Here is a 57,671-nt window from a genome sequence, read left to right on the forward strand (position 1 = left end):
ACTCCTACGGTGGTGCGTTGACTCACTACGGCGGTGCAGCGGCTCCAATCGTATTCGGTGCAGGTTACAACACAGTTAAGAGCTGGTGGATTATCGGCGGTATCTTCGCTATCATGTGCTTCATCGTAAACCTTACAGTGGGCTACGCATGGTGGGAAATCCTCGGTATCCTATAATACCTAACTAGAGACAATAGTTATTCTATACATATAGAATGATCATCCCCTAGCTAGTGAAATTTTCTAAACTTTTACAAAAAATATAATAAAAGAGCTGTTTCGGAATCAGTACACATCTGAGTTCTGAGAACAGCTCTTTTTATTTGTTTATATAGTTTCTTTAATGCATTTGCACTATTTTCGTTGTATTACGGCGTTACTTTAGTTTTAACGCAACCCATAGGGCAGCGCCGATAAAGGTAAGGCTACATGCCCAGAAAAGGGTTGTGAAGCCAAATTGAGCGGCTACAATGGAACCACCAAAGGAGCCTAGAAAGTAACCCATAGACAAACAAGACTGATTGTACGAGAATACTTGTCCCGTATATTCCTTAGGTGTTTTTGATGCTAAATAGGTATTGAGCGCAGGTAACATACCACCTAGCCCAAAACCTTGCAAGAAACGGATAAACCCAAGTACATACACAGAGTCCACATAGGCTTGCGGTATATTGAGTAGACCTACATAGATCATCGAGTAGATGAGCACCTTTCTAGGGCCTATACGGTCTACTAATTTCCCGAGTGGAGAGCTACTAAAGAATTGGGCGATACCCATGGCAGAGAACACAGCACCAGATATGAAGGCTATATTTTCCGTATTGCTTGGTAGCATTCCTTTAATGTAAACCGTCATAATGGGGGAGATGGCGGTAACCGAAATGGCATACAGGAAGGAGGTTGCAGATAAAGCGACTAAACTAGAAAACTCAGGTAAGTGAGTTTTTAGATTTCTAAAGGTTTGCTTCTCAACAAGTGGCTTTGGAACATAGTTTTCATGTACCAGCATTGCCGTCAAGCCAAAGGAGATAAGCATAAGGGCCCCGATGATAAAGAAGTCATTTCGAATACCTACTACATCACTGAGATACCCTCCTACAAGCGGACCGGCTAGTGAGCCTGCAAGGCTAAAGGATCCTATAATCCCTAGAGCCCAACCTGTATGGTTTTGCGGTGTTTCTGACGCGATAAGTGTTACCGATGCGGGGTAAAAACCGCTTACTAACCCTTGCAATGTACGAACGAGGAACACACCTTCTGGTGTAGTCTGAAAGCCCAATAATATACTACATATAGCCATACCAAGACTAGAGCGTATGAGGGTAATCTTACGTCCCTTACGGTCTGCTAATCGGCCCCAGAAGGGAGCTGCTAAGCAGACAATGAGGAAGGTGATGCCCATGGAGGCACCGGACCATTGTGCTATCGATCCTGTATCGCTTAAGCCCATTTCATGGAAGTATAGAGGGAGAATAGGGCTTACCTGACTAATCCCGAGGGACATGAAGAATATGCAGAATGCGCAAATGTACACCGTTCGTTTCCACGTTTCCAAAGTATCCCTCCTTTAGTCTTTCTTTTTAACTTCTTCCCAATCGCTTAAGTCCGGAAGTTTATTGCTTGCTATAGATTCTTGGATCCAGTAATTAATGGAGGTTAAGTTGCTAGATTCCCGTTTAAAGCCATATACGATGTCATCTTCTACGTCGTCTTCTATAGTGATATAGAGAGAAATATGTAAGTTTTTACCTTTTCCGCGCTCGATGAAGTAGCTAATACCCGGATCGTCGAGGTTAGATGGGCGAACCGCAATGATATCGTACTTGCCATTGGCTACGCCTTCTAAGGCATCCTTAATCATTTGATTGGAAAGTTCATATTGATTGAGGTAGAAGATATCGTTGTCACAAGTTAATACATATTCTCTAGGAGGCGTAGTATTTTTGTACTGTTTCTCCCAGCTTTCATCAATCACAGGCAATGTAGCATTATCATAGAAGTCTTTAATTAAAGCGAGACCTGCAGGAATGGACATTTCTTTAAAGTATCTTATTTCATATACCCTAGGATCCACGTTTTCATCTAGTTCGCTAGGCTCCTCAATGTAGCCGTATAGATAGATAGTACAAGAGTTTTTGTCTTCATTGTGGAACATAACGATACTGTACACATCGTAAATGATGTTTTCTATGGATTGACGATTATCATAGATGATAAAGCTGAGATATTTTTGTGTATCCCATTCCCGTTGAATGAAATTCCAGTCGTATTTATTCGTGCGCCAACCAGTAGTAGAATTCTCGAAGATTTCTAATACATCGACAGAGTTTTGCGGCCATGCAGGTGGCATAGGGTTACATGTTGTAGAAGATTGCGTTATCCCTTCTTTGTACTGATAATGTCCATCAACGAGTTCAAAGGCCTCTAATCGCTCAGAGGCTTCGTCAGGAATTGCCAACGGCTCACCAGTACCTAACCAATTATCGTTTCTTGTGTTGAGACGATTGATGCTTTCACGAGCATGCTCGTAGAACGTAACGGCTTGGTCTAAATCAGGTTCTTTTGTAATGGCACCAATTTCGTAGCAATAGCCGGCGGCCAGTTGCCATAGATGGTCCGCATAGTCATAACTACCGTATCTATCGAAACATTTGCTAGCCTGATTGACGCACTCTATGGCGGTTCTTATAGCAGGGGTATTACCTTTTTTGAAAGTAAATACATAAGCGAGATACGGCCAAATAGCATCGAGCGTGTAAATAGCTGGTTGTTGCAATAAGTGAGCGATGCGAGACCAGTCTTGAGACTGACCATCGATATTCAAGGTGCGAAGAATGATGGCTTGCATGGTAGCATAAGCGTGGTCGTTAAAGTCTAAATAATCTGGGCTTATAGCAGCACGCTCATAGTATTTGAGGGCCTTTTGAATATTCTGAGGAATTCTTTTGTTAGACTCACATGGTTTTGCATAGTACTCGGCAGCTTCACGCAAACACATGCCATTATTCATGGCCGCACCACGCTCAAAATATTCGAGAGCTCGTTCATGCTCCCCGCGAGACTTACAAATATCGCCTGCTAAATACATCATGAGTGGCAAACCTGCTTTGGCACCTTCAAAAATGACTTGTTCTTCCATTGCCCTATTATCTTGCTCTACATAGGTAATGCGCAAGTTTCGGTATGCAATAACAAGGCCTGCATCGGCAGATTTACGCAACCATTGTTGAGCAATAGCATTTATTTTATTGGTCGATCTACGTTGATCTGCTTGTACAAATAAGCTTTTTAAGAAACGGACAAAGGTAGATGGTTCACCTTCGTTAGCCACCTTTCGAGCCGATGGTAAGATGTGGTAATCCCCCCATTGGTATACATTGGCAATGGCGTAGGCACAGTAGGAACAACCCTTTTGGGCGCCCTCATAGACGCGCTGGAATGCTTGGTCCTTCGTCATAGGCAACTCTTTTTCAATAGTTGGTGTAAGGGCACCAGAGGTACGCATAGCTTGTAAAATAGCGATGGCACTGCCTTTGCGAATAGCCGTATGTAAATAACTATACGCCTTTGTGTCATCCTCAGGGAAGCCTGCTTCAATCCACGTGAACTGAGGTCCAGAATAGACGCGCGCCAAAATAGCGTACACATCGCCGATACCTGGAATCTTTTGACCTTCCTCGTCCAATTTCACAAGGGCATCAAGCTCAGCCTTGCCCGCCCAAGCAATATCTTTATTACATTGATGGAATATTTTATTGAAAGACTGCTGTATTTGATCAGTAAAATAAAAACTCATTCTCTCTCCTCCGCATAATAATCAGTAGAAGCTGACAACATATGTAATTTCAGTATACTATTAGTGTTTAGAGGAAAACAATATAAATTATCGATTGCTTGAGGAATAATATATTCAATTTTAATTATTTATATTAGAATAGATAGAAAACTGGGTGTGATATAACAATAAAAGGGATGAATATGAGAAATATAAATTTTGATATGATGATTGCAGCCTTAGTTATGTTGATTCTTAATTGTAGAGGGTATTATAAGTATGTTATGGGGAAACAACTTTCTGAGCAGGAAGCAGCTAGGAGAAAATATATGTTATTCCCTAATTTATATAAATGGGTCTGTATATGTAGTTCTTTATTGATTATTGTTGCATTTACTTATTATTGTATTGAAGGTTTAACGGAAATTTCGCTTAGATTTATGATAATTGCTGGCATTTCTTTTATTGTAAGTCGAATACTACAGATTGCTCAAAAAAAAGTATCTAAAGATTATAAGAATAGTCTTATTGTGATAGTATTTTTGAGCTTCATGTTACTATTATTTATCTATATGTTTTTGTATTGATTATGTTTACATAGCTTTAATTTGTAGATATCCTTCGGTATGAGAGAGAAGAGAGCTTTATTTTAATGTGGTTACATAATGAAATTTCACTATTTAAACAAAATATAGAAATGTTGAGAGTGAATCAAAGGATAGGCAGACTAGCATATTTGTGGGGTGTGCTTGGCTTAATGGTTAGTAAATTTTTATCCTATCTTATATTTGGTTTATTGGTAGTGCTTATTCAAGGTCGTTCACTGCAAGATAGTCAGTATTTGTCTTATATTTATTTTGGATGTCTACAGATTATACATGTAATTGCAACTATTTTTATCCTCAAACGTAGACTAAATGACTGTGGTTCATCCTTGTGGTATATGATCTTAGTACCCATAGCATACCTAAGTTTGTGGGTGTATTGGGGGATGAGTTTCAGTTGGGAATCTATATCTGAAACCTTTATCAATGCAGGCTTTTATTGGGAAGGATTTTTCTGGCAGTATTTTATCTTGGCTTGTTTTGCGTTGCCTCTTAGTGTGCCTGATTTTAATAAGTATGGCTTAGATGAAGGGCGGGATAGCTATAATAACTATATTATTGCCTACGATAGAAGCTCCACCGTTAGTGAAGATAAAGATATTGGTACATTCGACTATGTGTGTGGTTGTATATGGGATGTTTTATTTGCTAAGCCATTCGATATTAAAGGAAGAGCTTCCGTATCAGCTTTTTGGGTTGGTCTTGTAGGATCTCGTCTTTTCATGGATGTCATTATGTATATGGCTATATCCGTAGTATCGTTAATTGTTCAGGTTGGTATACCTCTTTATATACCACAGTGGGGCTTTATGTATATCCTGATATGGCCAGCTTTAGCAATGATTACATTAGGCATACGTAGACTTCATGATTCTCTATTAAGCGGGTTGTGGATTATTGGACTTTTTGTTCCGTATATTAATATTTTTGTTAGTTATTATCTTTTGTTTAAAAAATCTTGGCGTATTGAAAGTTAAGATTTTCCTTGACTTTCATTCTATAGAAACATTATAATCAGATTATAATTTTATACTCGCCTAAAGAAACCGATGAGGTGGAGATAAAAATAGGAAATGCACTCACAGAGAGCGGGATTAGCTGAGAACCCGTAGTACGCAGCTTATTAAATGGACCACCGAGGGCGCATGGAACAGAATGAACTTTCATTCCTAGTATGGTGCGACGTCACACGAGCGTTAGTCGTGAGGGATATGTTAGTATCCTGCGAAAGGGGAATGCACTGCATTCAAACAAGGTGGTACCGCGATTTATAGCACATACAATCATATTGTAATAATAGAACTATAAACTCGTCCTTGACGTTATATTGTCATGGGCGAGTTTTTTTATTGGCAAATGCCAGATGGAGGTTCTCATGATTTTCCCTAGTCTTGACCGTGTGAAAGCTATCGCACCGGGCTACGATATCGTGCCTGTATATATGGAAATTTTATCCGACGTACGCACACCGATTAGCGTGTTGAAAGCGTTAAAACAAGTGAGCAGTCATACGTACTTGCTTGAAAGTGCGGATAATAGTAATCATTGGGGCCGTTATTCCTTCTTGGGCTACGATCCTAAGATTGAGCTATTCTGTAAAAATCATAAAATGACCATCAAAGACGGTACTACACGTACCTTTGAGTGCTCTGATCCAGCCGCAGAGATTCGTAATATTTTGAGCCAATATAAAAGCCCTCGCTTAGAAGAGTTACCAACTTTTACAGGTGGCTTTGTAGGGTACTTCGCATGTGAATATATTCGTTACATCGAGCCAACATTGGATTTCCCAACGCCAGATGATGACTCTGCGATGGTAAACGATGTAGACCTTATGCTCTTTGATAAGGTTATCGCTTTTGATCACTATAAAAATAAAATTTACTTAATCGCTAACATCAGCACAAATGATTTAGAACGCAACTACAACAAGGCTGAGCTTGAATTGAAAACTCTTGCTGATCTCGTTGTAAACGGCAAAGAGGCGGATGTGCCAAAAGGCATCCTTAAAACAGAGTTTACCTCTGAGTTTACAAAGGATGAGTTTGAAGCAGTTGTTAAAAAGACGCAGCACTATATCAAGGAAGGGGATATCTTCCAATGTGTTGTATCTAACCGACGCGAAGCTGAATTCGAAGGCAGCTTGTTAAATGCATACCGCGTATTGCGTACTTTGAATCCATCTCCATATATGTTCTACCTATCTGGTGGCGATGTAGAGCTCACAGGGGCATCTCCAGAGACATTGGTGAAACTGACAGACGGCAAAATGTACACCTTCCCAATTGCAGGCACTATGCGCCGTGGCAAAAATGAAGCAGAGGACCTTGCGATTGAAGAAAAACTTATCAATGACGAAAAAGAATTGGCTGAACATAATATGCTTGTTGACCTTGGTCGTAACGATTTAGGTAAAATTTCTAAATTTGGTTCCGTAAAAGTAGAGGCGTTACATATGTTGCAACGTTTCTCCCATGTAATTCACATTACATCTACTGTAAGCGGTGACATGCAAGACGGCAAAGATGCACTCGATGCAATCGGTGCTACACTGCCAGCAGGCACCTTGTCTGGGGCGCCTAAGATTCGTGCTATAGAAATTTTACACGAACTTGAAAAAAGTCCGCGCGGTGTATACGGAGGTGCCGTAGGTTACATCGACTTCTCTGGTAACATGGACGTATGTATCGGCATCCGCATGGCTATGAATAAAGGCGGTAAGGTTTATGTTCGCGCTGGCGCAGGCATCGTTCGAGATAGCGTTCCTGAAAGCGAGTTTAATGAAACCTTGATCAAAGGCCAATCCATGATTTCCGCAATTACAGATGCACAGGAGGTAGAATAATGGTACTCCTTATAGATAATTACGATAGCTTTTCCTTTAATCTATATCAATTAGTAGGCTCTATCGATCCAGATATTAAAGTCATCCGCAGCGATGAATTAACAGTTGAAGAAATCCGTGCTTTGAAACCAGACTATGTGATACTTTCACCAGGACCTGGCAGACCAGCTGATGTGGGTGTATACGAAGAGCTATTGCGTGAATGCAAAGGGGAATTCCCAATCCTCGGCGTATGCCTCGGACACCAAGCCATCGGCGAAGTATTCGGCGGCACCGTTTCTTACGCTAAACAAGTAATGCACGGCAAACAAAGCGTAGCCAAACAAGTACACCCATCCAAAATCCTCAAGGGCTTGCCTGAACAATTTGAAGTCGCTCGATACCACTCCTTGGCGATTATCGACGAAACCATGCCAAGCGAACTCATCGTCACATCCATTACAGACGACGGCGAAGTAATGAGCGTAGAACACAAAGACTACCCGATATATGGAGTGCAATTCCATCCGGAATCCATCATGACACCGAACGGGGAACAAATGATTCGCAATTTCTTAGAAAAATAACCACTGTTTTGTATTCGAGGAGCTATTATTAGTTACTAGTACGGTAAGGCAGAAATAAGGTCTCTCGGAACTCCGATGGCCACCCACCCCACTACGTGGGGCCGCCAAGTCGCTCCTTAAGACCTTATTTCCTGCCAACTCAACTTTGGTAGTACCTACTTAATAGCCCCTCTACAATACATATTGTGAACTGTAGTTATATTTTTTTTAAGAAATCTGCGAATCAGAACTCCTAATATAGGAAAAGGTGGTGCAAAGCACCACCATTCCCACCACCTTATAAAGAAATGACCTGTGCGTTACTTTATATAATGCGCAGGATCATTTGAGAGATATTGAATTGTTGTTCATTTTATTGCGATTGGGACGGTGAGTAGGGCATATAAAAGATTAAATGTCCTAGTGTTTATGTGAGTTCACGGGGTTCTAGGCCCGACTTTGGCCCTGCGAAGGCCACAGGCCGCAGTCAGACCCGGCCAGTGGAGGGCATAGGTCCACGTGAATCACATGTAGCATTAACGCTGGTATATGCCCTATTATCGTTGAACCGAAGTAAAATGAACAACAAGTAAGGAGATATAAATGATTAAAGACGCATTATATGCAGTAACGCATGGTCAGGATTTATCTTACGACCTTGCTAAAGATACAATGAATAAAATTATGAGCGGTGAGGTAGCCGAGGTTCCTATGGCTGGTTTCTTATGCGCATTGGCAGCAAAGGGCCCTACTGTAGATGAGGTTACGGCGTTCGCTGAGGTTATGCGCGAGAAGGCTGGCTCCGTGCCTCATAACGGCACTGTTGTGGAAATTGTAGGTACTGGTGGTGACGAGGCTAATACGTTCAACATTTCCACTACGTCTGGGTTCATTATTTCTGCAGCAGGCATTCCTGTAGCAAAGCATGGTAACCGCAGTGTATCTAGTAAATGTGGTGCTGCAGACTTGATCGAAGCGTTGGGCGCTAAATTAGAGCTTAATGGTGAACAAAACGAGGCAGTGCTTAACAAAGCCAATATGTGCTTCATGTTTGCGCCTGTATATCATCAAGCTATGAAATATGCAGGCCCTGTACGTAAGGCATTGGGCGTGCGTACTGTGTTTAACATCCTTGGACCTTTGGCAAATCCAGCCGGTGCTACGGTTGAGTTGATGGGTGTTTACGACAAATCCTTAGTAGAACCGTTGGCTCGCGTATTGGCTAATCTTGGCGTTAAACGCGGTGCTGTGGTACACGGCTTTGACGGCCTTGATGAGATTACGGCTACCAATAAAACGTACGTATGCGAAATTAATAATGGTACTTTCACAAGCTACGAATTCGATCCTAAGGAATATGGTTTCGAATACGCTGATAAAACTGAGCTTGAAGGTGGCGATGCTACGGTGAACGCTGAGATTACTCGCCGCGTTCTCGGTGGTGAGCAAGGCGGTAAACGCACTGCGGTTGTTCTTAACGCGGGCATGGCGATTTACCTAGCAAAAGACGGCATTACATTGGCAGAGGGCATCGAAGAGGCGAAACATATAATCGATTCTGGTAAGGCGCTTGCGACAATGGAACAGTTTGTGAAAGCAACCCAAGAGGTATGACCATTGATTTTAGATAAGATTATAGAGGCTACCAAAATTCGGGTAGCCCAAGAAAAACAGGTGGAGTCTCCTGAGGCTGTGAAAGCAGCGGCTTTAGCGTTACCATCTGATACAGGATTTCCTTTTGAAGCAGCCCTTCGTCAGCAAGACTTCAACTTTATTTGCGAAGTAAAGAAGGCATCTCCATCTAAGGGAATCATTGCTGAGGACTTCCCATATTTAGACATCGCTAAAGAATATGAGGTTGCTGGTGCAGCGGCTATCTCTGTATTGACGGAGCCAGACTTCTTTAAAGGCGATAAAAAATATTTGCAAGAGATTGCAAGCACCGTAAAAATTCCCGTGCTTCGCAAGGACTTTATCATCGATGAATACCAAATCTACCAAGCGAAGGTTTGGGGCGCTAGTGCCATCTTATTAATCTGTGCATGCCTCGATGTGCCAACATTAACAAAGTTCCGTGAGCTAGCTGATTCGCTTGGATTGTCCTCTTTGGTAGAGGCTCATGATGAGCACGAAGTACAAATGGCCATCGATTGCGGTGCGCGTATTATCGGCGTTAACAACCGCAATTTGAAAGACTTTACTGTAGATGTACAAAACAGTGTACGCTTGCGGAATCTCGTTCAAGACGATGTGATCTTCGTATCTGAAAGCGGCCTTGAAACACCAGAGGATATTCAAGTGTTGCGGGATAACAATATCGGCGTAGCCTTGATGGGTGAAACCTTTATGCGTTCTCCTAACAAGGTGGAGAAATTAGCATATCTCTATGGTCCAACCTACTACACACCAAAGGTTAAGATGTGCGGTATCTCCAAAGTGGAAACAATCCCTGCTGTAGTAGAAGCAAAACCAGACTACATGGGCCTTGTATTTGCATCAAGTAAACGACAAGTCACTGTAGACCAAGCTAAAACATTGGTTGAAGAACTACATAAGCAATATGGAAATCTATATAGTCGAGACGAAGTACAATGCAGTAATGATGTAGTACAAGATGGAGCAGTAATTGGTGCTGTGCAAGAAGGAACAGCAACTGGTGATGCGCATGAAGGGATACTGACTAGTACAGAAAATGCAAGTCCGACGCTTATACATCAAGAAGCTATTAAAACTGTCGGCGTTTTCGTCAATGAAACGCTAGAAAATCTCGTTACGATTGCTACAGACGCCAATCTTGATGCGGTGCAACTGCACGGCGACGAAGATGAGGCTTTCATCAAGGCTCTCAAAGAGAAAACAGATGTAGAGGTGTGGAAGGCTGTTCAAATCCGTAGCTCTACAGATGCTGAGGCGTGGATCGATAGCAGTGCCGATATGTTGCTGTTTGATGCATACCATAAAGATGAGCGGGGCGGTACGGGCGAAGTGTTCGACTGGTCTTGCTTAGATGAGTTTGAACGTCCGTTCATGCTCGCTGGTGGTATCGATAGCACCAATGTGGCGCACGCTATTCGCACGGTTCGCCCTTATGGCATCGATATTAGCAGCGGCATCGAAACAGATGGTGTGAAGGACGATGAGAAAATTAAAGCTTTCACCAACATTGTGAGAACAATAGCAATGCCATAATATGGCGTGCTAGTAGGAATGGTATATAGAAAGGTAAGTTATATGAGTGAACAAAGACATGGCTATTTTGGCTCCTTTGGTGGCCAATTTATGCCAGAAACATTGATGAATGCAGTCATCGAATTAGAAGAGGCGTACAACAAGTACAAAGATGATCCTGATTTCGTACACGAACTTGAGGATTTACATAAAAAATATACAGGTCGTCCATCCCTTTTATACTATGCAGATCGCATGACAAAGGACCTTGGAGGTGCCAAAATCTATTTAAAACGTGAGGACTTAAATCATACTGGTTCTCACAAGTTGAATAACGTAATCGGCCAAATGTTATTGGCAAAACGGATGGGCAAAACTCGTGTTATTGCTGAAACCGGCGCAGGTCAACACGGTGTGGCAACGGCTACTATCGCTGCGTTGATGGGCATGGAATGCGAAGTATACATGGGTGCAGAGGACTGTGAACGTCAAGCACTTAACGTATATCGTATGGAATTGCTAGGAGCTAAGGTACATCCTGTAACAACAGGTACTAGTACATTGAAAGATGCGGTTTCCGAAGCGTTGCGCGAATGGACAAACCGCATGTCCGATACGCATTACGTACTGGGATCCGTTATGGGTGCTCATCCATTCCCTATGATTGTACGCGATTTCCAATCCATTATCAGCCGTGAAGCGCGTGAGCAAATCCTCGAAGCAGAAGGAAAATTACCAACAGCTGTTATGGCTTGTGTAGGTGGCGGCTCTAATGCGATGGGCATGTTCTATCACTTCATTCCAGATGAAAGTGTTCGTCTCATCGGTTGTGAAGCGGCAGGTCGTGGCATCGATACAGAAGAACATGCGGCGACAATCGCAAAGGGTTCCGTTGGTATTTTCCACGGCATGAAATCGTACTTCTGCCAAGACGAAGATGGACAAATCGCTCCAGTATACTCTATCTCTGCAGGCCTCGATTACCCTGGTATCGGCCCTGAACATGCGTACTTGCACGATAGCGGTCGTGCTGAATACGTGCCTGTTACAGATGACGAAGCAGTCGATGCCTTTGAATACTTATCTCGCTTGGAAGGTATTATTCCAGCCATTGAAAGTGCTCATGCGGTGGCACATGCACGTAAAATTGCTCCTACTATGAGCAAGGACGACATCATTATTATTTGTTTATCCGGTCGTGGCGACAAAGACGTGGCGGCTATGGCGAAATACAGAGGGGTGGATCTTCATGAGTAAAATTAAAGACGCTTTCACAAAGGGCAAGGCATTCATCCCGTTCATTAGCGCTGGTGACCACGGTATTGAGAATACAGAACGTTATATTCGTATTATGGTGAAAGCCGGTGCGGACATGGTAGAAATTGGTATTCCCTTCTCTGACCCAACAGCGGAAGGCCCAGTTATTCAAGAGGCAAGCACGCGTGCGCTTTCTACAGGTGTAAAAATCAACGATATCTTCGATATGGTGCGTCGTTTGCGTACAGGTGAAGAGGCAGTAACAGTGCCACTCGTGTTCATGACCTATTTGAATCCTATTTACGTATTCGGTCGTGAAAAATTCTTTACCCTCTGTGAAGAGGTAGGAATCTCTGGTGTTATCGTGCCAGATATGCCATTTGAAGAAAAAGGCGAGCTCGCTAGTGTGGCTCATAAGCATGGTGTTGAAGTGGTATCCTTAATTGCACCAACATCTGAAAATCGCATCGAAATGATTGCTAAAGATGCAGAAGGCTTTGTATACTGTGTATCTTCCCTTGGCGTTACAGGCATGCGCAGTGAAATCAAGACGGATATTAAATCCATTGTTGAAACGATTCGCAAATATACGGATATTCCTGTAGCTGTTGGTTTCGGTATTTCTAAGCCAGAACAAGCAGAAGCTATGGCGCGCGTATCCGATGGAGCCATCGTAGGTTCTGCTATCGTTAAAATCGTAGCAGAACATGGCGAACATGCGGACCAAGCGTTGTTTGATTACGTACAATCCATGAAACAAGCTGTTCTAAAGGCTGGCGCATAATATAATAACTCATATAGGCTTGGGAAAATTTATATAGGGGATAACACAAAAGGACGTTATACAATGTATAACGTCCTTTTCATTGGTTGGTTAATTTAGTTTTGTGTTTATAGGGCTAGTAATATGTATTATGCGCAAGGCTTAGTCATTAGAGGATTCAGAACGTTGATGTTGTTCACTGCGTTTTGCTGTTACATTTTTATCATGCTTTTCACGTTCAGATATTCTATGCTTTCTGTGCTTTTTCTTTTTATCATTTACTTTGTACCATGGATGAGCGCTGCTATCTACTGTGCCATCATCATTTTTTACCATGCGATGATTTTCACCGATTTTGAAGTGGTAATCTTTGGCTTGGGCTACATTGGCACCAATACCAACTGTTAAGAAGGCACCTAAGCTAGCTAAAGCTACTGCTTTCATTAATTTAGCTTTCATAATTATCTCCTGTATAATTGATTGTACGAATTTTAGTTGTAAGAAATATATCTGTAGTATAGGCATATTTCATGAACAAAAAATGAATCAACTAAGTTGATAAATCATAGTATAATAGGAATATCTATATATATTTATTATCTAAGATTATGGTAGGAGTTTTATGAAACAGAGAGTATACGAAATCCTCTATCGTGAGCTAGTGGAAAACTATGCAAACAGTAAAGGACGTACAAATACAGCCGATTTTTGGCTTACCATAAGTGCTATATCCTTTGTATATGGCTTAATTATATGTATTACAGGTCTTGCAACCTACATACCGTACGGATTTCTTTATGCTGTCTCTATCGGTGGCGGCGTATTAGTTGTATTGTCCATCCTGTTATGCTTGCCGAAGATTATGCTAATGGCAAGACGGCTACGAGACTCTAATAATGATCCAATGTTGATGATTTTACTATTGGTTCCTTTTTTAGGCTGGCTTGCATTATTGTATCTATTCTGTAAGCGCACATCGCCTATATCTAATGAATCAGAGGAAAAACGTTCCGTATCGGGCCTCTTTATTGTGGCCATATTAGTATTAGGATGCCTAGCCACTAGTGCAGGTAGTACAATGATTAATCATAATTTTATGGTAGAAGAGACTGCTTATGGCAATTTGGAACCTAGTTCGTTAACGAAACAAGCAAATCGTCTTTTACAAAGTGAAACGGCTACAACAGAGGGGCGTACTGTGGTAAGTAATTATTATGAAGCCCTCAATAAAAAGGATTATCGTGGTGCATATCGTTATTTGAGCGCTCGTGCTATGGAGCGATATGGTACCTTTGAACTATGGGAGCAAGCCATGACTAAGGACGAGGTTCCTAAGGTGAAAGCGATACAGCTTAACTATGTTTCTCAAGACCAAGATGATGATATTGTTGTAAACTATATGGGCTTTACCGTTACCTTTGAAGATAATCTAGAGCCTCTATTAGTTCGTTTGCATAATGAAGGCAAAGGCTGGGGCATTGTTGCTATTGAAGCCGCGGAGGAGGATTAGGTTATGTCAACCATAAATATATATGATTTGAACTATACTGATGCCTTCAAATTAGGCATTAGAAATTATGCTAATTTTAACGGCCGTGTTAGCCGTAGTGAATATTGGCGATTCGTGGCAGGTGTTACACTGATACAAGGATTACTTGGGATTTTAGCTTTACTTTGTAGTACCTTGGGCTTTCCTAATTATGAAACACTTATTGATAATGTTGCTGTAGGGGTATCTCTTTTCTTTATAATTCCCAATATAGCTATCACAGCGCGGCGTATGCATGATATTGGCCGGAGTGGTTGGACGCAGCTAATCTCATTTATTCCTGTTATAGGCTTCTTTATATTCCTCGTTTACGAATTGCGTCGTGGCGATGAAAGAGAGAATTCCTATGGTGAAAGAACCGGCTATACACCTATTACTCCTGAGGTTAGCAAGGCTACAGGACTAGAAGAAACTCCATCCCGTCGTCAAGATTGGGCGATGGGGATTGCCATCTTTATTATCCAATCTATTATTATTGCTGATATCATTAGAGAGATATTATGGTATGGAATTAATGGGAATGGATACATGTAATAATCACCTGTATTTATTAACAATCTCATTATTTTATTTTATAAAAGTTTAACATCTCCTTTATAGACAATATAACACTTTATAGTAAAATGAATTTCAGATGAATTTAAAAACTTAGATATTAATAAATAAAGAATATCTTAGTTGTTATATGTGTTAAGTACAGCAGGACATCGTAATCTTTGCTGATTTCTGTTTGTAGCTAGAAGGAGTTTATTATGAAATCTTGTCCCTATTGTGGACATGCAGTGTTGAAAACAGATTGTTACTGCCCAGAGTGTGGGCATGTTAGTAGACCACAAATCTCGTTAGATAAATACAATCTAGGCTTGATTGAAAATTTTAAACAATGTTTGGTTTATAAATATGCTGATTTTGATGGTCGTGCAAGTCGTAGTGAATATTGGCATTTCTTGTTAGTCTATCAATTGTTGTTTGTGGCCATTCTATTTACTTGTGCTTTTTTGAGCTATATTAGCCCACTATCTAGCGTAGTAGGCGTAGGTTTTGGTTTGGTCATCCTTGTCCTTTTGTCCGTGATTATGGTTATTCCTGGCGTGGCTGTTTCAGTGCGACGTCTACACGATCAAGGCCGCTCAGGGGGACTCGTATTTATTGGATTCATCCCTGTAATAGGGACCATTATCCTGTTGATCCTTATGGCTCTGCCTGGTGAAAGCCAACCAAATCGCTTTGGTCCCCCTAACGGTCAAGTAGTTGTAACAAAACAAATGGCCCGTGAATTAGGTCTTATTGATACTACGCCATCTATGGGACTAACTGCAGGACTATTCTGCGCTATCTTTGTACTCTGGTTCTTGGTAGATAAACTACTTATGACCAGTGCGATGTAGTTTATGATGTATCCTATAATGAAATATAAAGCATAAGTTATTCCCAAAACATATAGACATTCATTTTCAAAATCGTCAACAGTAATGATATAATATTTTCAAGAAGAATTTATTTGTTATTTCTAGAGGAGAGAAGATTATGACTGATTTGTCTATCAAAAATCTTTCGTATGTAGATAATTTTAAACATACGATTATGGGTAATTATGCTAATTTCAAAGGTCGTGCAAGCCGCAGTGAATATTGGCGTTTCTATGGTATCACAATTGTTATTGCTGGTATCTTCAATGTATTGAGTGCTCTTGTAATGGATACTGCGCTAGCAAGTGTTGTAGGTCTTATTTCCATAGTATATAATCTTGCAATTCTATTGCCTTCCATTGGTCTTGTTGCACGTCGTTTACATGACATTGGTAAAAGTGGTTGGATGCTTTTGATTAGCTTGATTCCATTTGGTATTATCTATGTTATTTATCTACTCGCTCAAAAGGGTGATGAAGGTGATAACCAATATGGATCTCCAATGAGCTATGAAGTAATTACTGCTGAAGAAGCTGCTCGCACTGGTCTTAAAGAAACTCCAACTGACGACATGGATCGTAAATTCATGTACGTGTGCATTGCAATTATTATTCTTGAATTAATTCTCATGAGTGCCATCTAATAATTGTATATACAATAAAGCCTACGTAAGTAGGCTTTTTCTTTTGCTTAATAGGGGATGTAGGTTCTGTTAAATTTAGAAATGAAATATTTGACAATTTCCCCGTTTGAGTCCTATAATTATCTATTATATGAATATTGCGTTGAAAAAGACGGCATGTCTCAGACGGATTTTGTAGAGACCAAACTCATGGGCTGAAAGGTTTGGAAATCTAGAGATTTGCGGATCACTTTGGAGCAAGCGGCAACGCCGCCGGTGAACACCGTTATATGTTTAAGTGGCTTTCACAATATGAGAGATGAGTTGCGTCTTATGTGTTACAATCATGTGCTAGCATGGTGTGACAATCGCAGAAATGCGGTGGCGCTAGCTTTCACAAGTAACGAGAGTCAGTAGGGTGGTACCACGGATATGACGTCCGTCCCTTCGGGGGCGGGCGATTTTTTTATGTAAAAGGAGCACAGCATGGATTACGGTAAGACGTTACATTTGCCTGAAACAGAATTCCCAATGCGCGGCAATTTGCCTAAGCGTGAACCAGAAATCTTAAAATTCTGGGAAGATAACAAGATTTATCAAAAACGTTTGGAATTGCGTAAAGATGCAAAGCCATTCATTTTGCATGATGGTCCTCCATATGCGAACGGTAAATTGCATATCGGTCATGCCCTCAACAAAACGTTGAAGGACATCATCATGAAATACAAGACTATGACTGGTCATTATACTCGCTACATTCCTGGTTGGGATACGCACGGTTTGCCAATCGAGCATGCGGTTATTAAAAACACTGGTCTTAACCGTCATGAAATGGCGCCATTGGACTTGCGCAATAAATGTAAGGAATATGCATTAGAATGCGTAGAAACACAAAAACAAGATTTCATTCGTTTTGGTGTATTAGGCGAATGGGACCGTCCGTATTTGACATTGCGTCCTGAGTTCGAAGTTAAACAACTTGGCATCTTCGGCGAAATGGCAAAACGCGGTCACATCTATAAAGGTCTTAAAACTGTATACTGGTGTACGCACTGCGAAACTGCATTGGCAGAGGCAGAAATCGAATATGCTGAGAAAAAATCTTTCTCCATCTACGTAAAATTCCCTTACGTATCCGAGAAAAAGGTTACATTGCCAGCTGGCGTAGATCCAAAACAAGCATACTCTGTTATTTGGACAACTACTCCTTGGACAATGCCTGCCAACGTAGCTATTTCCGTTAACCCTGAGCTTGAATATGGCTGGGTGAAAGCTGGCGATGAATACTACTTGATGGCTACTGAACTTGTTGACGCAGCTATGAAAGATATTGGTATCGAAGACTACGAAATCGTAAACCGCTTCTCTGGGGCAGATTTAGAATTAGCTGAATTTAAACATCCATTCGTAGAACGTACATCCACTGTATTATGCGGTGACCATGTAACACTTGAAGCAGGTACTGGTTGCGTACATACAGCTCCTGCACACGGTGAAGACGACTTTAACATCGTTATGCGTTATAACAAGGAAGGAAAAACTGAACTTCCTATCGTATCCCTTGTAAATGAAACTGGTAACTACACTAAACAAGTAGACGACAACCGTTATGGCGATACTGAATTCCCATTAGCTGGCGTAGAAATTCACGATGCAGAAGTGCCTGTAATCAAAATCTTGGCACATAACAATGCATTACTTCACAAATCTAGTTTGCGTCACCAATACGCTCACTGCTGGCGTTGTAAAAATCCTGTCATCTACCGCGCTACAGAACAATGGTTCTCCTCTGTAGATGGGTACCGTCAACAAGCGCTTGATGCAATCGACAACCAAGTGCAATGGGTTCCTAAATGGGGCCATGACCGCATCTTCAACATGGTGCGCGACCGTGGTGACTGGGTAATTTCTCGTCAACGTATTTGGGGCGTTCCAATTCCTATTTACTATTGTGAAAGCTGCGGCGAGCACATCATCAACGATGATACTATTAAAGCATTACAAGAAAAAGTAGCCGTAGAAGGCTCCGATGCATGGTGGGCTCACAGTGCAAAAGAATTGTTGCCAGAAGGTTTCAAATGCCCTCATTGCGGTCATGATGAGTTCAAAAAAGAAACAGACATCATGGACGTATGGTTCGACTCTGGTTCCTCTTGGGCTGGCGTGCTCGAAGTTAATGATCTTGACGTACCATGTGCTATGTACCTTGAAGGTTCTGACCAACATCGCGGTTGGTTTAACTCTTCCTTGTTGACTGCAGTAGCCACAACAGGTAAAGCACCGTACAATTCCGTATTGACTCACGGTTTCGTTGTGGACGGCGAAGGTCGCAAAATGTCTAAATCTGTAGGTAATACAGTGGCTCCAAGCGACATCATCGACGTATATGGTGCCGATGTAATGCGTTTGTGGGTATCTTCCGCGGATTACCAAGCAGACGTACGCTTGTCCAAAGACATCGTAAAACAATTATCCGAAGTATACCGTAAGATCCGTAATACATTCCGTTTCTTGCTCGGTAACTTGGATGACTTCAATCCGAATACCGATAAAGTGGCTTACACAGATATGTCCGAATTCGATAAATGGGCATTATTGCGCTTAGAAGAAGTACGTCAAAAGGTTACTGATGCGTACGAAAACTATGAATTCCACATGTTGTACCATGCAATTCATAACTTCTGCACAGTAGACTTGAGTTCCATCTACCTTGATGTAATGAAAGATACAATGTATGCTGAAAGCAAAAACGATGTAGCTCGTCGTTCTGCTCAAACAGCGATGTACGAAATCTTGAAAACATTGGTAGCCATGGTATCTCCAGTACTTTCTTTCACAGCGGAAGAAGTTTGGAAATACATGCCTAAAGAAGAGGGCATGCGCGAATCCGTTATGCTTCAAGATTGGCCACAAGGTCATCCAGAACATTTCAACCAAGAATTGGCTGACAAATGGAATCAATTGTTAGACTTGCGTACATCCGTACAAAAAGCATTGGAACTTGCTCGTCAAGACAAAACAATCGGTCATCCATTGGATGCATCCGTTACAGTATATGCTGAAGGTGCTGCATTCGATGCATTGAACGCCCTTGGTGAAGAAGGCTTGGCTAAACTCGTTATCGTATCCGAAGCTCACATCGTGAATGGCGCTGCACCAGCAGAAGCTGTTAAAGACGAAGAAACCGGCATTTCCACAGTTGTTGTTGCCTCTGGTCTCGAAAAATGTGAACGCTGCTGGATCCACCGCGATACAGTAGGCCAAAATAGTGAACACCCTACACTTTGCGCACGCTGTGCCGATGTTGTAAAAACATTACAATAAAAGTGCTATAAAGAGTACTATAATAAAAACGCTGTAGTAAAAAATCTAGAATCATAATAATTCTATTATTATGATTCTAGGGATTAAAAAAAAAGACCATCTTGCTGAACTGCAACGCCCAAAATTATGTCTAAATTTGGGGGTGCAGTTCACTGGGGATGGTCTTTTTATGTTTGTAAATCCTTTGGCACTGTTAATTGTTTCCAATTATCTAGTTCAGGGATTTCCAAGGTATTGATCGTTTTTTGAATCCAATAGTTTAAGGACACTTCGTTCCCCACATATTGTTCAAATAAGTAGGTCTTGCCAGGCGTGTCTTGTTGGTTCCCATCTTCATCGATGGTGTGACGGGCGGATTCTTTCAGATAGAGCTGCACTCTAAATGGGGTCGACTGATTGCCTTTAAAAATAAAATAGGATGGGCCCACAAAGTCATGGGTGCGAATATTAATTTGTTCGTATTTTTTCTCTTTCAACCCTTGCAAGGCAGTCTGAATCATAGCGTTCGCATCGTCGTATTCCTCTAGCAAGAATAGCTGTTGATCAACATCGAGCACGTAGTGCCAGGTCGGCTTTTCTTCATTCTTTTCGATGGACCAGTTCTCTTCGAGGCTAGGCAATTGACGATTATGGTAAAGCTCTTTTAATAGGCTTAAGGTATTTTCTTTATTGAATACGTCCTTATAGACGATTTCCTGTCCTTCTGTTGGATCATAACCGTGCAGTCTTACTTGATAATGATTTCGTAGCATCCGCGTTACATCGAGCTTGAAGATATTGCGCAATACATCTGGAACGGATAGAAAACGATTGTAAAAGCTGAGCTTCATTTCTTCTTGTGAGTCTAAGGCTGTTTCGATGGTTTGCCAGTCATATAACGTCGTATCCCATAGGAAGTCGTCCATAGTTACAGATAAACGGGCCGCATCTTGAGGCCAGGTGGCAGGTGCAGGGCGCACCGTAGTAGTGGATTCGGCAACGCCTTCTTTGTAATGCCAGTGACCATCAACCTCTTCAAAGGCCGTTAATCGTTCTTCTGCTTCGTCATCGATGGGAATATCCTTTAGCTCTGGATCCAAATTGGCTTTGTGAGACAAGATATATTGATGGGATTGCTCGTAATAGGATACGGCTTGATCTAAATCTGGTTTGCCTGTTACATAGCCTTTTTCGTAAGCATAGCCCAAGGCAACACGTGTTAAAGCGCGCGTAATATCGTAGAAAAGAACGCGATTTTCCTCTTCGAAGGCGCGTTGTTCCTCATCTAAGACACGCAATAACGATTGTACACCGAAGCGAATGTTTTTCGTCACCCCTAAACCGTGGATTCGCATATAACCGATATAGGGCAAGGCGAACATAAAACGATCTTTTGTAGCCGCCATATGCGTTAAGTCTGCAATGAGCCCCCAGTCGAGAGGGAGGTGGCCTATGTGAAAGATATACCCAAAGGCCGCCTGTAAGGCGGTGTAGCCTGCATCACTAAACTCTTTTGTTGCCGCACGGCGGTAGAGACCTATGGCTTTTACCGGATCGTAGGGAATCGTACAACGTAGATTTTTGGTATCATAGAAATGATAGTAATAATCCGCTAATTCTGCGATACTTTCAGATTGGCCTAAGGCGGCACCTTTAGTGAACCACGTGAAAGCATCCTCGAATTTACCGTTTTCATGGCAGTCTAAACCTGTATATAGCATCATGGTAGGGTTGCCAAGCTCGGCCGCAGTCTTGGCGACGCGGCGCGCATTGGCAAAGTCGGCTTCGTCGATATAGATATTGCGCAAGTTCCCTTGGAACATGGCAAGACCATTGTCGAGGGCCTTATTAAACCACTCTTTCGCAAGATTAAATGCATTTTCTTGCAATGTTTCGTCTGGCACAGTGCCTTGCAAAGCGGCGATACGATCCTGCACAGAGGTTGCTGTAAGGCTTCTTTGAATGCGCTTAGTCCAGCTCATGGGCGGTGGTGTTAGCATAGTTTTAGCGGGGCTGATACGATTGTCATCACGCCAGAAAAAGACATTGCCTATAACATATTGGCAATAGGCATCTCCTTGGTTTGCATAATCATAGACAATGCGAAATGCATCGTCGAAGGAGATTTGCATATCCTTCTCCACTGTAGGCGTGATGGAGCCTTTGATACGCAAGGCTTGTAATGTACCGATAGGGCTACAACGACGAATGCTATCGTGTAAGCACTGATACGTGCGCATATTGTCCTCTGGGAAGTTAGACTCTTCCCAGGTAAAGCGAGGCCCTGCATAGACGCGCGCCAAGAGTGCATAGGCATCACCTAGCTCTCTAGCCTCTGGATCGTTGGCTATTTTGAGAGCATCTTCTTTAGTATCTATATCACTTTCAAGAAGGGTGGTCATATCGTTTCGCAAAGCGCGATGATCAGTTTGTACTGTACCTTGCTGATTGTTGACGATGAGCTCTAACTGACGTAAGCCTTCTTGAGCCATTTTTTGATTATAGAATGTAAAAATCATGTGGAAGACCTTTTGCAGGCGTTCCGTAAAGTACTGTGCCATTAGGCCTCCTTTTATACGATAGAATACATATTTATTATATAACGAACGCTAGGTACCGTAAAAGAGGCAATGCTAGTATAACTGTATGTCTTCTATTGATATCTGATAGCATATTGATATCGTTTAACTATTCTCACAATTTACTAGCCTATTTCTAATATGCCTGTATTTAATCCCATTTAATATGGAAGCTTCAGTATGTGTTGTATTTAAGCGTAAAAAATCCCCTCTGAAAAAGATTTGTTGTCACACATTTTATGTGATGTCTGAAATCTTTCAGAGGGGATTGTATTTACCCTAAAGCATAAGGATAGATATTATTTTTGGTTGTAATTACCAAACCATTTGTCGTAGATTTTTTGGTAAGTACCGTCTTCTTTAAGTTCTTTAAGAGCTTTATTAACAGCTTCTTGTAAAGCTTTGTTGCCTTTTTTCACGCCAAGAACTGTGCCTGGGGATTTAGTAGGTTCGCCTACGAGTTTAAGATCTTGATCAGCACCTTGTTTTAGGTAGTACATAGCCACTGCGTTATCGATGATAGCACCATCGATTGTACCGGCTTTCAATTCCATGAAGATATTAGCGTTGGAATCGATTTGTTTTACTGTTGTACCAGGGATTTTTTGAGCCATTTCAACAGGGATTGTGCCGATTTGAACACCTACAGTTTTGCCTGCTAGTTCGTCCATGTTGTGGATGGTAGTGTTGTCTTTACGAACAACTGTAATGAAGCCGCCTTGGTCGAAGTACACATCGGAGAAGTCCAATACTTTTTCACGTTCTGGAGTAGCGTTGATGCCTGCAGCAATCATGTCGATATCGCCAGATTGAACAGCTGGAATCAAAGCATCGAAGCCCATGGATTTGAATTCCATTTTTAGGCCGATTTTTTTGGAAATTGCTTCGGACAAATCAACGTCGAAACCAACGTATTTGTCGCCTTCAGTGAATTCGAATGGTGGGAATGTAGTTTCAGAACCTACACGCAATACACCTTCTTGTTGTGTCATTTTAGGTTTGTCGTTGCCACAACCAGTCAATAAACCCATTGCTGCTACCGCTACGAGGGCGATGGCTGTCAATTTTTTGAACTTAAACATAGTATCCTCCTCAAACATCCATATACATGGTTTATACATTTCTGTTTATATTGTACGGAATTTTACACCAATAGGCAATAACATTGTATAATTAAGAGTAAACGAGTTTTTTATTTTTTATTGTAGAGTATCATAATCCTTTACAATAATGTGGTTATATACATGGAGGCAATATGTCCCTTACAACTACTTTTGCTGATCTTTGTAAAAGCTTCGCACCTGATGCGTTTGCCATTAATTACACATTAGCCAAGAATCCTGAGATTTCCAGTCAGGAGTTCGAGTCCGTCAAAACTATAGGTGCTGTTCTTGAAAAACACGGCATGGACGTAATCTATGAATTCTGTGATTTGCCGACTGCCTTTAAGTCGTCTGCTGTGAAAGTAGACAGCCCAAAAGGTCGTTTAGCCATACTTTGTGAATACGATGCACTGCCAGAGGTAGGCCATGCATGCGGTCACTCCGCCAGCGGCTCTATGAGCGTGCTAGCTGCATTGACACTACATAAAATGCAACAAGAAGGCGTAGCTTTCAACATGGACATCGATATTATCGGTACACCAGACGAAGAAGCGATGGGCTGTAAGGTGGATATGTGCAATGCAGGGGTATTTAAAGAATACGATTTTGCCATCATGGTGCATCTCGACGGCGAGGAAACACGGCCAAATTCACAATTTTTGGCACTCGATTGTTTCCGTGCTAAGTATCATGGTAAGCCAGCCCATGCAGCCGGAGAGCCTTGGAATGGCATCAATGCGGTAAATGGTGTGCAACTCGCTATCCATGCTATGGATATGATGCGCCAACAAGTGCGCCCTGAAACGCGCATCGGCACGTGGATCATTGCGGGAGGTACCGCATCTAATGTGATTCCTGCCTTCGGTGAATTAGAGGTTACCGTGCGTCATACGGAGCGTGAGTACTTGAATTGTTTATCTGAGCAAATCAAAAAAATCTTTGAAGGGGCTGCCCTTTGTACAGGTACAACTGTGGATGTAGAGTTTTATGGCAACCCTTATGATGATATGAACCAAAACAATCGTGGCACAGCGCTTATCGAAGAGGTAATGGCTGATATGGGCCTCGATTTTGAGCCTGGCCCAGCAGCGCTTGGAGGTAGCTCAGATATTGGCAATGTAAGCTATCAATGTGCAGCACTCCATCCTAAATTGCGTCTCGCTGGCGAGCCAAAGGTGTGCCATTCTAAAGAATTTGCCTGTGCCATGTTAGAGCCTACTATTGAACAAACCATCATTGATGGTGCTAATATTATTGGTGGCGCTTTACTACGACTCGTAGAAAACCCAACAACCTTAGAAGAAATCGTTGCTGAATTTAATAGTACTAAATAGCTCATTTTTGTATCTACCTGAGTAACTGTATTATCAACATACGATTCATTAGTTAAAAGGAGTGTATATGTCCTTAACTGAAAGATTAGAAATAAAAAATTATATAGGCCTCACGGGGGATAAGCCGATTCGATTTATCGCATCCGATGTAGACGGTACCTTGGTAAACGATGCAAAGGCAATTCCTGAGGATGCCATTGAGGCGATTCGTGTAGCTCGTGAAAGTGGGATTCGGGTAGCCATTGCATCTGGCCGTGCTTGGAATGAGATGAATGATGTCATCGAAAAATTACCATGCTTGCGCTATTTCATGTGCACCAATGGTGCTTACGTGATGGATAAGGACGAAAACCGAAGTCTATTCCACGTAAATTTTGATAAAGAACAAGCTCTACACTTGTTACACAAACTATTAACCTATGGCGTTTATGTAGAGGCCTATGTGAAAGACCAAATCTTTGGCATGTATCCTCCGTCTAGATGTATTACACCTGAACGCTTAGGGGTATGTGCTAGTGAACGTAATGGAGAAGATAAAAAGACTTTGCATGGCATAATGGATAATCATCTGCCTAATACTAAAAATCAGATTTCTGGTACAGGAGACACTCGTCTGCCAGGAGCAACTTATGCTCACTATGCTTTGGCAGAAGGTGATGACGCAGCAAAAGTGAACATGTCTGAATGTGAAATTGAGCAATCCAATTTCTTCTTTAGACCTAATATTCGTCCATTTATCTTGGCTACGCGGACCATGGTATGTGATTTGTTAGCTCATATGGAAGCCTTAAATGAAGGTCCAGAGAAAATTCAAATCTTCTACGGTGACGAGCCGATGCGTCAGCGTATCTTGCAAGACTTACGAGATGAATACCAAGGTCTGTCCCACGATGGCACAGGTCGTGAACGTTTCTATGATGTATTGCTCTCTAGTGAAGGCAATCTAGAATTCGTGTTGCCCCACACCACAAAGGGCACTGCTGTAGAAGCCTTGGCAAAACATTGGGGCTTAAGTCCCGATGAGGTGATGACACTGGGGGATAGCGAAAATGATCTATCTATGTTACGCTTTGCGGGTGCAGGTGTAGCCATGGGCAATAGCAAGCCGAATATTAAAGAAGCGGCACGATACGAAACGACAGATAATAACCACCAAGGCGTGGCAAAAGCTATTTACTCGGCTATTGCATATAATAATGAGTTAAATAAGAAAAAGTCAAAGTAGATAATGTTAAGTTTGGCATAGATAAACAGTACATAGGAGGTGATGCATAATGGGAAATCTAAAGTTTAATATCGACGATACTTGCGTTAAATGTGGCGCTTGTGCTGAAGACTGTCCTGTTCAATGCATCACCGAAGGTAAGACTCGATTTAATATCGGGAAAGGCTGTATTGGCTGTGGTGACTGCTATTCCATCTGTCCTGTAGGGGCCGTTAAAATGGTAAAACATAATAATGATAAGAAAAAAGACAGTGAAGATTAGATGCTGACTATTAGATGTTAGAGCTTATATATTAGTAATTAGAAGTAAAAATTAATTGTTACACTACATAAAAGTATTAAGATAAATCTGAATGTTTAAAAGTTTTGTGAAACTTTTATTCGGAATATATAGAGGCGTATAAGTTCCTATGCTATAATGAAATATAAACGTAAAACGTTTTAAATGAGGAGATAATAATGGAATATGCAACCCTCAATACCGGTGCTCGGATGCCAATGTTGGGATTTGGCGTTTTTCAGGTTACTGATTTAATGCAATGTAAACAGATCGTACTTGATGCAATTGATGTAGGCTATCGTTTGTTTGATACAGCAGCTGTATATGGAAACGAAGCGGCCGTAGGTGAAGCTATTGCGGAAGCAATTGCTATGGGTAAAGTAAAACGTGAAGATTTATTTATCACATCCAAGTTGTGGGTTCAAGATATGAATGCCTATGATGTGGATGAGGGGATTGATCAATCGTTAAGGAATTTAGGGCTCGAGTATATTGATTTATATTTATTGCATCAAGCCATGGGAGACTATTTTAGCGCTTGGCGTGGATTAGAACAAGCTTATCGTGATGGTCGTTTAATGGATATTGGTGTAAGTAATTTCTATCCTAATGTTTTGACGAATTTTTGTGAAAACGTAGATATAAAGCCAGCAGTAAACCAAATCGAGCTACATCCTTACTTTCAACAACCGGATGCGTTAGATACGATGAAGTATTATGATGTTCTGCCTGAGGCATGGGCACCATTAGGCGGCGGGCGATATAGTCCATTTGAGGAGAAACTCTTACAAGATATTGCAGAGACTCATGACAAAACGGTTGGGCAAGTGGTGTTACGGTGGAATATTCAACGTGGCGTTGTTGTCATACCTAAAACGACTCATAAAGAACGAATGATTGAAAATATAAATGTATGGGATTTTGAGCTTTCACAAGATGAGATGGAATCTATTTCAACACTTGATTTGGGATATGGTGGATCTAGAACAAAACATTTTGATCCGGAATTTGTACGATCGGTATTAGGTGTTGAAATTCATGGCTAATTTTGGCAGATAACGTAAATAAAGTTAATTTGTAAATATATATGTGAAAGTATTGTAAAATACAACTTCTTGCTTAATGGAGGAATTATGGAAAACAAGGAATTTGTAATTGTTGTTGACTTTGGTGGTCAATATAACCAATTGATTGCGCGCCGTGTTCGTGAAAATCACGTATACTGCGAAGTATATCCATACAACAAAGCGCTGGAAAAAATTAAGGAATTGAAACCGCAAGGTATCATCTTCACAGGCGGTCCTAACAGCGTGTATGAAGAAAACTCTCCAAAAATTGAGAAAGAGATTTTTGAACTTGGTATTCCTATTCTTGGCATGTGCTATGGCATGCAATTTATGGCGCATACATTAGGTGGCGAAGTTAAATCTGCGGACAACCGTGAATTCGGTAAAACACCTACTAAAGTGGATACTACATCTCCATTGTTCAAAGGCTTGGAAGAAGACCAAGTTGTTTGGATGTCCCACGTTGACTATGTAGCGAAGGTTCCTGAAGGCTTTGAAATCGTAGCACATACTAAGGATTGTCCTGTTGCATCCATGCAAAATAAAGAACGTAAACTATATGCTATGCAATACCATGCAGAAGTATTGCACACTGAACATGGTAAAGAAATGCTTCACAACTTCTTGTACGAAGTATGTGGCTTCACAGGCACATGGACAATGGCAAACTATGCAAAAACTGCTATTGAAGAAATCCGCAACACTGTAGGCGATGGCAAAGTATTGTTGGCGTTGTCTGGTGGTGTAGATAGCTCCGTTGCAGCAGCTCTTATTTCTAAAGCTGTGGGCGACCAATTGACTTGTATCTTTGTTGATCATGGTTTAATGCGTAAAAACGAAGGTGACGAAGTAGAAGCAGCTTTCAAAGATTCCGGTATGCATTTTATCCGCGTCGATGCAGAAAAACGTTTCTTAGATAAATTAGCTGGCCTTGAAGATCCAGAAGCTAAACGTAAAGCTATCGGTGAAGAATTTATCCGCGTATTCGAAGACGAAGGTCGTAAAATCGGTTCCGTTGATTACTTGGCGCAAGGTACTATTTACCCTGACGTTATCGAGTCCGGTACTGGTGAAGCAGAAGTTATCAAATCTCACCACAATGTAGGCGGCTTGCCTGCAGTTGTAGACTTTAAAGGCCTTATCGAGCCATTGCGTAACCTCTTCAAAGACGAAGTGCGTGAACTTGGTGCTGAATTAGGCTTGGCTGATTACCTAGTATGGCGTCAACCATTCCCAGGTCCTGGCCTTGCTATCCGCGTAATGGGCGAAATCACGAAAGAGAAACTCGACATCTTGCGTGATGCGGACTACATCTTCCGTGATGAAATTGCAAAAGCTGGTCTTGATCGCAGCATCAACCAGTACTTTGCAGTATTAACATCTACACGTACCGTAGGCGTTATGGGTGATTTCCGTACATACGACTATACATTGGCATTGCGTGGCGTAACAACAACAGACTTCATGACTGCTGACTGGGCGCGCATCCCTTACGACGTATTGGACACAATCTCCCGTCGTATCGTAAACGAAGTACAACACATCAACCGTATCGTGTACGATATTACATCAAAACCACCCGCTACAATTGAGTGGGAATAATAAGAAATATTGATTTTAAATTCACTAACTGTACTTTTGAGTAATACTGAATTCAACTGAAAGGTAAAAGAATAAGTTTGAAAGGGAGTTATTGAATTTTAGTGTGTATAAAAAGCCTCCCGTCATTTGATGGGAGGCTTTTGGTGTAGCTGGGGAGTGAAAAGTTAGATATGTGGAAAGATAGTGAGTCAAATATCGATTTTATTGATTTTGAATATATTGCTGATTTAGTTAATCATATAATAATGGATGATAGCTTATTACCAGCAAGTATTGGGGTTTATGGAGATTGGGGAAGTGGTAAATCAAGTATTATGTCAATTAGTCAGAATTCTCTTAAAGAATTAGATAAAAGTATTATGATTATAAACTTTAATGCTTGGTTATTTGAGGATTATGGTGATACTAAAAAAACTGTGATTAACCGTATTTTAGATGGACTTGAAATAGAACTAGAACAAAAAGAAAAACCAACAAATAAGCTTGTAAAGTTAAGACGAAGTATAAATTTATTTGATTTATCTACTCTGCTAGTAAAAAATGCTCCGACTATTATGTCAACTATTATAAATCCACTTAATTTTGGTGAAATGACTAAGATGATAGGTAGTGATATAGAGTCATACATTAGAAATATTAAAGAAAATTATGAAGCACTAACTTCACATAAATCACTTAGAGATGATATATCAAATTTTAGAGAACAGTTCGGTTCCTTAATTCAAGAAAGTGGGCTTTCTCGTGTTGTAATATATATAGATGAAATGGACAGATGTTTACCAGATACTATATTAGAAATATTCGAAGCAATGAGACTATTCTTGTTTGATGGGAAAGTAGCATTTGTTTTTGGAGCTGACGAGAGACAAATTTCGTATGCAATTCGTCAAAAATATTCTGATAGTATATTTGATGTAGAACACAAAATAAATATTGGTAAAGAATATTTAGAAAAAATAATACAATATCCTATAAGAATACCTACAATGACGGTATCAGAAACAGAAATGTATCTGACATTGTTATTTTGTTCTAAATTGATAGATAATCAATCATTTGCGAATTTTAAAACTAAGTGTATTGAACAGTTTAGATTAAATACAACAAAGTTTCAATTACCTGATAATATTGAGCCTTCTAATAGAGAAAAAATTTTGGATGCATATAGCTTGTCGAAAAGGATATCATCCTTGCTAAACAGTGGTTTAAATGGTAATCCAAGACAGTTCAAACGGTTTTTAAATGAATTTGAAATGAGAAAAAATGTTGCAAAACTCAAAAATATTAAAATAAATGAGCAAGTACTTGTAAAAATGATGATGCTTCAATATGTTAAACCTAATATTTTTATGGACTTTATAGATTTATATGGCAAAGGCGAGTTAGATTTATTTTTAAATGCATATAAATCTTATGGTAATGTGGAAACTAAGAAACAAAAGAATACAAATAGCAGTCATGAAAAAAAATGGAAAGATGATTGGTTTGAGAAGTGGATGAACGAAGATCCTAATATTGAACAAGAAAATTTAGAGCCATATTTTTATCTATCAAGAAATACCAATACTATATTCAATTATGTATCGAATATTAAACTTTCTGATTCTGCAGCTAAAATAATTGATGCTTATTTGGGCGATAGTGATATTTTAATAACTCGTGCACAAGGACTTATTAAAGAGATTTCTGAGGCTGAGTGTAATACTATGATAGATATATTATATAACTCTTTTATTACTAATAAGGCAAAGAAAAATATTAATGTAATAAAGGGGATTGTAGAGATTGTACAAACTAATAATCAGTGCTTCCGCGAAGCGGTAAGTAAGTTAAAATTGATTCCAGCAAATGATATAACTAAAGCAATGATTGTTCATGTAGAAGCTTTAAAAATTATTAATGAAGTAGACATTAATAGTTTGCTAGAAATCTGGGATGATAAGAATAAAAAGATAATTTAATAGTTGGAGGAGGATAGCATGGGGACATCAAGTTCATTTAAAGGTAAAGTGGGTAGAGGATTATTACCAGATGATTTTAATTTAGATGATGATAAAAAGATTGAAAGTCATAGATCTGATTGGACTGCAGCAAAAGGTTTGATGAGTAAATATATCTCTTCTAATAAGACTATAGGTTCTCCTAAACAAATAGCGCGCACTTATATTAAAGCCTCTGGTGGTTCAAGTAGACTTATTGGCAATATTGGTAAGAATGCAACTATAAAGCTTGGTAATGTATTTGAAAGTTTTGTTAAAAACGGTATATCGCAAACTCTTAATAATATTGGAATATCTATAAAAGGTAGTTCTTTGCAAGAAGCAATGTCGAAGTTAGTTAATTATGTGCAAGAAGAGGCCGTATCTAAAAATGACATTGCAATAAGAACAGCTACAGCAAATACTTTAGAAAAACTTTTAGAATTAAATTTAGATGATGATAAACTAGATTCTGACGCTGCAATAGTACTTATGCAATACTTTTTTTCTGATTTAATTTGGCAACAAATGCTTGTGGATTTTGGATATTCTTTTGAAAAATATGGAAATAATCTAGATGAGTTAGTTCAAGTCGAAGCGTCTATGCAGGATTATATAAAAGCAAGTGTTGAAGAGGCTTTTAAACAAAATAAGGATAATATTTTTTCTAAAGATATGTATGATGGTATTTTTAAAATGTGTTTAGAAATTATGGAGGCTTAGTTGTGAAGGTTTTTTGTAGTAATGATAAAAAAAATAATGTTCCAGATGGTTATGATGATTATATAGATATTAATTGTTCTTCGGATATTGGATTTCATTTTTGGGATAAAAAGATGAAGTTTAATGGTAAGTTTTCACCATTGGCTGTTGATTTGCTCTATATTTCAGTATTTGTATTTGCGATGGATCGAAAAATTTTACGTAATAAACAATTGGATAATTGGACAAGAACAATTGAATTAAATGTACCGGTTTCAAATATTGATTTTTGGAATAGCAATAAGCCCTTGTTAGAAGAAATGATTAATTTTTTAAGTGGAGATAATTGGGAATTTTCCTTTAGGGAAAAGGTTAAGTTGGATGAAGATATATATTATAAAAGTAAAAGATATGAAAAAACTGATATTAAGTATTATGATAAAGTATGTTTATTATCAGGTGGACTCGATTCATTTATCGGAGCTATAGACTTATTGGAAGAAGAAAAGAATAAAATTTTATTTATTAGTCATTATGGTGGTGGAAAAGGAACCAAGGAATATCAAGATAAGGTGTTTACGTGTTTGAAAGATACTTATGGACTAGATGATTCTGATTATATACAATTTTATGTAGCTTGTAAGCATGCATTTGAAGATACAACGAGAACTCGTTCTTTTATGTTTTTTTCACATGCAATAGTAATGGCATCTGCATTTAATGTAGATACAGAAATGTATATTCCTGAAAATGGCTTTATATCTTTAAATATACCTTTATCAGGGGCTAGGTTTGGAAGTAGTAGTACCCGTACGACGCATCCGTATTATATAAAAAAATTAAAGGATCTGGTAAAAAAAATGGAATTAAAAATATCAATCAAAAATCCATATCAGATTAAAACAAAAGGAGAAATGGTATTAGAATGTAAAAATCAAGAGCTATTAAAAACAAATTATGTTAAAACAATGTCTTGTTCTCATCCTGATTTAGGACGATATAGTAAACATAGTGAAACAATGCATTGTGGTTCCTGTATACCTTGTATAATTAGAAGGGCTGCTTTGTTTAATGCTTTTGGAGAGGATAAAACCATTGTTAGAGATTTTTTGTTGACTAAGTCTGAAGTGGCAAAGTTAAATAAAAATGCATTTTTACAGAAAATAAGAAAATTTAAGAAAAGTAGTGCGATACTTGAAATACAAAAATCCGGTGTTTTAGATGAGAATTTAAATAGTTTGGCTGAAATGTATTGTCGTGGTATTGATGAAATTAATAGATTTATATCGGAGATTATAAGAAATGATTGATATAATAGATTTTCATTGTCATCCAGATCTATACAATGATAAATTTTCTTTATTAAAAAAAGCTAAAGAATATAATATTGGGTTAATTGCAATGACAAATATTCCCCAATTATATAAGAAGTATAATAATTTGTTTGGGGATGAGCCCTATATAAAAATTGCATTAGGATATCATCCACAGTTAGTTCTGGAGTATCCAAATGAAATGAAGCTATTTTTACAATATATAAAACATGCACGTTTTATAGGTGAAGTCGGTTTAGATAAATCATCCTATTCAATTTCTTATATTGATAAGCAGATAGAAATATTTAAAGAAATAATAATAGAATGTAATAAGATTGGCAAAAAAATAATTTCTATTCATTCAAGAAATGCAGATGATATTATATTTGATTTTTTACAAAAAGGTAGTTGTATATATATTTTACATTGGTATACAGGTAAGGTTAATAAACTCTTAGCAGCTATGTCTAAAGATGAGAATATTTATATTTCTATTAATCTAGATATGATTAGTACTACTAATGGTAGAAAGATAATAGAATTAACTCCATTGTCAAGAGTAGTTTTAGAAACAGATGCGCCATTCACCAAGAGGACAAAAAAAGTATATTCTAGAGATATTTTTTTTGAAACTATTAAAGGCATAGCCAAAATAAAAAAATGTACACTTCAACATGTAATAGACGTAATAATAGATAATTCTAAAAGGATTATCGAAGATAATTATTAAAACCACATTGCTGATAAGCAGTTTTATTTTCATGAACTATTTGATTCGAGGAATTATGCATATTACTAGATCTTTTGGCAATCATTCCAAATATTCTCTCCATGATGCGCGAGTACAGAAAATAGAATACACAGATGATAATTTGATCCTTATATTTGATTATATTTTCTCCTATGAAAATGGTACTGAACAGACTCATAAGGCTCAAGTTGTATTTGAGACGTGCGATATAGATTTTTTTGAAATTCTCGTGTTTAATAATACAATTCTAGATACTTTCACAGGTAAAAGAATTGAGTTACCTCAGTATCAGCAGGAATATAGTGAAAGTGAATTTGAGGTCATTACGGAGACCTATAATTGGGGACACGCTGTTTTCCAGGGTTGGTTATGGACCGAAGGGAATCCCGTACACTGTATAATGAACATATACTTTAAAGGTGATATGGTATATGTAGTTGAATGAGGCTCGAAATGAGTAATTTAGATTTTACTATTGGCTGTACAGTTACTTTCTTTAGCAAGAAGAGGAGAACTCCACCTAATTTAAATAATGGAATGTACTATCCTCATATCGTTATAAAAGGTACTGAGGAATATCTTGGTATTAACTTTATTGATGGTGAGGATGTCATCTTTAATAAACAAATAGAAGCTAATGCGCTGCCACTTTATGAAACTGTAGATTACTCTGCTCTACAAGCAGGTACTGAGTTCTTTATCATGGAAGGCGGAAATATTGTTGGTGAAGGGATTGTAAAAGAAATCTTTCAACATAAACCATATGGGAGTAAATAACTATGGGCTATAAAAATGTATGTGTAACCTGCCGGATCTCCTTGTCGGAGGGCACAAACTATGAGTTGTTTAACAGAAATAAAACTTGCCCTACATGTAAAGGTAAAATGTACTTTGTGAACGAGAAGTTCAAGGCTCCTAAAAAATCTAATGATAAAGAATGGAAGATTATCGAGTATTTGTTGTTGAGCGGCTATGACTTCCGAAATCCTTATTGTGGACATGAGCAATGTATTTATTTTGAATTCCCTAAGAATCTACAAGAGGCAGAGGCGTTTATTCGTGAGATGCGAAAGTTAAAGTAATCACTATTATTGGAGTTTAAATGATTAAGATTGTTGATGGAAAACCGTATTTAGATCAAGTAAAAGAGTTGATTACAGAGACAATGGCTTGGTCGCGATTTGTCCTTTCAGAATTTAGATAAGGAATTAGCCGATATTGCTGAAAAATATACGGCACCCAATGGTGAGTTATTGGTTGCCATTGATGAAAATGAGATAGTGCTAGGAATGGTGGCCTATTATCAGCATAGTGATATGCGCTGTGAAATGAAACGCCTCTACGTACGTCCCGCAGGGCGTGGACATGCGTTAGGTGATCGTCTTATTGAAAGCATCATGGACCACGCTAAGGCCTCTGGATATAAAGAAATGGTGCTAGATACAATTGAACCGTTGCAAGCAGCAATCCATTTGTATAAGAAGCATGGCTTTGTTGAATGCGAGCCGTATTATCATAACCCTATGGACGATGTTATCTATATGAGCAAGAGGTTGTAGAAAAATACGTTTGGCACTTATAACTTAGGAGCGCAGTAGCATGAATAAACAGCAAGCAAAAGGATACCTTTTAGAGATAGTATTATCAAAACTTATCGAAGTGAATGGTTATGAAGTAATTACAGAGAGCAATATTCCTTATGAACCTGGTGTACCGCATGGCGAACAAGAAATAGAAAGTAAACATAATGGTTTAAATGTTCGAGGACGTGGAGGTTATCATCAGTTTGACACATTGGGGACTTTTAGAATCACGCCTCCTTTTGTATATCCTTTGCGCTTATTTGTAGAAGCAAAGTGTTATGCAAGCACAAAAGTTGGTATTGATAGAGTTAGAGTGGGCGTTGGGATTTTAAATGATATTAATACTAACTACTCTACTGTAAATTTGAGTACGGAGCAATTATCTGTTAAACGTTATCAATATCATTATGCTATCTTTTCTACATCTGGTTTTTCAAATCCTGCACAACGTTATGCAATTGCTCATAAAATACATTTAATTGATTTATCTAGTGATGTATATAAAGATATCATAAACCTTATTCAACAAATAATAGATGAATTGATGGATGATTCAGGTATAGATGATACTGAATTTAATAGTTTCAAAAGGACATTTTCAGAATTAATTCGTGATGAAGTGGCATATTATAGGAGATCTTCTTATTGTTGGGATGAATATTTATTTGATATTGATTTAAAAAAGCTGATAATGGATTTAAAGAATAATATTGAAAATCAATTTATATATTTGGCTACAATAAATAGTGTATATATGATTCCTCTATTAGCTAATTCAGAATTTAATGAGTTATTGAAAGCTAATCCGCACCAACAAGTATCAATACATTTTGATCCAGATAAACCTGATGAATGGATTATAGTACCAATAGTTAATAACGATGAGATTTACAGCCTTAGTATTCGGTTTACTCTTCCGGAATTGCTTCGTGAATATATGTATCACGATGCTGAAAAAGCGATGATGGTAAAAGAGAAATTGATTAATAAAATAGTTTTTATTGCTTACTTAGATAAAGAAAATCCTACACTCTGTACATTAACCTTTAATAAGGCTACTACTTTAAGAAATCCTTGGACTTTTAGATAATATAAAGGCTTTTTATGACTATTAAGTATACTGAAGAAAGATATTTTACGTCTCAGCAGGTAGCAGAGTTATTTCTATCTGTTCGTTGGGTGGTAGGTAAATATCCTGACCGATTATACAAGGCTTTGATGAACTCCTCGCGCGTGATTACTGCTTGGGATGGAGACCGTTTAATAGGTCTTATTCGTCTTATGGACGATAGTGAGTTGGTATGCTTCATCAATTATGTTTTGGTTCATCCTGAGTATCATGGCCGAGGTATTGCAGGGCAATTGCTTGAAATGGTGAAAGATGCTTACAAATCGTATTTGTACATCAATGTTATGATTGGCGAAAGCAAGAATGCGACCTTTTATGAGAAGCATGGGTTTAAGGTAAAGGAAAATTCCTTACCGATGCAATATCGTAATGTACCTAAATATACGAAAAGATGATTGGTCGGATAATTTGTATAGCAAGTAACTGGTCAAATTGTTAATAAAAGGCTACACGTACATAGAGTTATGTGTAGCCTTTGTTTTATAAACGGTATATGATAAAACCGATATGTAGATACGATGGAGAAGGATATGGATATATTAATACGAAAAGCGACAACCTCTGATTTAGATTTAGTGACACATATAGAAGCGACTTGTTTCCCTCCGGCTGAAGCTGCGCCTCGTGAGGCTTTTAAGGATCGATTAGATCATTATGCAGGTCAGTTTTTAATTGCCTTTGACGGCGATACACCGATTGGTTTTATCGATGGATTTGTAACGGATGATGAAGTCTTAACGGATGAGATGTTTGCTGATGCTTCGTTACATAACCCTAACGGCGCATGGCAGATGATATTTGGCTTAAATACAATGCCAGAATATCGAAATCGCGGTGTAGGTGGTCAGTTAATTGGGGCGTTTATCGACCTTGCGAGAGAGGAAAACTGAAAGGGTGTAATTCTAACCTGTAAGGAAGAAAAGATTCCTTTTTATGCCAAGTTTGGTTTTGTGAATGAAGGGGAGTCAACGTCGGATCATGGCGGTGCTAAATGGTATCAAATGCGCCTTGAATTGCAGAGGAAAAGTTATTAATCGATAAAAATAAATTATAGAATTTGACGGACATTTTTACCAATTGTCCTAATGAGAAGCTAAGACTCCGCTTAGTGGTTGAGTTTTAGCTTCTTTTTTGCTGAAAAGTGTAGATTTTACAAGGATAGCAGTACCCCTATACGTTTATTGACACTGTATATCCCTCATGCTACGATGAGGAAAATCACATATGATTGGGTTAGGTGTCTATTGACTTAATAGAGAATTTGGTACAAGCCAAAGCGGTCACGCCACTGTAACAGCGAGGTACTTTGCATAGAGGGTGTAATGCTCTCGGTCACTGAAGTTTTTGGGAAGGCGCAAAGTAACGTTAAACTGGAGCCAGGAGAACTGCCTAATTAACAATTGCCAATTGACCTGCGAGAGACAGGGATGGGGATTGATATAGATGAATTTATACTAGCTATGCATAGTTGAAAGCTCATACTATATGCTAGCTTATTAGGCGTGGTAGTTAGTCTAACTGAGATGACAGCCCGTTTCCTCTTCGTGGGGAAACGGGCTTTTTATGTGCACTTATAGTGATAGTTTTGGTTGAGAGAAGAGAGGTACTTATGTTCAAACAAAAGAAGTTCATAGCGTATTTAGCCACGGTTTTCCTCCTAATTGTTAGTATGCTTATCGCTGCATGTGGAGGTCCTAGTGAGACGAAGAAAGATTCGTCTCAGATGAATAAGCCTATCGAGATTACTGACGTAACAGGACGTACGGTAACGCTTAAAAAGCCAGCAGAGAGAGTTGTTTTGCAATGGAGTGGTGCCGGTGGTCCATTCTTTACGATTTCCGCACTTATGGGTAAGGATACGCCAAAGGTTATTGCCGGCATGGATACATCTTTGCAGGATTATAGGGCGGATATGTGGAAACACTTTACTACCGAAATGCCTGAGTTAGCTAAGATTCCAGTAGTTGGTACTATCGGTGATAAAACATTTAATGCTGAGCAAGTTGTGGCATTAAATCCAGATGTTATTTTTATTCCTGTAGATTTGAAAGATCAGTACGAGTCTGATGCAAAAGCAAAAATGGATGCTGCTGGTATCCAGACTATTTATATAGATTACCATGCTGAAAAACTTGAAAGTCATCAAAAATCTATCGAAGCCATAGGTAAGGCTTTGGGTAAAGAGGAACGTGCCGCAGAAATCAGCAAGTTCTATACGGATCGCGTGACAAGAGTTCTCGATCGTGTTAGTAAAATTAACAAACCAAAACCAACAGTTTACCTTGAAGTTGGTATGAATGGTCCGGAAGAATTTGGTAATTCCTTTAGTAGTAATTACTCTTGGGGGGCATTAGCTACTATGGCTGGTGCTGATGTCATCACTAAGGATGTTATTAAGAAAACGTCTCCTATTAATCCAGAGTTTATACTTGAGAAAAATCCAGATATTATCATGATCATGGGTTCTTACTGGCCTAAAAAACCGACTTCTATGCGTTTAGGTTTTGAAGCAACCGAAGCATCTTCTCAAGAGTTATTGAAAGCTTTCACCACAGAACGTCAAGGTTGGAGCGAATTAAAAGCTGTTGAAAATAAACAAGTTTACTCTGCGCACCACGGTCTTCCACGTGAAGTCTTTGATGCAGCCGTATTCGAATATTTAGCAAAAACCTTCTATCCTGAAGAGTTTGCGGATGTAGATCCTGAAGCTACACTTAAAGAGTTCTATGACAAATTCTTGCCATTCTCTTATAGTGGCATCTGGTTTATGCATATGAATTAGGGTTGTGTTGTGTGTGAAGGAGCTGATGATGTAAAACCCAAATAAATGCTGTTATATATTGTGTTTATTAGAACTTATTAAGTTTGGAATCGAGGTATTCTATGGTTAAGAAAAAGAAATTTATGGCTTATTTAGCCACAGTTTTTCTACTGATTGTTAGCATGCTCCTGACTGCATGTGGTGGCCCTGGGGATGCAAAAAAGGATGCAGCTCAGACTGGTAAATCTATTGAGATTACAGACGTAACAGGTCAAAAAGTTACGTTGAAAAAACCAGCAGAACGCGTAGTAGTTCAATTGAGTGCTTCCGGTGGTGCGTTCTTGACTATGGCTGCATTGCAAGGTAAAGATGTAGCTAAGACTATTGTTGGTATGGACCCTTATTTGAGCAAATTGCGTACAGATATGTGGGATCGCTACAAATCTGAAGTGCCAGAGTTGGAAAAAATTCCTCTCATCGGTAACGTAAATGACAAAACATTTGATGTGGAAAAAGTAATTTCCTTAAACCCAGATGTTATTTTCATGCCTTTATACTTTAAAGATCAATATGAATCTGATTACAAACCTAAAATCGATGCAGCTGGTATCCCAACTATCTATATCGATTACCATGCTGAAAAGCTTGAAAATCACCAAAAATCTATTGAAGCTATCGGTAAAGCATTGGGTAAAGAAGAGCGTGCAGCAGAAATCAACAAGTTCTATACTGACCGTTTAACAAGAGTCATGGACCGCATTAGCAAAATCAATAAACCAAAACCAACTGTTTATATTGAAACAGGTAACGAAGGTCCAGAAGGTTTAGGTTTTGCGTATAGTGCAAATGTAGCCTGGGGCGCATTAGCAACGCAAGTAGGTGGCGACCTTATTACAAAAGATGTAGTTCAAAAAGCAGGCCCTGTTAACCCAGAATTTATTTTGGAAAGAAACCCAGATATCATCATGATTATTGGTTCTTACTGGCCTAAGAAACCGACTTCCATGCGTTTAGGCTTTGATACAAATGAAGCTAAATCTCAAGAATTGTTGAAAGCTTTCACCACAGAACGTCAAGGCTGGCCTGAATTGAAAGCCGTTCAATCTAAAAACGTATTCTCTACTCACCATGGTTTACCCCGTGAAGTATATGACGTTGCAGTATTCGAATACTTAGCTAAAACATTCTATCCTGAGGAATTCAAGGATGTAGATCCGGAAGGCACACTTAAGGAATTCTATGATAAATTCCTTCCATTCTCTTACGGTGGCGTTTGGTTTATGCATTTGAACTAAAAAGGAGTTTTTCGTAGTGACAGAAACTAACAATCAGTACGATTATAAGAAACAGAGCTATAAAAAGCTCATGTTTATTATCATCGGTCTGATCATTTGTGCGGTAAGTTTTGTTACCGATATTATTGTGGGCCCTGCATCACTCACCTTGAGTGATGTATGGCTCGCATTAACAGACCCAGCAGAGGTTTCCAAAAACGCATATGTTATCATTTGGTCGATTCGTCTTCCGACGGCCATTATGGCATTGCTCGTAGGTGCTTCCTTGGGCATTGCTGGTGCTGGCATGCAGACTATCCTTGATAACCCGTTATCTAGCCCGTATACACTTGGTATATCCGCAGGGGCTGGCTTCGGTGCATCTCTTATGGTTGTTGTAGGCGCTAGTGCATTAGAGTTTTTAGGTGTCTTTATGGTTCCATTTGGCGCCTTTGTATTTGCTAGTTTGACGAGTTTCTTTATCTATTCCATCAATAAGATTAAGAATTTTTCCTCTGAAACGATGATTCTCGCTGGTATCGGCATGATGTTCTTGTTCCAAGCGCTTCAATCCTTGATGCAATATATGGCATCTCCTGAGGCCCTTCAAAACATCGTGTTCTGGACTATGGGGAGTTTAGCTAAGGCAAATTGGGTGAACATCTCTATTGTTCTTATCGTGCTAGCAATCATGCTTCCGCTCATGATGCGTGAATCTTGGCGTTTAACAGCATTAAAATTAGGCGATGAAAAGGCTTCTGGTCTTGGTGTTAATGTTGAAAGCTTACGAGTAAAAGTGTTTGCTTTCATCTCCATCATTACAGCCGTTGCTGTTTCTTTCGTTGGAACCATTGGTTTTATCGGTATTGTAGGACCACATATTGCACGTATGCTTGTGGGTGAGGATCAACGGTATTTCTTGCCGTTATCTGCAGTGTGTGGCATGGCGATTTTGTCTCTCGCATCTATTGCGAGTAAGATGCTCGTTCCTGGGGCGATGTTCCCAATCGGTATTGTGACAGCAATCATCGGTGTACCTTTCTTCTTCTCGTTGGTATTAACTAGGAAAAGGAGCTATTTCAAATGATTGAAGTTCATAATCTAACCTTTGGTTATTCCGCTACGGAAGACAGACAAATCTTAAAGGGCGTTGATTTTGCTGCCAAAACAGGTAAATTGACTGCGCTCATTGGTACTAACGGTGCTGGTAAATCTACACTTTTAAAAACAATTATGGGTATCTTGAAAGGCAAGGGCGAGATTTCCGTTAATGGTAAACCTGTATCTCAATATTCTACAAAGGATTTTAGCAGTACAGTCAGCTATTTGTCTCAAGATAATGACTGTAAAGTCAATCTATCTGTTTTTGAAGTCGTTATGCTAGGGCGCATGGGATCCATGTCATTCCGTGTAAGTGATGAGGATATTGCAGCCACACAAGAGGTATTGGAACGGTTGAACTTACAGGGCTTTGCATCGCGCAGCATCATGGAGCTCAGCGGTGGTCAACGCCAACTTGTGTTCATGGCGCAAGCCCTTGTAAAAGAACCTAAAATCCTAATTCTTGATGAACCGACAAGTGCTTTAGATTTACACAAGCAATTTGACTTGTTAACATTGCTAAAAAATCTGACTCAAGAAAATGATTTTACAACGCTCGTAACATTGCATCATCTTGATTTGGCGGCTATGTTCGCAGATGAAATCATCGTGCTTAAAGAGGGTACAGTATACGCTCAAGGCGCGCCGAAAGACATCTTTACAGAAGCCATGATGGAAGATGTATATCGTGTTAAAACGAAAATTTATATCGATGACAATGGGCTACCTCATGTTATTCCATTAGAAGCTATTATTAATTAATAGGATTCTTTGTGATTGCGTTGAGCTTATTATAGTGTTGGTACTATCTGTTATAGATAGTCATTGACGTGAATCCAGTTATTAATAGGATGTAAGACTATTAGTTAAAAATAAAAGAGGCTGAAATCTTTGCAGAGCAGCATTGATTTCAGCTTCTTTTTGTTGGGAAAAGTATTGGTATTGTATTTAAATAATCTCTTTAACCTGTGCTATACCCTTATCAGTAAGCACGTAGTGTCCATTTGTCACATATAATAGACCTTGTTTCTTTAGCTGTGAAGCAGCTTGATGCGTATAGTCAGGTCTCCAGTTCAAATGCTCGTGAATGGTACCGATGCCGTTTTCAACGTGCGCAATAGGTGTATCCATATGCGTATAAATGTGGCACAGCATCATCGTTTCTCGATAGTGACGACGCAAATGACGTTGACGGCGGTATGTGGCGATATAGCCTGTCTTTGGTGTTGCAATAACAGCGATAATCAGTGCGATACCGATGGTGGTTGCAATGGAACCCGCGATGGATACGTCCATGGTGAAAGCTACTTCCGTACCGACGACAGCACAGATAATACCGATGATGATACTGCTAGTAAGCATGGCTTTCACAGAGTCCGTCCATAAATAAGCGATGACCGCAGGTCCTATCATGAGGCCGATGACGAGGATGGCACCTACCGCTTGGAACGAGGCCACAACGGTGAGGGATACCATGGTCATTAGCACATAGTGGATGAGGGCTGGCATAAAGCCGAAGAGCCCCGCTAGTAGCGGATCAAAGGTAGATAATTGCAATTCCTTGTAGAACAGCATGACTAATATTAAATTGATGAGCGCCACGCCTAGAGAAATCCATAGCGATACAGGCCCTAGATCGGTGCCGTTCACAATCCATCGATCAAAGGGTGCAAAGGCTATTTCGCCGAGTAATGCGGTATCTACATCGAGATGAGCGTTACCGCTGTATAGGCTGACTAGAATGATGGCGATAGAGAATAGAAGCGGGAAGATGATGCCGATAGACGCATCTTCGTTGACAAGCCCCGTATTGTGTATCATTTCCGTAAGCCATACGGTGCCTACACCAACTAAGGTAGCCCCGACGAGTAGAAATGGAGAGTTTAAATCTTCCGTCATAAAGAAAGCGAGCACGATGCCGAGGAATACGGTGTGCGTAATGGCATCGGCCATCATGGACATGCGACGCAATACGAGGAAGACCCCAGGGATGGCACATGCGATGGACACCGCAATGGCAATGAGTAATATCTCTGTATGAACTGTCATGGGGCACCTCCTATGCGAGGTTGTGCGTCCTCTGCTACGTAAATACTTTGCTGTGCCTTGAATTTGGGAGCTCTTGTGGTTTCTAACAATAATGCGTGCTTTGACCGTCTATTTTTGCGGAACTGCCAGAGCATACCTCTGTTAGGAGCAAAGATGAGGCTCAATAATACGAGAATCGATAAAATGACGATGATAGCTGGACCTGTCGGTAATTTTGGAACCGCTGTACTCCAGATAGTACCGCCGATGGCGGATATCATGCCGAAACATCCTGCTAATATACACATGGTGCCCAGTTTGTTCGTCCACTGTCTTGCCCCTACGGCGGGTGCAATGAGGAGGGAGCTAATCAAGATAGCGCCTACCGATTGAATGCCGATGATAATGGTCATGATCAATAGTGAACGGTATAAAATAAGGGTGAAAGTGACGGGAATTTGTAGTGTTTTGGCGTATTCCACATCGAAGGAGATGAGCTTTAACTCCTTCCAGAATAATGCGGTTAACACGATGATGATGAGCGCTGCTGCAGATGTGATGTACACATCGCGCGCTAATATGGTGGCTGCCTGTCCAAATATAAATTTTGAAAGCCCCGCTTGACCAGCATTGTTTAAGCTTTGTACATAGGTGAGCAATACCATACCGAGCCCAAAGAAGGCGGAGAGTATGGTGGCTAAAGCGCCATCAAATTTGATTTTGCTGTTTTCTACTGTGATGGTAATGAGCCAAGCCGCAGTGATAGAGGATAGGGCAGCACCTGCGATGAGAACTTCGATGTCCTTGATGCCCGTCAGCAAGAAGGCAATGACCACACCGGGTAGTGCCGCATGCGATAGGCCGTCACCGATGAGGCTTTCCTTGCGAAGTACCGCAAAGGTACCAGCGATACCGCTAGCGAGGCCTAATAGAGCCGTACCGAGCAGTACCATTTGCGTCGTATAGGATTGGAGTATGGTCATACAATCCTCCCCTTGCCGTAGGTGCGCTCAATAGCTTCGTCCGTAAATGTATCTGCTACGGGGCCATAGGCGACAGTTTGTTTGTTTACCATCGTTACCCAATCGAAATATTGGGGCACCGTATTTAAATCGTGGTGGACGACGATAACCGTTTTGCCTCGAGCTTTCATCTCTTGTAAAAGCGAAATAATAGCATGCTCTGTGGTTTTATCGACGCCCTTGAAGGGTTCGTCCATGAGGTAAATATCTGCCTCTTGGACGAGAGCTCTTGCGAGGAAGACGCGTTGTTGTTGTCCCCCTGAAAGCTGGCGAATTTGTCTGTCTACATAGTCGCTCATGCCCATTTTTTCAATCATGGAGAGGGCGAGTTCCTTATCCTTTTTGCTAGGTCGCTTGAACCAACCTAGATGACCATAACGACCCATGAGTACTACATCTAGTACGGTAGTGGGAAAGTCCCAGTCTACGCTGCCACTTTGAGGGACGTAGGCGATTTTTTTGTAATCGTTTTTGTCCATCGCTAAGTGGTGATCGATATAAAATTTTACACTTCCTGAGATAACTGTTAGTAGACCGAGCATGGCCTTTAATAATGTGGACTTACCGGCCCCATTAGGGCCGACAATGGCCGCTAAGGAACCGATGGGTACCTTCATATCTACGTCCCATAATACGGGTTTTGTCGTATATGCTACGGTCATATCTTCAACTTCAACGGCCCATTCCATGGAAACCTCCTTGTATTAATGAGTGCCACTAGCTAATATTGCTAGTAGCACATGTACTTACAATAACAAAGTAAATTTGAGTCTATTTAAGTTAGTATACGTAAATTTAATTTGTCTTATTTAATTAAGAAAATCTAGCAATTGATTATTTAAGTGCTTTGGTAATTGTATCAATATTGGCTTTTACCATGCCGATATATGTACCGCCTTCAGTGCCTTCGGAGCCGAGAGAGTCGGAATATAATTCGCCACCGATGGCAACATTCCAGCCTTTAGCCTTAGCTGCTTCTTGAACGGCTTCAATTGTTTTATGTGGTACAGAAGACTCTACGAAAATCGCTTTAATTTTGTGGTCTACGATATATTGAACCAGTTCATTCACATCTTGTGTGCCTGCTTCTGTAGCGGTACTTACACCTTGCAAACCTTTTACTTCAAAACCGTACGCACGAGCAAAGTATTGGAATGCATCATGGGCTGTTACAAGTACGCGAGATTCTTTCGGAATCGATTCTGCTTGAGCTTTAACGTACGCATCAGTTTCATCTAATTTAGTAAGATATGCGTCATAGCGTTTTTTGTAATCTTCTTTATGAGCTGGATCGGCTTTAGCAAGACCTTCGTATACTGCTTTTGCTGCCAGTTTCCAGTTAGCAACGTCAAACCAAATATGAGGGTCTTTTGTTTTTACACCATCTTCTTCGTCAAAGTCGAGCAATGTAGCTGGATCAATGGCATCAGATACGCGGATGGTCGCTTTATTTTGCTTTGTTAGATTATCAAAAATGGACCCCATTTTACCTTCCAAGTGAATGCCGTTGTATACTACAACATCCGCCTTAGACATAGCTGTTACATCGCCTGCACTCGCTTGATATAGATGAGGGTCTACACCAGGTCCCATGAGACCTTGAACGGTTACATGGTCACCGCCGATTTCTTTTACTAAATCCGTTAACATCGTCGTTGTAGCTACGACATTAAGTTTTTTCTGACTATCTTGGGCTGTGTCCTTTCCGCAGCCTGCAAGGGCAAATACTATAAGTGCTAATGATACGACGACTAATAAAATTCGATTAAATTTCATAATAAGCCTCCTTTTTTATAGATACTAAATTTAAAAACATTAATGACTTTGTTTGAGGGAAATATTTTGTTCTAATAATGAAATAATTTGAAGAAGGAAAATATCTCTCTGAATCTAAACGGAAAAATAGCCGCTACTAACGTAGCGGCTAGTGGCAGTTATACGGTCTTCTGCTAAGGTCAAAATAATCTAGGGAATAAGTGCTTGTAGATGGCTAGGCCCAATGAGGGCAACGATACCAAGTACCATCATGACCTTCATTTGAATACGCTTTCTACGTCTCATGATGAACCTCCTTTGTGTAGTTTTTTGTCATATCAACTAGATATGTGAGTTCGAACAGTTATCTTGAATTCAATATATCATAAATGAGAAATTTTATCAATAAGAATTTATTCTTTTAATATTCATCTTTATTTAGTATGATATTATGCATAGATAAAAGGTTAATAAGGAGGCTTCTTATGAATAAATTATTCCGATACGCTGCTGCAGCAGTACTTGTTGCATCTTTTGGCATGGTAAGTGATTATACAGCTGATGCGGCAAAGTTTTTAGAATCTCCAAGAGAGGTTACTATTGTAAAACCAGAGTTGCCTGAGATTCCTCAAACTGCTACGGTAGCGCCTGATATGCGCGTACGCTTCTTGATTGATAAAAAAGGTAATGTTAAAAATGTTTTCGTAGAGCGCTCTTCTGGATATGCTCCTGTTGATGAAGCAGTAAAAAAAGCAATTTTGCAGTGGAAGTTTACCCCTGCTATTGGCACAGATCAAAAGGCACACGAATCCATTATTGGGATGACAATTACTCTGCCTAAGCAAGCTGTGAAAGCTAAATAAGGAGAAAACGATGAATAAAGTGTTGCGTTGTATTATCTTAAGCTCATTTTTTGTAATGAGTATGGTAGCTTCTGTGTTGGCAGCTCCATACGATCCACCAGTAGCTATAGCTACACCACCTATTGACCGAGCACTGCTCGCCGCCTATGGTGAAGCAGCTCATGGTGCGGATATACGTTTTACCATCAAGGAAGATGGTTCTGTAGGGGACGTTGAAGTTGTCTCATCTAGTGGCTCTAGTGCTCTTGATGCGGCTATTGTAGATACTATTTCTAAATGGAGATTTAGCCCTGCTACAGATTCCAATGGTAGACCTGTAGCATCTTCTAAAACTGAATATATTGATTTTAAAAACTAATTAAAGACACTTATAGAGAACTGCACCCTAAAACTTGGACACAACTTTTGAGGTGCAGTTTTTGTATGCCAAAATATTCTAAAAAATAAAGTAAAGTTATTTATTTTCATAATATTTGATTCGTAAATTTTAAAAATAAATCAAAATTGTATCTGTAGCAACTGAAAATTACTTTCAAAATGATATAATAAAAATATAATTATAGATTAGCCCGTGGAGGTATAAGCATATGAATCCATTAAAACAAAAGCTAGATATTAACAATGAACGTTACAGAATTATTGTGTCCATTAAAGAAGATTATTTAGATGGTAAATTGTCCTTAGAAGAGGGCAATCGCATTTTAAAAGAGAAACTAGGTACTTGTACGCCTGATGAATTTGCTTACGCAGAGCAAAGCTTGAAAGGTGTTTACAAGGACGAAGAAATCCTAGAGAAAATGGATGATCTCTTAGAATTATTTGATGGCGTTTTGGTACGTGCCGAAAATGAGTACCCTAAAAATCATCCATTGTGGGCGTACTTGGAAGAAATCAACGCTGTTGAGAAGGTAGCCCTAGAAGCGGATGAATTATTAAAGCAAGAGAAGTTTATCAAAAATCCGTGGCTCGGTGTTTTTGATTCCTTAGCAGAGTGGAGAACACATCTGTCTCGTAAGCAAAATCAATTGTATCCAATGCTTGAGGACCACGGCTTTGACCGTCCAACGCGCATTATGTGGACCTTTGATGATGCTGTGCGCGATGCTATCTCTGCATCCTATGCATTGCTTCGGGAAGATAAGTATGAAGAATTCCTAGCGTCCGTACCAGAAACTTTGGCGAAATTACGGGATTTGAATTCTAAAGAACTAGAAGTCTTATTGCCAACGTCTTATAAATTGTTGAGTGACGAAGAGTTTGTGCGGATGAGTAAAAATGACCATGAAATTGGTTATGCTATCATCAATGCGCCAGGCTTATATGTAGTGCCAGGTATCAATGATTCTGCGGCACAATTGAATGGCAATAATTCAGCTCAAGGTGGTGCTGTATCTAACGAGTTCTTAAATGATTTAGCCGGCTTGCTATCTAAATATGTAGGTCCTGTTGGTGGTGCGCCCGTTGGTAAGGACGCAGTCCTCGATGTAGCAACGGGTAAATTGACATTAGAGCAAATTAATTTGTTGTTCCGTCATTTACCGGTAGATTTATCCTATGTAGATGAAAATGAACTAGTTAAGTTCTACAGCGATACGGCACATCGTATTTTCCCTCGCAGTGCGAACGTTATCGGCCGTGAGGTGAAGAATTGTCACCCAGCAAAATCTGTTCATATAGTAGAAGAAATCGTAGAGAAGTTCCGTTCTGGCGAACAAAGCCAAGCGGAATTCTGGATCAATAAACCAGGCTTGTTCATCTATGTTATCTACACCGCAGTACGCGATGAAAATGGTAAATTCCGCGGCGTATTGGAAATGATGCAAGACTGTACTCATATCCGTGAACTGGAGGGTTCCCGTACATTGTTGACTTGGGATAAAACTGATTTTGTAGGCGATGGTGGTAAAGAAAAATCCTTGGCTCAAGAGGCAGCAGAAGAGGTAGAAGAAGAACCATTAACAACTGATGCAAATGGTCGATTCCATATCGATGCAAAAACAACATTGTCAAATCTAATTAAACAATGCCCGGATATTGTAGATCATTTGATTTCTTTAAATCCTAAATTTGAGAAATTAAAAACACCTATGGTAAAAGTAATGGCTAAGGTGGCAACAATCAAGATGATGGCAGAACGCGGCGATTTTGAGGTAGATGATCTAATTAGCAAAATCGATGCATTTATCAATAAAGATAAGAAATAATTGTACTTTTAAACCTTGAAAAGAGACGAGGACTTTGGACCTCGTCTCTTTTATCTGGCCAAATGTGTTGCACTAATTCGAAATAAACATACATTAATTTCCTATAAATCATCTGTTTTATGTATACAAATTTGATTGAACAGGGTAAAATAGAAAATAATGAAAGTATTTGCCTAAGCAGTGTTTTCATATACAACATTACTTTTACAAGAGAAATTACTAATATATTAAAAGGTGAGGATCTAGATACTATGTCTACAAGACGCGTTTGGAAGCAAAGTGAAATCAAAACAAATCCATTATTTTCTATGATGCGCAGTACAATTGAAACTGCATTCTATGGGAACAATGTAACTCCTGTAACATCTGTGGCACAAGCGTATCAACTAGCCTCTGAAGAGCCAGGTGTTATCGTCCTCGATATGCCAGTATTTAAACCATTAGAACAAGGTTTGCCAGCTGATGCAAAGGTCCTTGTTACAAATGATGGTAAAACTACAGGTCGTTATGCTAAAGCTCGTCGTATTATTGGAGACGAGGGCATCGATGAAGTTGAACTCGCGAATATTGCACGTGATGCTGTGTATGATAGCCGCAATAAAGAGTGGATTTCTGCAGAATCTATCGTTGGTCTTGATAAAAAATTCACAGCTCGTGCTCATTTGATGATTCCAAAAGATCACGCGTCTATTTTGTATTCTTGGCTCATGAACTTCAAGTTCTTTGATGCAGCTGTAAAAGAATTCTACAATGACAGTGTAGAGATCCCAGAAGGCGACATCTATATTTACTCTGATCCTGACTATGTTGTACCAGGTCATCCAGGCGGTCTTGCTATTTTTGACCCTGCGCATAACTGTGCTATGATTCTTGGTATGCGCTACTTTGGAGAGCATAAAAAAGGTACACTTACACTTGCGTGGTCCTTGGCAAATCGTTTCGACTATGTTGCTTGCCACGGTGGCATGAAACGTTACAACCTTGAAGGTGGTAAATCTTACACTATCGGTGTATTCGGTTTATCTGGTTCCGGTAAATCCACATTGACTCATGAAAAACATGATGGTCGTTATGATATCTCTATCCTGCATGACGATGCATATATCATCAATACTGAGGATTTGAGTTCTATTGCTCTTGAACCTACGTACTTCGATAAAATGCAAGATTATCCTGTGGAACATCCTGCTAACGAATTCTTGTTGACGCTACAAAATGTAGGTGTAACGATGGATGAGGATGGACGTAAGGTTGTACTGGCCGAAGATGTGCGAAACAGCAATGGTCGTGCTATTAAATCTCAATTCTGGACAGATAACCGCGTAAACTACGTAGGTGAACCTGTTAATGCCATAGTATGGCTTATGAAAGATAAAACATTGCCACCAATCCTTAAGATTTCCGATCCTGTATTGGCTTCTACAATGGGGGCAACCCTTGCGACTCGTCGTTCTACAGCAGAAAAACTTGATGCTCACGTCGATCCAAATGCGCTTGTTATCGAACCATATGCAAATCCATTCCGTACATATCCATTGGTTCGTGACTATGAAAGTTATAAAAAATTATTCTCTAAATGTGGTGTAGAGTGCTATATCATGAACACCGGCTTCTTCTTGGAAAATAAAATTCCTAAAGAAGTTACTCTCGATTTGTTAGAGCGTTTAGTAGAAGGTACATTAGAATTTAAACCGTTCTGTGAATACGAAAATCTTTCTTATGTAGAGGTTCCTGGTTTTGAACCTCCATTCGAAGTACGCGAGTATCATCACCAATTGCACCAAGCTTTTGAGTTCCGCTATGATTATGTAGAAAAACTTAAAGGTCATAAAAACGAATTACCTCAAGAAGTATTGGATGTACTTAAATCTTTAATGTAATCTAAAAATTAAAAAGGGCTGTAATAGAATGCGGTTTTACCGCATACTATATGTAGTTCGTTTAACTTATAAGACATACCAAGAAATTTAGGTTTGTAAGGCACTAAATTTCTTGGTATTTTTTTATTTTCCCCATGTATATGTAACGTATATTTTAGTAATATATAGTTATAATAGAAATAATGTTTTATTATAAGACTTGTATATGTACATAGTTATAAGGACTCGTATATGGACATAAAAGACATTAAATATATTAGTACCATCGTTGAGATGGCATCATTTTCTAAGGCATCTAAAAAGTTATATATTTCTCAGCCGGCGTTGAGTCAGGGAATTCGTCGCATTGAAGCAGAGCTAGGAGTTACGTTGTTTGTTCGTGATCGTACAAAAGTCGTGCCAACCGCTGCGGCGTTACAAATTGCAAAAGAGGGCATGCCGTTAGTTTTAAAGGCGGAGGCTTTAACTCAATCTATCATTAATCAAGGCACAGATGTAGCTTATCATGTGCGTATCGGTTTGTCTCAATTCTATGGACATCATATGCTTGGAAAAACATTGAAAAGCTTTCAACAGATAGAGCCTTCTTGGGAGTTCCATGTTGTAGAGGGAGAATCTCACTTTTTGGAACAGCAAATTTGTGATGGTTTAGTTGATGTTGGGTTATTCCCAACGCCGATTTATTCTCAGGACCTTGAAAGTTATCCCGTTTTAGATGAGCAGATTTTATTGGCCATTAGTGTGGAAAATGAGAAGGCCATAGCCATTGCAGATTCTCTCATGACTGGTGATGGAATTCGAGAAATATCTCCTTTTGGAGCATTTCCGTTTATTTTGCTAAGAGAAGGTCTCAAATTGCGGACGTTGGTTAACCGTCTATGTCAAGCGGAATCCTTTGTGCCCAAAGCCGTCATTGGCTCTGAAACGTTAGACTCATGCCGGTCCTTGGTAGAGGATGATTATGGTATTACATTCTTGCCGAGCACGCTCAATAGCAAGGGGGATAACGATAAGGTTAAATTTTATCCTCTCGCATCGAAACTTTGTTTCCGTCAATTAGTTCTTGTGGCGAGGTCTGATAGGGCAAAACGTTTCCATTTATCTGAAGTAGCACATATTATGCAGCAATTTTTGTGATGTATAGGTAAAAGATATTTAGGTGGCATATTCTGAGGGGCGGATTATATTAATAAATTAATAATTAATACATAAATTAATACGTAAATCAATTAATTAATAAAATAAAGAAAGAAAAAGAGACTAATTCCTGTAAAAATTAGGAATTAGTCTCTTTTTATTTATGAAAATAAACTGAAAGAATCGAATTAAATAAATATAGTAATTATCATATTCTTAGATATAGATGCGTCAAAAATTTCTCAAATTTTAATTGACAAATGTCTTTTCAGAAAATATACTTATAGTAGTTTAAAACATATTTAGGAGATAGGATTTAAAACCCATCATTGTAGTGGATTTAAAGTGAATTAAAAGTAGAATATGTTTTTGTTTTTATTGGTTAGCCTATGTAGGCCCCTAGGAGGTTTCAAATGAGTAAAGATGTGGAAAATAAAAATACCCATGAACACAATCATGGTGAACAACATGGTCACGACCATAATCATGAACATCATTGCCACTGTGGCGGTCATGGTCACGACCACGATCATCAACATGACCACGATCATGACCATGGTCACGACCATAGTCATGCAAAGGCTCTTCCGACGGATAAATGGGTGCCACACACTCATGAACCAGGGGTACCTCATGAACATGGCGTAAACGACTATATGAAAGCCGTTGCTGAGTATCGTAAAACATGGCCTACAAAACAAGATGTTATCGAACAAACACCAGATCCTGCGGTACGCGAAATGATTCTTCGCATGGAGCAAATCGGTTGCGATACAGTATTTGACCGTTTTGATAAACAACAACCACAATGTACATTCGGTATTGCCGGGGTATGTTGCCGTATCTGCTTCATGGGGCCATGTAAAATTACACCTAAGAGCCCTCGTGGTGTCTGCGGTGCCGATGCAGATCTTATCGTTGCTCGTAATATGACACGTGCTGCTGCAGGTGGCTTGACCCAACATGGTGCACATGCTCGTGAAATCTTGATTTCTTTGAAAGCGGCTGCTAATGACCAATTGGATATTCCAATTTTAGGGGAAGAAAAAATCCGTACTGTATGTAAAGCTTTCAATATCCCTGAAGAAGGCCGTTCCTTAAAAGAAGTGGCTAATGACTTGGCAGATGTTCTATTAGAAGATTTGAGCCGTGCATTACCTGGTGAATATAAAACAATTACTGCAATGGCTCCTGCTGAACGTCGTGAAGTTTGGAAAAACTTGGATATCTTGCCTATTTCTGCGTACAATGAAGCCTTTGATGCATATCATCGTACATGCGTAGGTACAGATGGTGATTGGGAAAGCAACATGAAACAATTCTTGCGTTGTGGTCTTGCTTTCACATTCACAGGCGTAGTAGCAGCGGACATCGCAACAGACGCATTGTTTGGTCAAGGTGGTCGTCGTACATCTAAAGTTAACATTGGTGCCTTGAAAAAAGGATATGTTAACATCGCTGTTCATGGTCATTTGCCAACATTGGTATCCCAAATTTGTAAAATTGGCGCTTCTGAAGAATATTTAGAAAAAGCAAAAGCTATCGGAGCTAAAGGTATCCAATTCTACGGTATCTGCTGCTCTGGTTTGTCCAGTATGTACCGTTATGAAAATGTTATTCCATTGTGTAACGCTATCGGTGCTGAACTTGTACTTGGTACAGGCGCTCTTGATTGCTGGGTAGCTGACGTTCAAGACGTTTATCCTGCTATCATGGACGTAGCACGTTGCTTCAACACAAAGGTTATTACTACATCTGATGCAGCTCGTTTACCAGGTGCTGAACACATCGGCTACGACCATCATCACACTAACTTGGCTGAAACAAAAGAATTGGCTCGCAAAATCTTGGATCGTGCTCTTGAAGCTCATGAATTGCGCAAAGGTATGCCTGTATTCATTCCGCCATACGAAATCACAGCAGAAGTTGGCTTCTCTCCAGAATCCACTGTTAAACATTATGGTTCCTTCAAACCATTGGCAGAGGCTTTAAAATCTGGTAAAGTTCGCGGTATCGTTAACGTAGTAGGTTGTTCCAACCCTCGTGTTATCTATGAAAAGGCAACTGTAGATATTGTTGATACACTTATTAAAAATGGCTGTATCATCCTTACAAATGGTTGTGCATCTTTCCCATTGATGAAACTTGGCTATTGTAATACAGATGCTAACAAGAAATGTAGTCCTGCATTGCAAGAGTTCTTGGGTGATGATCAACCACCAGTATGGCATGTGGGTGAATGTGTAGATAATGCGCGTTCCTCCGGTATCTTCGGTGGTATTGCGGCAGAACTTGGTCTTAACTTACCTCAATTGCCATTTGCTATGTCTAGCCCTGAATGGTCTAACGAAAAAGGTATCGATGCATCCCTTGGCTTCCGCTTGATGGGGATTAACTCTTACCACTGCGTTGAGCCACCTACACAAGGCTCTGATGCTGTTACAAAATGGCTCAAAGAAGACACTAAAGATATCTTAGGCTCTGTTATGTATGTAAATACGGATCCTGCTAAAGTAGCTGAGAAAATCTTGGCAGATATCGATGAAAAACGTGCTGCTTTAGGTTGGGCTGAAGTAAAATAGTAAGATAGAAATTAGTAAATTGTAGTTTATAATAAAAAACGCTCAAAAGCGTAATGGTTATCGTATTTCCTTAAGCTTTTGAGCGTTTTTTTTAAAGAATATAGTATTACTTGTTAATTCGTGAGTCCTTATAAACCCTTTACTATTAACCCTTATGGTAATATGTATGTAGACTTAACAATATGTATAAGTTTATGAAGTAACGAAAAAAGGACTCTGTATAGAGTCCTTTTTTCATGTAAGGGGAGTGTTAGTATTAATATCAAATGAAACATGTATTTAAACAAGTAGTAGGTTTGGGGTTAGTATTACTTGTCGGGAGATAAATACACGTACGGTAACCAGGGAATTGTTACCTCTATTTATCATTTGACATTATCATTATAGGAAGGGTAAATGAGTTAAAAATGAAGAAATTTAATAAATTTCTTTAAGTTTCTTATATTTGTAAAAAACATGGTAATTAATTTTAATTATTGTTGATAAATATGGGACAATTTTGGTATTATATAAAGGAGAAGTTGTATATTTTATAAAGGTTTATCCACATTAAGCTTTTATAAAATATACAGCTCGATAGCATGAGAGGGGCAGTCATATGAGTAAAATATTCACCATATTAACACTTTTGTGGCTACTCAGTATAGGGGGGACTACTAACGCAACGGACTGGTACTATGTTGGACCAGATGCATCAGGAAACCAATTATTTATTGACAATGACAGTGTACAGAAGAGTGATTACGATGCACTTTTGTGGCTGCGAGTTAATGAACTGGGTGGCGACGAATTGCGATATAAAGTTTATATCAGTAGATATAATCGAACCATGGAAACATTGAAGGTAGATGCGTACATGTCAGACGGGACGCCGTATGAGAATGTAGAATTTAATGAGAATCCTGAGCCCATTGCGGGTAACACAAATGGTCAAGCCATTTACATTTTATTATGGAAATAAAAGAACCATCTAGTACAGCAAACTAGATGGTTCTTTTTATGTGTAAAATATTTATAAAGCATTAGGGAATAATTTATATACTACATCCTCTAGATATGGAGAATGGTATATATGAGGTTTTTTAGACTTGAGCTGTATTGCGAGTCAACTCTAAGTCTTGAATCATTTGAAGATCGTCTTGAGGTGAACGACCGCCAGTAGTTAAGTAGCCACCAACCATAATACCGTTTAGGCCACCTTTTAGAGCATAAGCTTGTAAGTCCCGTAGATTTACTTCGCGACCGCCTGCAGTACGAATCAATGCGTTTGGCAAGATGAAACGGAATACGGCGAAGGTACGTAAGATATCCAATGGACGTAAAGCTTCGTTGCTTTCAAATGGGGTCCCTTTAACAGGATTCAAAATGTTTAATGGCACGGAGTCAATATGTAAACGTTTAAGTTCGAACGCCATTTCTACGCGTTGTTCTAATGTTTCGTTAAGGCCAAGAATGCCACCAGAGCAAACACGGATGCCTGCTTTTTGTGCATTATCTATGGTAAACATTTTATCTTCGTAGGAATGTGTAGTACAAATATCTGGGAAGTGGCTAGGTGCCGTTTCGATATTGGAGTGGTATCGAGTAACACCAACTTCTTTTAATTTGAGTGCTTGTTCGTAAGTTAACAAACCAAGAGAACAGCAGATTTCAAGACCAATTTCGTTTTTGATACGGCCTAATACATGGATGATTTGATCAAATTCATCAGGATTATTAGTATTACGACCACTTGTTACGATGGAAAAACGAATGGCACCAGCCTCTTTAGCTTTACGTGCTGCTTGGAGAATGCTTTCTTCATCCATGAAAGGATACTCCTGAACGCCTGTGTTGTGGTGTGCGGATTGAGCACAGAATTTACAGTTTTCAGGACATTTGCCGGATCGAGCATTAACAATGGCGCATACATCCACAGAATTATCATTGAAATGTTGGCGAATTTTATCAGCCATAGCGAGTAGAATCATAGTATCATCATCTGAAGTATGAATTAGCTCGATTGCTTCTTCTTTTGTAATTTCGCCGCCGTTCATGATGCGGTTTGCAATGGTAAGTATTTTTTCGTATGTACCCACTTGGGATGGTTGTTGATCTATAGGCAAAGCCATAATAGCCTCCAGGAAATTGTTAACTTAATAAAAACATAATATATTGACAATTTGATTGTAAACGTTCGCGTATAAATTGTCAACTTAATGCGTGAATTGGTTAACAAAAATAATAACATATTATGATTTATATCTTATGATGAAAGAATATGTGCTTATCTTATAATTTATATTTATTAATAGTTAAGAGAAGTTTAGTTTAACTATATTGTTTTGATGGTAAATGATAGTTATTTTTAACTTATCTTTAAGGTTTTGTAGTATAATAAACTATTGTAATTACTATATATAACTATAATAAGAATATTAATGGAGGAGTGGATATAGATGCAGCCGTTTCGATTTATACACTGTGGTGATCTGCATTTAGGGGCACCCTTTCAATATGCTACAGGTATTAGCAGCGCTGTTGATCGCGTTGTAAGTGAAGCAACCTATGTAGCCTTAGATAAAATTATTGATA

At 39.4% G+C, this 57,671-nt stretch carries 51 protein-coding genes, 1 pseudogene and 1 riboswitch (2 of these 53 running past the window's edge); of the genes and pseudogenes, 42 read left to right on the forward strand and 10 right to left on the reverse strand.

The features are described from left to right. Positions 1-176 carry the 3' end of an anion permease gene (locus E7B10_RS06150; RefSeq protein WP_008603176.1) on the forward strand. Its footprint begins 1,246 nt before the window's first position, so 176 of the gene's 1,422 nt are visible here — the last part of the coding sequence; its start codon lies off the left edge, out of view; the stop codon is at positions 174-176. A 199-nt stretch (positions 177-375) separates the two neighbouring features. On the opposite strand, the gene E7B10_RS06155 is transcribed toward E7B10_RS06150, so the two are convergent. Both E7B10_RS06155 and E7B10_RS06160 read right to left on the reverse strand, forming a co-directional pair. Beyond that, on the reverse strand, positions 376-1,554 hold the full coding sequence (locus tag E7B10_RS06155; protein ID WP_008603175.1) for an MFS transporter: 1,179 nt from the start codon (positions 1,552-1,554) through the stop codon (positions 376-378). 12 nt (positions 1,555-1,566) lie between these two features. After that, positions 1,567-3,795 carry a sel1 repeat family protein gene (locus E7B10_RS06160; RefSeq protein ID WP_287510529.1) on the reverse strand — a complete coding sequence of 743 codons (2,229 nt, stop codon included), beginning with the start codon at positions 3,793-3,795 and terminating at the stop codon, positions 1,567-1,569. Between the two features lie 182 nt (positions 3,796-3,977). Between E7B10_RS06160 and E7B10_RS06165 the strand changes: the two genes are divergently transcribed. From E7B10_RS06165 to trpA, 8 genes are all read left to right on the forward strand, one after another. Beyond that, positions 3,978-4,361, forward strand: a complete 384-nt coding sequence (locus E7B10_RS06165) for a hypothetical protein (protein WP_024062140.1) — start codon at positions 3,978-3,980, stop codon at positions 4,359-4,361. Between the two features lie 65 nt (positions 4,362-4,426). Beyond that, positions 4,427-5,356 (forward strand): DUF805 domain-containing protein, encoded by a 930-nt coding sequence (locus E7B10_RS06170; RefSeq protein WP_287510528.1) that lies wholly within the window; start codon positions 4,427-4,429, stop codon positions 5,354-5,356. A 398-nt stretch (positions 5,357-5,754) separates the two neighbouring features. Beyond that, entirely contained in the window at positions 5,755-7,224 is a 1,470-nt protein-coding gene (locus E7B10_RS06175) for an anthranilate synthase component I family protein (protein WP_287507125.1), read from the forward strand. Further along, positions 7,224-7,790: an aminodeoxychorismate/anthranilate synthase component II gene (locus E7B10_RS06180; RefSeq protein WP_316055545.1), complete on the forward strand. Its 567-nt coding sequence runs from the start codon at positions 7,224-7,226 to the stop codon at positions 7,788-7,790. The genes E7B10_RS06175 and E7B10_RS06180 overlap by 1 nt, the downstream gene beginning before the upstream one ends. 582 nt (positions 7,791-8,372) lie before the next feature. Then, positions 8,373-9,383, forward strand: a complete 1,011-nt coding sequence (trpD, locus tag E7B10_RS06185; RefSeq protein ID WP_287510527.1) for an anthranilate phosphoribosyltransferase — start codon at positions 8,373-8,375, stop codon at positions 9,381-9,383. 3 nt (positions 9,384-9,386) lie between these two features. After that, positions 9,387-10,958: an indole-3-glycerol phosphate synthase TrpC gene (gene trpC, locus E7B10_RS06190; protein WP_123138365.1), complete on the forward strand. Its 1,572-nt coding sequence runs from the start codon at positions 9,387-9,389 to the stop codon at positions 10,956-10,958. A 42-nt stretch (positions 10,959-11,000) separates the two neighbouring features. Then, on the forward strand, positions 11,001-12,194 hold the full coding sequence (gene trpB / locus E7B10_RS06195) for a tryptophan synthase subunit beta (RefSeq protein ID WP_077707980.1): 1,194 nt from the start codon (positions 11,001-11,003) through the stop codon (positions 12,192-12,194). After that, positions 12,187-12,978: a tryptophan synthase subunit alpha gene (trpA, locus tag E7B10_RS06200; protein WP_077707981.1), complete on the forward strand. Its 792-nt coding sequence runs from the start codon at positions 12,187-12,189 to the stop codon at positions 12,976-12,978. The genes trpB and trpA overlap by 8 nt, the downstream gene beginning before the upstream one ends. A gap of 141 nt (positions 12,979-13,119) precedes the next feature. Here trpA and E7B10_RS06205 read toward each other — a convergent pair whose 3' ends face one another. Next, the gene (locus E7B10_RS06205; RefSeq protein WP_316055546.1) at positions 13,120-13,416 is read right to left on the reverse strand and encodes a hypothetical protein; all 297 of its coding nucleotides are present in this window, start codon (positions 13,414-13,416) and stop codon (positions 13,120-13,122) included. A 163-nt stretch (positions 13,417-13,579) separates the two neighbouring features. Between E7B10_RS06205 and E7B10_RS06210 the strand changes: the two genes are divergently transcribed. The 5 genes from E7B10_RS06210 (at position 13,580) to ileS (ending at position 19,861) form a co-directional block, all read left to right on the forward strand. Further along, positions 13,580-14,467, forward strand: coding sequence for a DUF805 domain-containing protein (locus E7B10_RS06210; RefSeq protein ID WP_287517351.1), 888 nt, complete (start codon positions 13,580-13,582; stop codon positions 14,465-14,467). Between the two features lie 3 nt (positions 14,468-14,470). Then, positions 14,471-15,040 (forward strand): DUF805 domain-containing protein, encoded by a 570-nt coding sequence (locus tag E7B10_RS06215; RefSeq protein WP_004697872.1) that lies wholly within the window; start codon positions 14,471-14,473, stop codon positions 15,038-15,040. Between the two features lie 218 nt (positions 15,041-15,258). Next, positions 15,259-15,894, forward strand: coding sequence for a DUF805 domain-containing protein (locus E7B10_RS06220; RefSeq protein WP_004697807.1), 636 nt, complete (start codon positions 15,259-15,261; stop codon positions 15,892-15,894). A gap of 139 nt (positions 15,895-16,033) precedes the next feature. Beyond that, entirely contained in the window at positions 16,034-16,558 is a 525-nt protein-coding gene (locus E7B10_RS06225; RefSeq protein ID WP_287513043.1) for a DUF805 domain-containing protein, read from the forward strand. Positions 16,559-17,023: 465 nt separating this feature from the next. Continuing rightward, complete coding sequence (gene ileS, locus E7B10_RS06230) at positions 17,024-19,861, forward strand: isoleucine--tRNA ligase (protein ID WP_316055547.1); 2,838 nt, start codon at positions 17,024-17,026, stop codon at positions 19,859-19,861. 167 nt (positions 19,862-20,028) lie between these two features. Here ileS and E7B10_RS06235 read toward each other — a convergent pair whose 3' ends face one another. After that, positions 20,029-22,401: a sel1 repeat family protein gene (locus E7B10_RS06235; RefSeq protein WP_287517347.1), complete on the reverse strand. Its 2,373-nt coding sequence runs from the start codon at positions 22,399-22,401 to the stop codon at positions 20,029-20,031. A 317-nt stretch (positions 22,402-22,718) separates the two neighbouring features. Further along, positions 22,719-23,501 carry a basic amino acid ABC transporter substrate-binding protein gene (locus tag E7B10_RS06240; RefSeq protein ID WP_287510523.1) on the reverse strand — a complete coding sequence of 261 codons (783 nt, stop codon included), beginning with the start codon at positions 23,499-23,501 and terminating at the stop codon, positions 22,719-22,721. A gap of 173 nt (positions 23,502-23,674) precedes the next feature. Between E7B10_RS06240 and E7B10_RS06245 the strand changes: the two genes are divergently transcribed. From E7B10_RS06245 to E7B10_RS06340, 20 genes and pseudogenes are all read left to right on the forward strand, one after another. Then, positions 23,675-24,856 (forward strand): amidohydrolase, encoded by a 1,182-nt coding sequence (locus E7B10_RS06245; RefSeq protein WP_287510522.1) that lies wholly within the window; start codon positions 23,675-23,677, stop codon positions 24,854-24,856. Positions 24,857-24,923: 67 nt separating this feature from the next. Further along, positions 24,924-26,081 (forward strand): HAD hydrolase family protein, encoded by a 1,158-nt coding sequence (locus E7B10_RS06250; protein ID WP_287510521.1) that lies wholly within the window; start codon positions 24,924-24,926, stop codon positions 26,079-26,081. Positions 26,082-26,130: 49 nt separating this feature from the next. Continuing rightward, complete coding sequence (locus E7B10_RS06255) at positions 26,131-26,343, forward strand: DUF362 domain-containing protein (RefSeq protein ID WP_278461554.1); 213 nt, start codon at positions 26,131-26,133, stop codon at positions 26,341-26,343. Positions 26,344-26,540: 197 nt separating this feature from the next. After that, on the forward strand, positions 26,541-27,407 hold the full coding sequence (locus tag E7B10_RS06260) for an aldo/keto reductase (protein WP_278461556.1): 867 nt from the start codon (positions 26,541-26,543) through the stop codon (positions 27,405-27,407). An 87-nt stretch (positions 27,408-27,494) separates the two neighbouring features. Beyond that, positions 27,495-29,030: a glutamine-hydrolyzing GMP synthase gene (gene guaA, locus E7B10_RS06265; RefSeq protein ID WP_287510520.1), complete on the forward strand. Its 1,536-nt coding sequence runs from the start codon at positions 27,495-27,497 to the stop codon at positions 29,028-29,030. Between the two features lie 170 nt (positions 29,031-29,200). Further along, positions 29,201-30,991 (forward strand): P-loop NTPase fold protein, encoded by a 1,791-nt coding sequence (locus tag E7B10_RS06270; protein ID WP_278470217.1) that lies wholly within the window; start codon positions 29,201-29,203, stop codon positions 30,989-30,991. Positions 30,992-31,009: 18 nt separating this feature from the next. Further along, positions 31,010-31,732: a hypothetical protein gene (locus E7B10_RS06275; RefSeq protein WP_278470219.1), complete on the forward strand. Its 723-nt coding sequence runs from the start codon at positions 31,010-31,012 to the stop codon at positions 31,730-31,732. Between the two features lie 2 nt (positions 31,733-31,734). After that, positions 31,735-33,021: a Qat anti-phage system QueC-like protein QatC gene (gene qatC / locus E7B10_RS06280; protein ID WP_278470221.1), complete on the forward strand. Its 1,287-nt coding sequence runs from the start codon at positions 31,735-31,737 to the stop codon at positions 33,019-33,021. Further along, positions 33,014-33,757 (forward strand): TatD family hydrolase, encoded by a 744-nt coding sequence (locus E7B10_RS06285; RefSeq protein WP_278470222.1) that lies wholly within the window; start codon positions 33,014-33,016, stop codon positions 33,755-33,757. The genes qatC and E7B10_RS06285 overlap by 8 nt, the downstream gene beginning before the upstream one ends. Before the next feature lie 55 nt (positions 33,758-33,812). Further along, positions 33,813-34,223 (forward strand): hypothetical protein, encoded by a 411-nt coding sequence (locus tag E7B10_RS06290; RefSeq protein WP_278470224.1) that lies wholly within the window; start codon positions 33,813-33,815, stop codon positions 34,221-34,223. A gap of 8 nt (positions 34,224-34,231) precedes the next feature. After that, positions 34,232-34,555, forward strand: a complete 324-nt coding sequence (locus tag E7B10_RS06295) for a hypothetical protein (protein WP_278617642.1) — start codon at positions 34,232-34,234, stop codon at positions 34,553-34,555. Between the two features lie 2 nt (positions 34,556-34,557). Further along, the gene (locus tag E7B10_RS06300; protein ID WP_278617641.1) at positions 34,558-34,860 is read left to right on the forward strand and encodes a hypothetical protein; all 303 of its coding nucleotides are present in this window, start codon (positions 34,558-34,560) and stop codon (positions 34,858-34,860) included. Between the two features lie 99 nt (positions 34,861-34,959). Next, on the forward strand, positions 34,960-35,337 hold the full coding sequence (locus tag E7B10_RS06305; protein WP_287510519.1) for a GNAT family N-acetyltransferase: 378 nt from the start codon (positions 34,960-34,962) through the stop codon (positions 35,335-35,337). A 40-nt stretch (positions 35,338-35,377) separates the two neighbouring features. Beyond that, positions 35,378-36,451, forward strand: coding sequence for a hypothetical protein (locus E7B10_RS06310; RefSeq protein WP_287510517.1), 1,074 nt, complete (start codon positions 35,378-35,380; stop codon positions 36,449-36,451). A 14-nt stretch (positions 36,452-36,465) separates the two neighbouring features. Further along, the gene (locus E7B10_RS06315; protein ID WP_278461575.1) at positions 36,466-36,885 is read left to right on the forward strand and encodes a GNAT family N-acetyltransferase; all 420 of its coding nucleotides are present in this window, start codon (positions 36,466-36,468) and stop codon (positions 36,883-36,885) included. Positions 36,886-37,020: 135 nt separating this feature from the next. Further along, positions 37,021-37,524, forward strand: a pseudogene (locus E7B10_RS06320) (GNAT family N-acetyltransferase). A gap of 184 nt (positions 37,525-37,708) precedes the next feature. Then, positions 37,709-37,898: riboswitch (cobalamin riboswitch) on the forward strand. A gap of 201 nt (positions 37,899-38,099) precedes the next feature. Beyond that, on the forward strand, positions 38,100-39,272 hold the full coding sequence (locus E7B10_RS06325; protein WP_287510516.1) for an ABC transporter substrate-binding protein: 1,173 nt from the start codon (positions 38,100-38,102) through the stop codon (positions 39,270-39,272). Positions 39,273-39,373: 101 nt separating this feature from the next. Then, positions 39,374-40,546 (forward strand): ABC transporter substrate-binding protein, encoded by a 1,173-nt coding sequence (locus E7B10_RS06330; RefSeq protein WP_287510514.1) that lies wholly within the window; start codon positions 39,374-39,376, stop codon positions 40,544-40,546. Positions 40,547-40,562: 16 nt separating this feature from the next. Beyond that, positions 40,563-41,612, forward strand: coding sequence for an iron ABC transporter permease (locus E7B10_RS06335; RefSeq protein WP_004697920.1), 1,050 nt, complete (start codon positions 40,563-40,565; stop codon positions 41,610-41,612). Beyond that, positions 41,609-42,388 (forward strand): ABC transporter ATP-binding protein, encoded by a 780-nt coding sequence (locus E7B10_RS06340; RefSeq protein ID WP_287510513.1) that lies wholly within the window; start codon positions 41,609-41,611, stop codon positions 42,386-42,388. Before E7B10_RS06335 ends, E7B10_RS06340 begins: the two co-directional genes overlap by 4 nt. Positions 42,389-42,574: 186 nt before the next feature. Here the strand turns inward: E7B10_RS06340 and E7B10_RS06345 are convergent, their stop codons facing one another. The 4 genes from E7B10_RS06345 to E7B10_RS06360 all read right to left on the reverse strand — a co-directional run bounded on the left by E7B10_RS06345 (position 42,575) and on the right by E7B10_RS06360 (position 46,452). Continuing rightward, on the reverse strand, positions 42,575-43,675 hold the full coding sequence (locus tag E7B10_RS06345; protein ID WP_227037634.1) for a metal ABC transporter permease: 1,101 nt from the start codon (positions 43,673-43,675) through the stop codon (positions 42,575-42,577). Beyond that, the gene (locus E7B10_RS06350) at positions 43,672-44,637 is read right to left on the reverse strand and encodes a metal ABC transporter permease (RefSeq protein ID WP_008715244.1); all 966 of its coding nucleotides are present in this window, start codon (positions 44,635-44,637) and stop codon (positions 43,672-43,674) included. Before E7B10_RS06350 ends, E7B10_RS06345 begins: the two co-directional genes overlap by 4 nt. Next, entirely contained in the window at positions 44,634-45,365 is a 732-nt protein-coding gene (locus E7B10_RS06355; RefSeq protein WP_004697906.1) for a metal ABC transporter ATP-binding protein, read from the reverse strand. The genes E7B10_RS06350 and E7B10_RS06355 overlap by 4 nt, the downstream gene beginning before the upstream one ends. Before the next feature lie 145 nt (positions 45,366-45,510). Continuing rightward, positions 45,511-46,452, reverse strand: coding sequence for a metal ABC transporter solute-binding protein, Zn/Mn family (locus E7B10_RS06360; protein WP_012863797.1), 942 nt, complete (start codon positions 46,450-46,452; stop codon positions 45,511-45,513). Positions 46,453-46,916: 464 nt separating this feature from the next. Between E7B10_RS06360 and E7B10_RS06365 the strand changes: the two genes are divergently transcribed. From E7B10_RS06365 to E7B10_RS06395, 7 genes are all read left to right on the forward strand, one after another. Then, positions 46,917-47,294 (forward strand): energy transducer TonB, encoded by a 378-nt coding sequence (locus E7B10_RS06365; protein WP_021147653.1) that lies wholly within the window; start codon positions 46,917-46,919, stop codon positions 47,292-47,294. A 10-nt stretch (positions 47,295-47,304) separates the two neighbouring features. Continuing rightward, on the forward strand, positions 47,305-47,652 hold the full coding sequence (locus tag E7B10_RS06370; RefSeq protein WP_281782847.1) for an energy transducer TonB: 348 nt from the start codon (positions 47,305-47,307) through the stop codon (positions 47,650-47,652). 229 nt (positions 47,653-47,881) lie between these two features. Further along, the gene (locus E7B10_RS06375) at positions 47,882-49,498 is read left to right on the forward strand and encodes a PAS domain-containing protein (RefSeq protein WP_287509326.1); all 1,617 of its coding nucleotides are present in this window, start codon (positions 47,882-47,884) and stop codon (positions 49,496-49,498) included. A 251-nt stretch (positions 49,499-49,749) separates the two neighbouring features. Then, positions 49,750-51,378, forward strand: a complete 1,629-nt coding sequence (locus E7B10_RS06380) for a phosphoenolpyruvate carboxykinase (ATP) (RefSeq protein WP_008715251.1) — start codon at positions 49,750-49,752, stop codon at positions 51,376-51,378. A 231-nt stretch (positions 51,379-51,609) separates the two neighbouring features. Continuing rightward, entirely contained in the window at positions 51,610-52,515 is a 906-nt protein-coding gene (locus E7B10_RS06385; RefSeq protein WP_221741403.1) for a LysR family transcriptional regulator, read from the forward strand. Between the two features lie 413 nt (positions 52,516-52,928). After that, on the forward strand, positions 52,929-55,097 hold the full coding sequence (gene cooS / locus E7B10_RS06390) for an anaerobic carbon-monoxide dehydrogenase catalytic subunit (protein ID WP_118091062.1): 2,169 nt from the start codon (positions 52,929-52,931) through the stop codon (positions 55,095-55,097). Between the two features lie 598 nt (positions 55,098-55,695). Beyond that, on the forward strand, positions 55,696-56,058 hold the full coding sequence (locus E7B10_RS06395) for a hypothetical protein (protein WP_008603073.1): 363 nt from the start codon (positions 55,696-55,698) through the stop codon (positions 56,056-56,058). 121 nt (positions 56,059-56,179) lie between these two features. Here the strand turns inward: E7B10_RS06395 and bioB are convergent, their stop codons facing one another. Beyond that, positions 56,180-57,208, reverse strand: coding sequence for a biotin synthase BioB (gene bioB / locus E7B10_RS06400; protein ID WP_004694042.1), 1,029 nt, complete (start codon positions 57,206-57,208; stop codon positions 56,180-56,182). Between the two features lie 327 nt (positions 57,209-57,535). Between bioB and E7B10_RS06405 the strand changes: the two genes are divergently transcribed. Continuing rightward, positions 57,536-57,671 carry the 5' end (the start) of a DNA repair exonuclease gene (locus tag E7B10_RS06405; protein WP_128114386.1) on the forward strand. 1,136 nt of this gene lie beyond the right edge of the window, so only the first 136 of its 1,272 coding nucleotides appear in the window; it begins with the start codon at positions 57,536-57,538; its stop codon lies beyond the right edge, outside the window.

Origin of the sequence: Veillonella sp. (genome assembly GCF_032470285.1) — a bacterium.
Lineage (GTDB): Bacteria > Bacillota > Negativicutes > Veillonellales > Veillonellaceae > Veillonella.

Coding starts and splice junctions, on each gene's coding strand:
- E7B10_RS06160 (WP_287510529.1), bottom strand. CDS start 3,795: ATGAGTTTTTATTTTACTGATCAAATACAGCAGTCTTTCAATAAAATA.
- E7B10_RS06165 (WP_024062140.1), top strand. CDS start 3,978: ATGAGAAATATAAATTTTGATATGATGATTGCAGCCTTAGTTATGTTG.
- E7B10_RS06170 (WP_287510528.1), top strand. CDS start 4,427: ATGTGGTTACATAATGAAATTTCACTATTTAAACAAAATATAGAAATG.
- E7B10_RS06175 (WP_287507125.1), top strand. CDS start 5,755: ATGATTTTCCCTAGTCTTGACCGTGTGAAAGCTATCGCACCGGGCTAC.
- E7B10_RS06180 (WP_316055545.1), top strand. CDS start 7,224: ATGGTACTCCTTATAGATAATTACGATAGCTTTTCCTTTAATCTATAT.
- trpD (WP_287510527.1), top strand. CDS start 8,373: ATGATTAAAGACGCATTATATGCAGTAACGCATGGTCAGGATTTATCT.
- trpB (WP_077707980.1), top strand. CDS start 11,001: ATGAGTGAACAAAGACATGGCTATTTTGGCTCCTTTGGTGGCCAATTT.
- trpA (WP_077707981.1), top strand. CDS start 12,187: ATGAGTAAAATTAAAGACGCTTTCACAAAGGGCAAGGCATTCATCCCG.
- E7B10_RS06205 (WP_316055546.1), bottom strand. CDS start 13,416: ATGAAAGCTAAATTAATGAAAGCAGTAGCTTTAGCTAGCTTAGGTGCC.
- E7B10_RS06210 (WP_287517351.1), top strand. CDS start 13,580: ATGAAACAGAGAGTATACGAAATCCTCTATCGTGAGCTAGTGGAAAAC.
- E7B10_RS06215 (WP_004697872.1), top strand. CDS start 14,471: ATGTCAACCATAAATATATATGATTTGAACTATACTGATGCCTTCAAA.
- E7B10_RS06220 (WP_004697807.1), top strand. CDS start 15,259: ATGAAATCTTGTCCCTATTGTGGACATGCAGTGTTGAAAACAGATTGT.
- E7B10_RS06225 (WP_287513043.1), top strand. CDS start 16,034: ATGACTGATTTGTCTATCAAAAATCTTTCGTATGTAGATAATTTTAAA.
- ileS (WP_316055547.1), top strand. CDS start 17,024: ATGGATTACGGTAAGACGTTACATTTGCCTGAAACAGAATTCCCAATG.
- E7B10_RS06235 (WP_287517347.1), bottom strand. CDS start 22,401: ATGGCACAGTACTTTACGGAACGCCTGCAAAAGGTCTTCCACATGATT.
- E7B10_RS06240 (WP_287510523.1), bottom strand. CDS start 23,501: ATGTTTAAGTTCAAAAAATTGACAGCCATCGCCCTCGTAGCGGTAGCA.
- E7B10_RS06245 (WP_287510522.1), top strand. CDS start 23,675: ATGTCCCTTACAACTACTTTTGCTGATCTTTGTAAAAGCTTCGCACCT.
- E7B10_RS06250 (WP_287510521.1), top strand. CDS start 24,924: ATGTCCTTAACTGAAAGATTAGAAATAAAAAATTATATAGGCCTCACG.
- E7B10_RS06255 (WP_278461554.1), top strand. CDS start 26,131: ATGGGAAATCTAAAGTTTAATATCGACGATACTTGCGTTAAATGTGGC.
- E7B10_RS06260 (WP_278461556.1), top strand. CDS start 26,541: ATGGAATATGCAACCCTCAATACCGGTGCTCGGATGCCAATGTTGGGA.
- guaA (WP_287510520.1), top strand. CDS start 27,495: ATGGAAAACAAGGAATTTGTAATTGTTGTTGACTTTGGTGGTCAATAT.
- E7B10_RS06270 (WP_278470217.1), top strand. CDS start 29,201: ATGTGGAAAGATAGTGAGTCAAATATCGATTTTATTGATTTTGAATAT.
- E7B10_RS06275 (WP_278470219.1), top strand. CDS start 31,010: ATGGGGACATCAAGTTCATTTAAAGGTAAAGTGGGTAGAGGATTATTA.
- E7B10_RS06285 (WP_278470222.1), top strand. CDS start 33,014: ATGATTGATATAATAGATTTTCATTGTCATCCAGATCTATACAATGAT.
- E7B10_RS06290 (WP_278470224.1), top strand. CDS start 33,813: ATGCATATTACTAGATCTTTTGGCAATCATTCCAAATATTCTCTCCAT.
- E7B10_RS06295 (WP_278617642.1), top strand. CDS start 34,232: ATGAGTAATTTAGATTTTACTATTGGCTGTACAGTTACTTTCTTTAGC.
- E7B10_RS06300 (WP_278617641.1), top strand. CDS start 34,558: ATGGGCTATAAAAATGTATGTGTAACCTGCCGGATCTCCTTGTCGGAG.
- E7B10_RS06310 (WP_287510517.1), top strand. CDS start 35,378: ATGAATAAACAGCAAGCAAAAGGATACCTTTTAGAGATAGTATTATCA.
- E7B10_RS06315 (WP_278461575.1), top strand. CDS start 36,466: ATGACTATTAAGTATACTGAAGAAAGATATTTTACGTCTCAGCAGGTA.
- E7B10_RS06325 (WP_287510516.1), top strand. CDS start 38,100: ATGTTCAAACAAAAGAAGTTCATAGCGTATTTAGCCACGGTTTTCCTC.
- E7B10_RS06330 (WP_287510514.1), top strand. CDS start 39,374: ATGGTTAAGAAAAAGAAATTTATGGCTTATTTAGCCACAGTTTTTCTA.
- E7B10_RS06340 (WP_287510513.1), top strand. CDS start 41,609: ATGATTGAAGTTCATAATCTAACCTTTGGTTATTCCGCTACGGAAGAC.
- E7B10_RS06345 (WP_227037634.1), bottom strand. CDS start 43,675: ATGACAGTTCATACAGAGATATTACTCATTGCCATTGCGGTGTCCATC.
- E7B10_RS06350 (WP_008715244.1), bottom strand. CDS start 44,637: ATGACCATACTCCAATCCTATACGACGCAAATGGTACTGCTCGGTACG.
- E7B10_RS06355 (WP_004697906.1), bottom strand. CDS start 45,365: ATGGAATGGGCCGTTGAAGTTGAAGATATGACCGTAGCATATACGACA.
- E7B10_RS06360 (WP_012863797.1), bottom strand. CDS start 46,452: ATGAAATTTAATCGAATTTTATTAGTCGTCGTATCATTAGCACTTATA.
- E7B10_RS06365 (WP_021147653.1), top strand. CDS start 46,917: ATGAATAAATTATTCCGATACGCTGCTGCAGCAGTACTTGTTGCATCT.
- E7B10_RS06370 (WP_281782847.1), top strand. CDS start 47,305: ATGAATAAAGTGTTGCGTTGTATTATCTTAAGCTCATTTTTTGTAATG.
- E7B10_RS06375 (WP_287509326.1), top strand. CDS start 47,882: ATGAATCCATTAAAACAAAAGCTAGATATTAACAATGAACGTTACAGA.
- E7B10_RS06380 (WP_008715251.1), top strand. CDS start 49,750: ATGTCTACAAGACGCGTTTGGAAGCAAAGTGAAATCAAAACAAATCCA.
- E7B10_RS06385 (WP_221741403.1), top strand. CDS start 51,610: ATGGACATAAAAGACATTAAATATATTAGTACCATCGTTGAGATGGCA.
- cooS (WP_118091062.1), top strand. CDS start 52,929: ATGAGTAAAGATGTGGAAAATAAAAATACCCATGAACACAATCATGGT.
- E7B10_RS06395 (WP_008603073.1), top strand. CDS start 55,696: ATGAGTAAAATATTCACCATATTAACACTTTTGTGGCTACTCAGTATA.
- bioB (WP_004694042.1), bottom strand. CDS start 57,208: ATGGCTTTGCCTATAGATCAACAACCATCCCAAGTGGGTACATACGAA.